Origin of the sequence: Microcoleus sp. S28C3 (assembly GCF_036700785.1) — a bacterium.
GTDB classification, from domain to species: Bacteria; Cyanobacteriota; Cyanobacteriia; order Cyanobacteriales; family Microcoleaceae; genus Microcoleus; species Microcoleus asticus.
On the sequence record NZ_JAUBPO010000049.1, the window covers coordinates 1 to 56,642 of the forward strand.

49 protein-coding genes and 1 pseudogene are annotated in these 56,642 nt (G+C 46.8%); 20 read left to right on the forward strand and 30 right to left on the reverse strand.

Annotated features, from left to right (window positions below; translation table 11 throughout):
- Window positions 1-94: 94 nt before the first annotated feature.
- The 5 genes from QUA13_RS15975 to QUA13_RS15995 all read right to left on the reverse strand — a co-directional run bounded on the left by QUA13_RS15975 (window position 95) and on the right by QUA13_RS15995 (window position 4,188).
- A complete protein-coding gene (locus QUA13_RS15975; RefSeq protein WP_333192555.1) occupies window positions 95-502 on the reverse strand; it encodes a ChuX/HutX family heme-like substrate-binding protein in 408 nt (135 codons plus the stop codon).
- Between the two features lie 201 nt (window positions 503-703).
- Window positions 704-1,657, reverse strand: a complete 954-nt coding sequence (locus QUA13_RS15980; protein ID WP_172186121.1) for a PhoH family protein — start codon at window positions 1,655-1,657, stop codon at window positions 704-706.
- 370 nt (window positions 1,658-2,027) lie between these two features.
- Window positions 2,028-2,516: a KH domain-containing protein gene (locus QUA13_RS15985; protein ID WP_246276635.1), complete on the reverse strand. Its 489-nt coding sequence runs from the start codon at window positions 2,514-2,516 to the stop codon at window positions 2,028-2,030.
- Window positions 2,488-2,772, reverse strand: a complete 285-nt coding sequence (gene rpsP / locus QUA13_RS15990) for a 30S ribosomal protein S16 (protein ID WP_242721878.1) — start codon at window positions 2,770-2,772, stop codon at window positions 2,488-2,490. Before rpsP ends, QUA13_RS15985 begins: the two co-directional genes overlap by 29 nt.
- An 81-nt stretch (window positions 2,773-2,853) precedes the next feature.
- On the reverse strand, window positions 2,854-4,188 hold the full coding sequence (locus QUA13_RS15995) for a D-alanyl-D-alanine carboxypeptidase (RefSeq protein WP_333199982.1): 1,335 nt from the start codon (window positions 4,186-4,188) through the stop codon (window positions 2,854-2,856).
- A 356-nt stretch (window positions 4,189-4,544) separates the two neighbouring features.
- Between QUA13_RS15995 and plsX the strand changes: the two genes are divergently transcribed.
- The 7 genes from plsX to QUA13_RS16030 all read left to right on the forward strand — a co-directional run bounded on the left by plsX (window position 4,545) and on the right by QUA13_RS16030 (window position 11,622).
- Window positions 4,545-5,594, forward strand: a complete 1,050-nt coding sequence (gene plsX, locus QUA13_RS16000) for a phosphate acyltransferase PlsX (protein ID WP_333199984.1) — start codon at window positions 4,545-4,547, stop codon at window positions 5,592-5,594.
- A 162-nt stretch (window positions 5,595-5,756) separates the two neighbouring features.
- Window positions 5,757-6,758: a beta-ketoacyl-ACP synthase III gene (locus QUA13_RS16005; protein WP_333199986.1), complete on the forward strand. Its 1,002-nt coding sequence runs from the start codon at window positions 5,757-5,759 to the stop codon at window positions 6,756-6,758.
- A 405-nt stretch (window positions 6,759-7,163) separates the two neighbouring features.
- Entirely contained in the window at window positions 7,164-8,045 is an 882-nt protein-coding gene (fabD, locus tag QUA13_RS16010) for an ACP S-malonyltransferase (protein ID WP_172186101.1), read from the forward strand.
- Window positions 8,046-8,431: 386 nt separating this feature from the next.
- On the forward strand, window positions 8,432-9,145 hold the full coding sequence (locus QUA13_RS16015; protein ID WP_333199988.1) for a PspA/IM30 family protein: 714 nt from the start codon (window positions 8,432-8,434) through the stop codon (window positions 9,143-9,145).
- Window positions 9,146-9,155: 10 nt separating this feature from the next.
- Window positions 9,156-10,103, forward strand: coding sequence for a phosphate ABC transporter substrate-binding protein (locus tag QUA13_RS16020; RefSeq protein ID WP_333199990.1), 948 nt, complete (start codon window positions 9,156-9,158; stop codon window positions 10,101-10,103).
- Between the two features lie 192 nt (window positions 10,104-10,295).
- Window positions 10,296-10,934: a lysophospholipid acyltransferase family protein gene (locus QUA13_RS16025; protein ID WP_333199992.1), complete on the forward strand. Its 639-nt coding sequence runs from the start codon at window positions 10,296-10,298 to the stop codon at window positions 10,932-10,934.
- Window positions 10,935-11,088: 154 nt separating this feature from the next.
- On the forward strand, window positions 11,089-11,622 hold the full coding sequence (locus QUA13_RS16030) for a hypothetical protein (protein ID WP_333199994.1): 534 nt from the start codon (window positions 11,089-11,091) through the stop codon (window positions 11,620-11,622).
- Window positions 11,623-11,888: 266 nt separating this feature from the next.
- Here the strand turns inward: QUA13_RS16030 and QUA13_RS16035 are convergent, their stop codons facing one another.
- The 9 genes from QUA13_RS16035 to QUA13_RS16075 form a co-directional block, all read right to left on the reverse strand.
- Window positions 11,889-12,434, reverse strand: a complete 546-nt coding sequence (locus QUA13_RS16035) for a GAF domain-containing protein (protein WP_333199996.1) — start codon at window positions 12,432-12,434, stop codon at window positions 11,889-11,891.
- Window positions 12,435-12,605: 171 nt separating this feature from the next.
- Complete coding sequence (locus tag QUA13_RS16040) at window positions 12,606-13,196, reverse strand: YdcF family protein (protein ID WP_333199998.1); 591 nt, start codon at window positions 13,194-13,196, stop codon at window positions 12,606-12,608.
- 723 nt (window positions 13,197-13,919) lie between these two features.
- On the reverse strand, window positions 13,920-14,747 hold the full coding sequence (locus QUA13_RS16045; RefSeq protein WP_333199999.1) for a GUN4 domain-containing protein: 828 nt from the start codon (window positions 14,745-14,747) through the stop codon (window positions 13,920-13,922).
- A 150-nt stretch (window positions 14,748-14,897) separates the two neighbouring features.
- The gene (locus tag QUA13_RS16050) at window positions 14,898-16,040 is read right to left on the reverse strand and encodes a sensor histidine kinase (protein ID WP_172186109.1); all 1,143 of its coding nucleotides are present in this window, start codon (window positions 16,038-16,040) and stop codon (window positions 14,898-14,900) included.
- A gap of 116 nt (window positions 16,041-16,156) precedes the next feature.
- Window positions 16,157-18,862: a GAF domain-containing protein gene (locus tag QUA13_RS16055; RefSeq protein WP_333200001.1), complete on the reverse strand. Its 2,706-nt coding sequence runs from the start codon at window positions 18,860-18,862 to the stop codon at window positions 16,157-16,159.
- Window positions 18,863-19,440: 578 nt separating this feature from the next.
- Window positions 19,441-20,574 carry a glycosyltransferase gene (locus QUA13_RS16060; protein WP_333200003.1) on the reverse strand — a complete coding sequence of 378 codons (1,134 nt, stop codon included), beginning with the start codon at window positions 20,572-20,574 and terminating at the stop codon, window positions 19,441-19,443.
- 13 nt (window positions 20,575-20,587) lie between these two features.
- Window positions 20,588-21,226 carry a DUF4291 domain-containing protein gene (locus QUA13_RS16065; protein WP_333200005.1) on the reverse strand — a complete coding sequence of 213 codons (639 nt, stop codon included), beginning with the start codon at window positions 21,224-21,226 and terminating at the stop codon, window positions 20,588-20,590.
- A 558-nt stretch (window positions 21,227-21,784) separates the two neighbouring features.
- The gene (locus QUA13_RS16070) at window positions 21,785-22,933 is read right to left on the reverse strand and encodes an NAD-dependent epimerase/dehydratase family protein (protein WP_333192592.1); all 1,149 of its coding nucleotides are present in this window, start codon (window positions 22,931-22,933) and stop codon (window positions 21,785-21,787) included.
- A gap of 110 nt (window positions 22,934-23,043) precedes the next feature.
- Entirely contained in the window at window positions 23,044-23,634 is a 591-nt protein-coding gene (locus tag QUA13_RS16075; RefSeq protein ID WP_333192594.1) for a chromophore lyase CpcT/CpeT, read from the reverse strand.
- A 192-nt stretch (window positions 23,635-23,826) separates the two neighbouring features.
- Here QUA13_RS16075 and QUA13_RS16080 point away from each other — a divergent pair, with 192 nt between their 5' ends.
- Window positions 23,827-24,033 (forward strand): KTSC domain-containing protein, encoded by a 207-nt coding sequence (locus tag QUA13_RS16080; RefSeq protein WP_333200007.1) that lies wholly within the window; start codon window positions 23,827-23,829, stop codon window positions 24,031-24,033.
- A gap of 523 nt (window positions 24,034-24,556) precedes the next feature.
- On the opposite strand, the gene QUA13_RS16085 is transcribed toward QUA13_RS16080, so the two are convergent.
- The 7 genes from QUA13_RS16085 to petL form a co-directional block, all read right to left on the reverse strand.
- On the reverse strand, window positions 24,557-25,384 hold the full coding sequence (locus tag QUA13_RS16085) for an ABC transporter permease (protein WP_190735759.1): 828 nt from the start codon (window positions 25,382-25,384) through the stop codon (window positions 24,557-24,559).
- A gap of 7 nt (window positions 25,385-25,391) precedes the next feature.
- Window positions 25,392-26,306 (reverse strand): ABC transporter permease, encoded by a 915-nt coding sequence (locus QUA13_RS16090; protein ID WP_333200011.1) that lies wholly within the window; start codon window positions 26,304-26,306, stop codon window positions 25,392-25,394.
- Window positions 26,307-26,371: 65 nt separating this feature from the next.
- On the reverse strand, window positions 26,372-28,537 hold the full coding sequence (locus QUA13_RS16095; RefSeq protein ID WP_333200012.1) for an iron uptake porin: 2,166 nt from the start codon (window positions 28,535-28,537) through the stop codon (window positions 26,372-26,374).
- Window positions 28,538-28,717: 180 nt separating this feature from the next.
- Window positions 28,718-30,019 (reverse strand): extracellular solute-binding protein, encoded by a 1,302-nt coding sequence (locus QUA13_RS16100; RefSeq protein WP_333200014.1) that lies wholly within the window; start codon window positions 30,017-30,019, stop codon window positions 28,718-28,720.
- 220 nt (window positions 30,020-30,239) lie between these two features.
- Entirely contained in the window at window positions 30,240-31,439 is a 1,200-nt protein-coding gene (locus QUA13_RS16105; protein WP_333200016.1) for an ABC transporter ATP-binding protein, read from the reverse strand.
- Between the two features lie 890 nt (window positions 31,440-32,329).
- On the reverse strand, window positions 32,330-32,503 hold the full coding sequence (locus QUA13_RS16110; protein ID WP_333200018.1) for a hypothetical protein: 174 nt from the start codon (window positions 32,501-32,503) through the stop codon (window positions 32,330-32,332).
- Window positions 32,504-32,754: 251 nt separating this feature from the next.
- Window positions 32,755-32,856, reverse strand: a complete 102-nt coding sequence (gene petL, locus QUA13_RS16115; protein ID WP_015175161.1) for a cytochrome b6-f complex subunit PetL — start codon at window positions 32,854-32,856, stop codon at window positions 32,755-32,757.
- 77 nt (window positions 32,857-32,933) lie between these two features.
- On the opposite strand from petL, the gene aroB reads away from it, so the two are divergent.
- Window positions 32,934-34,028, forward strand: coding sequence for a 3-dehydroquinate synthase (aroB, locus tag QUA13_RS16120; RefSeq protein ID WP_172192754.1), 1,095 nt, complete (start codon window positions 32,934-32,936; stop codon window positions 34,026-34,028).
- A 96-nt stretch (window positions 34,029-34,124) separates the two neighbouring features.
- Here the strand turns inward: aroB and QUA13_RS16125 are convergent, their stop codons facing one another.
- Window positions 34,125-34,895, reverse strand: a complete 771-nt coding sequence (locus QUA13_RS16125) for a tetratricopeptide repeat protein (RefSeq protein ID WP_333200021.1) — start codon at window positions 34,893-34,895, stop codon at window positions 34,125-34,127.
- 195 nt (window positions 34,896-35,090) lie between these two features.
- Here QUA13_RS16125 and QUA13_RS16130 point away from each other — a divergent pair, with 195 nt between their 5' ends.
- Window positions 35,091-35,930: an SPFH domain-containing protein gene (locus tag QUA13_RS16130; protein ID WP_172192758.1), complete on the forward strand. Its 840-nt coding sequence runs from the start codon at window positions 35,091-35,093 to the stop codon at window positions 35,928-35,930.
- Here QUA13_RS16130 and folP read toward each other — a convergent pair.
- The 7 genes from folP to psbD all read right to left on the reverse strand — a co-directional run bounded on the left by folP (window position 35,921) and on the right by psbD (window position 43,902).
- Window positions 35,921-36,784 (reverse strand): dihydropteroate synthase, encoded by an 864-nt coding sequence (folP, locus tag QUA13_RS16135; protein ID WP_333200023.1) that lies wholly within the window; start codon window positions 36,782-36,784, stop codon window positions 35,921-35,923. The genes QUA13_RS16130 and folP overlap by 10 nt on opposite strands.
- A 242-nt stretch (window positions 36,785-37,026) precedes the next feature.
- Window positions 37,027-37,755: a triose-phosphate isomerase gene (gene tpiA / locus QUA13_RS16140; RefSeq protein WP_172192762.1), complete on the reverse strand. Its 729-nt coding sequence runs from the start codon at window positions 37,753-37,755 to the stop codon at window positions 37,027-37,029.
- A 68-nt stretch (window positions 37,756-37,823) separates the two neighbouring features.
- Window positions 37,824-38,009 (reverse strand): PCP reductase family protein, encoded by a 186-nt coding sequence (locus QUA13_RS16145; protein WP_333200025.1) that lies wholly within the window; start codon window positions 38,007-38,009, stop codon window positions 37,824-37,826.
- Window positions 38,010-38,109: 100 nt separating this feature from the next.
- Window positions 38,110-38,247 (reverse strand): hypothetical protein, encoded by a 138-nt coding sequence (locus QUA13_RS16150; protein ID WP_333200027.1) that lies wholly within the window; start codon window positions 38,245-38,247, stop codon window positions 38,110-38,112.
- A gap of 28 nt (window positions 38,248-38,275) precedes the next feature.
- Window positions 38,276-41,077 (reverse strand): helicase-related protein, encoded by a 2,802-nt coding sequence (locus QUA13_RS16155; RefSeq protein ID WP_333200029.1) that lies wholly within the window; start codon window positions 41,075-41,077, stop codon window positions 38,276-38,278.
- 229 nt (window positions 41,078-41,306) lie between these two features.
- A complete protein-coding gene (gene psbC, locus QUA13_RS16160) occupies window positions 41,307-42,686 on the reverse strand; it encodes a photosystem II reaction center protein CP43 (RefSeq protein WP_172192768.1) in 1,380 nt (459 codons plus the stop codon).
- A 157-nt stretch (window positions 42,687-42,843) separates the two neighbouring features.
- Window positions 42,844-43,902 carry a photosystem II D2 protein (photosystem q(a) protein) gene (gene psbD, locus QUA13_RS16165; protein WP_333200031.1) on the reverse strand — a complete coding sequence of 353 codons (1,059 nt, stop codon included), beginning with the start codon at window positions 43,900-43,902 and terminating at the stop codon, window positions 42,844-42,846.
- A gap of 201 nt (window positions 43,903-44,103) precedes the next feature.
- Here psbD and QUA13_RS16170 point away from each other — a divergent pair, with 201 nt between their 5' ends.
- The 7 genes from QUA13_RS16170 (at window position 44,104) to QUA13_RS16200 (ending at window position 52,498) form a co-directional block, all read left to right on the forward strand.
- Entirely contained in the window at window positions 44,104-44,670 is a 567-nt protein-coding gene (locus QUA13_RS16170) for a photosystem I assembly protein Ycf4 (protein WP_333200033.1), read from the forward strand.
- A gap of 181 nt (window positions 44,671-44,851) precedes the next feature.
- Window positions 44,852-45,634, forward strand: coding sequence for a peptidylprolyl isomerase (locus QUA13_RS16175; RefSeq protein WP_445242719.1), 783 nt, complete (start codon window positions 44,852-44,854; stop codon window positions 45,632-45,634).
- A 37-nt stretch (window positions 45,635-45,671) separates the two neighbouring features.
- Window positions 45,672-46,865 (forward strand): beta-ketoacyl-ACP synthase, encoded by a 1,194-nt coding sequence (locus tag QUA13_RS16180; protein WP_333200037.1) that lies wholly within the window; start codon window positions 45,672-45,674, stop codon window positions 46,863-46,865.
- Between the two features lie 338 nt (window positions 46,866-47,203).
- Window positions 47,204-48,298: an ATP-binding protein gene (locus tag QUA13_RS16185; protein ID WP_333200039.1), complete on the forward strand. Its 1,095-nt coding sequence runs from the start codon at window positions 47,204-47,206 to the stop codon at window positions 48,296-48,298.
- A 196-nt stretch (window positions 48,299-48,494) separates the two neighbouring features.
- Complete coding sequence (gene mutL / locus QUA13_RS16190; protein ID WP_333200041.1) at window positions 48,495-50,372, forward strand: DNA mismatch repair endonuclease MutL; 1,878 nt, start codon at window positions 48,495-48,497, stop codon at window positions 50,370-50,372.
- 321 nt (window positions 50,373-50,693) lie between these two features.
- Window positions 50,694-51,524, forward strand: coding sequence for a transglutaminase-like domain-containing protein (locus QUA13_RS16195; protein WP_333200043.1), 831 nt, complete (start codon window positions 50,694-50,696; stop codon window positions 51,522-51,524).
- A 287-nt stretch (window positions 51,525-51,811) separates the two neighbouring features.
- The gene (locus QUA13_RS16200) at window positions 51,812-52,498 is read left to right on the forward strand and encodes an alpha/beta hydrolase (RefSeq protein WP_333200045.1); all 687 of its coding nucleotides are present in this window, start codon (window positions 51,812-51,814) and stop codon (window positions 52,496-52,498) included.
- Window positions 52,499-52,599: 101 nt separating this feature from the next.
- Here QUA13_RS16200 and QUA13_RS16205 read toward each other — a convergent pair whose 3' ends face one another.
- Window positions 52,600-53,064, reverse strand: a complete 465-nt coding sequence (locus tag QUA13_RS16205) for an SRPBCC family protein (protein WP_333200047.1) — start codon at window positions 53,062-53,064, stop codon at window positions 52,600-52,602.
- A 148-nt stretch (window positions 53,065-53,212) separates the two neighbouring features.
- On the opposite strand from QUA13_RS16205, the gene QUA13_RS16210 reads away from it, so the two are divergent.
- The 3 genes and pseudogenes from QUA13_RS16210 to QUA13_RS16220 all read left to right on the forward strand — a co-directional run.
- Window positions 53,213-54,430: a transposase gene (locus QUA13_RS16210; protein ID WP_333200049.1), complete on the forward strand. Its 1,218-nt coding sequence runs from the start codon at window positions 53,213-53,215 to the stop codon at window positions 54,428-54,430.
- 84 nt (window positions 54,431-54,514) lie between these two features.
- On the forward strand, window positions 54,515-56,197 hold the full coding sequence (locus QUA13_RS16215; protein WP_333200050.1) for a mechanosensitive ion channel: 1,683 nt from the start codon (window positions 54,515-54,517) through the stop codon (window positions 56,195-56,197).
- 155 nt (window positions 56,198-56,352) lie between these two features.
- Window positions 56,353-56,642: pseudogene (locus QUA13_RS16220) on the forward strand (IS4 family transposase); the annotation flags it as partial.

A 56,642-nucleotide genomic window follows, 5' to 3' on the forward strand; every position in this document is an offset into this window, starting at 1 on the left:
ATACGTGAATACCACGTTTTCTATAGTTGTTTTTTTGTCAAGTACAATTTATACCAAATTAGATGAGCTTACCCTGGTTAAAAAAGCCTATGTTTTAAAGCGCCTCAACAGGTGCAGGTTCCCAAACTTCCCCGTATTTCTCCTGCAATTGGTGCCAATTTTCCACCTGTCCCGGTTCGTATTCCCCCGGTTTTCCCCACTGCAAAAACGCGCTCAAAGCAGCCTCATTTTGTTCGTCCAGAAAACGGATTGCATAAGTAGTAAAATTGCCTCTTTTCGCCTCGCCAGTTTCAAACTTCACCTGTTTGATTTTGTCCATATTCAAGTGAAACTCAAATATATCGGCGTGCATATTGGCATATTTACCCTTTGGCAACTCCGCATAAAACAGCTTGTGAATTGAACCGCGAACTTCCAGCACAGCCGCGCTGCTAGTCACGATTAAACGCAGCGTTCCCAATTGTTCGCAAGCTTCCAAGAATTCTTTCAGAGTCGCAGTCATATCAATTTTGGATTGTGGATTTTGGATTTTGGATTAAATCGATAATAAGAAAATGGGAGTTGGGAATTAGGAAAAGGAATTAGAGAAAAAAGGATAATTCTTCCTTCTTCCTTCTCTCCTAGATAACTAAAGCCTCTCCTAGATAACTAAAGCCTTCTTCCTTCTTTTTACCCCCCCGCGAAGTCGAAGGGCCTTCTTCCTTCATGTTTCGTGCAGTTCGTAAGCAGCGACAATCCGCTGCACTAGCGGGTGCCGCACCACATCCGCCTGAGAAAATTCGCAAAAAGCAATGCCCTCAACGTTGCGCAGAATGTTTTGGGCAACTGACAATCCCGACTGTTGGTTTGGTGGCAAATCTGTTTGAGTGATATCGCCCGTCACTACCATTCTCGATCGAAAGCCCAGACGAGTCAACACCATTTTCATTTGAGCCGGCGTCGTATTTTGAGCTTCGTCCAAAATTACGAAAGCATTGCTGAGAGTGCGCCCCCGCATATAAGCTAAAGGAGCTACTTCGATCAAGCCTCTTTCCATTAAATCAGCCATTTTTTCAGGGTCGATCATTTCTTGCAGGGCGTCGTAAAGCGGGCGCAAATATGGATCGACTTTTTGCTGCAAATCTCCCGGCAAAAACCCTAGTTTTTCGCCTGCTTCTACAGCCGGCCTTGTTAAGATTAGCCGTTCGTACTGTTTACTTAACAAAGCTTGGATGGCGAAAATAGCTGCTAAAAATGTCTTGCCAGTACCGGCAGGGCCGATGCAAAATGTCAGGTCATGGGTGCGTACTGCTTGGACGTACTGTCGCTGCTTGAAGGTTTTGGCTCTAATTTCTTCGCCGCGGCGTGTTTTGGCGAGAACGTCTCGCTGCAAGTCTTGTAAATCGCCTTGGCGGTTGGTATCCAAAGCTTGGCGCGCCGTCTGGATTTCAACTCCGGTAATATTTTTGCCTGATTTCCAATAGTCAGAGAGCGATCGCACTAATTTATGACACAATTCTACTTGACTTTTCGTGCCGGAAATTAGCAGTTCTTGCCCTCGCATTACCAGGTTAGCGCCGGTTTGCTTAGAGATAATTTTCAGGTTTTCTTCTTGATGGCCCGAGAGCGACATCGCGCTTTGAGTGCTCGGCAACTCTATTGTTAATTTTTCAATCATGCCAACATAAGCTCCTCCAAATAAGCAATTAAAAGTTAACAATTAACAGTTAAATCAGTCACTTTTTGCGAACAAAAAAACGCCAGTTACTAGGTTTTACCTAGTATCTAAGGCGTCTTTTAGATTTAGCTCCCAAATGAGTTTGGTGCTTGAGATACAAATCAAATCTCCTTTAAATCAAGTCAGGCAACTTTAGATTTTAGATTTTAGATTTTAGATTTTAGATGTACCTCATCCCGCTGACATTTGAGATTTAAAATTTTACATTTGTGTCCGATCGCAAAATCGGCAATCTCAAATCAAGCGGGGCTTGTAATACAAAGTTTACAACAGGCAATCTAAAATCTAAAATTGTTTTTTGGTTCTGCAGTTAATAACCGGGAGTATTTCTGCTCGTTCTAAACGTAGGTGTGTTAGTACGGCGAGGTTGTTCTCTCGGAGTTCTGCTAGCTAAGGGACTCGGCGACGGAGGCGGCGTCCGGGGTCGGAAGTCGCCTCGCGGCTCGCGCGATCCGCGATCCGGGCGATCGCGATCCGGGCGATCGCGATCGCCCCTGGGCGGCGAGGAGCCACGATCGCCGGCTTCGCCATCGTATATATCTAAGTAGAGCGACTGACCCGCCGTCTGCGCCACCGCTTCGAGCGTAGTTCTAATTGCCTGAATATTGCGTCCGCCCCTACCGTAAACCCGGCCTTTGTCGGGATCTTCAAAAGCGAGCCTAACCCAGACCCGCGATTGGCGCGGGTGCAGTTCGCAATCTACCCGCAAAGAGCCTGGGGTCTCTAAAAAAGGCCCAATTAAAAACTTAACCAGTCCAGCGTAGTTGGGACTAGCTGACTGCTGCTGTGCTGGATTCAACGTTGGCTCCGGCTCCGACTTGTTCAAATACATGGGCTTTTCTGAGGATGTCACGCACGGTGTCAGTTGGCTGAGCGCCTTCTTGCAGGCGCTTGACAATCGCTGGAACATCCAGCCTGGTTTCGTTATTTCTGGGGTTGTAATAGCCGAGCTCTTCTAGGGGACGGCCGTCGCGGCGGGTAGAACTGTTCATCGCTACAATCCGGTAGCTTGTCTCGCGTTTTTTCCCGTATCTCTTCAATCGCAGTTTGATCATCTTCTTGCAGAATAGTCTTGTTTCAATTCTAAGCTATTATGTCGGTCGTCTTTCTGCGAACCCCAACTCAACCCCTATTTCTTAACCTCCCAGCAAAATATCGCTGCGATTTGCTGCGCCCAAGGCAGGTCTGCCGCCGTCAATGTGCGGTGTAATTGCTAGTGGCAAAGTCAATGCAGTTCCCCACTGCTGCACCAATTTTTGCAAAAATATATCTTGCTGTTCTCTCAAAGAGTCCCAATCGGTGCCGCGATTAATAATTGCAAACCACACTAAACCCCGATCGCGCGTGGGTATGGCTCCAGCCAAAGCAATCACGGTGTCCAAACTACCTGTTTTCACCACAGCAGATCGCGGAATGTGCCGGTGTTCTACAGTGCCTTTATCGCGCCCGGACACCGGAAACAAGTCAGCAATCGTCAGCCCAGTAGTCTGAAGGTTGCGGGCGATCGCCTGCATCATCCCACAAGCCGCCCTCGGAGACATCTGATTTTCCACTCCCAATCCCGAACCGTTAACCAATTGGAGTTCCTCCTCCGGCACCCCCGCCGCCCAAGTCGCTTGCTGCTGCACTATCTTTGCCCCGCCCAAATCGTCTGCCAGCATCTGAGCCATTTCATTGTCGCTGTGGACGTTCATCTGCTTGAGAATTTCGGCTAAAGGGAGCGATCGGCGCTTCAGCAGCAAATGACCCGAAGCCACAAATTTCTCAGCAATGACGCTGCCGGCCACCGTTACTTGCGGCTTTCTAGTTCCCGGAGCCATCTTAGAATACATTGCCACCACGTCCTGAGGCCAACTGCGACCATCTAGAGCCTGTCGCAATATCTCCCCTGCCGCCAAAGGATCGGACTGGTAATTCATGCGAAAATTGCCTGTCACCACCAAATTGCCCGCCACCCGATCTATACCCATTTGATTGAGAGCATTGCCCACGGCGATCGCCTCCTCCCACACAAACAGCGGATCGCCCCCGCCGCTGACCACCAAATCTCCCTCCAATACACCATTGTTAATCGGCCCGGTTGCTCGGAACCGCGTTTCAAACTGATAATCCGCGCCCCAAGTCTCCAGCGACGCCAGAGAAGTCGCAATCTTAGTCAGCGAAGCCCCAGGCATCAGCACTGTCCCCTGCTGACTTACCAGCGGCACCATTCCCGCTTGCACCCAAATTCCCTGATTCCCATCAATCAGGTTCTTGTCTTTTAAGTCTTTTAAATATTCCCGCACCGTCGCTTCTGCGGGCAAGTCTGGATTTGCCGCACTTATTCCCCCAAAAGCCAAATCTTCGGCCACCACTAACCCGGGTATTCCTCCCCGCCAAGCCAGCACTGACGCAGCATTAGGCCCGGCAGTGCCTACCCCAGCCATGTCCAGCCACAGAGACATCATCCCTGAGCTAAATAAATCCAGCATTTTTTACTCCTAAAGTCAATCGATTTTAGATTTTAGATTTTAGATTTCAGATTGAAGAAAGCGCTCCCACTGATAAATCCGGGGGCAAGTGATGAGGATGGGGAGCTTTTTTCTCGCTCCACGGATGAATCCGGGGTTCCCGGACTAAAGTGCTTGCGATCATGTAAACTATTTCATTGATTTTTTCAATTTGCAGGCAAAAATAGTAAAGTAGTGACAAAACAAGCTCTATCAGAGTAGTCGGAAATGAGAATTGTCCGATCGGGCGCGAGCGGATTTTAGTTCTTTATTCAGACTTCTGGATTCACGCTCCTGACTTCCTGGTAGAATTTTTAGTGTTTCTCAAACATTGGTCAATGGGATCGACACGCGCAAGAATTGCAATAGACGCTATGGGTGGGGATCATGCCCCCGCCGAAGTTGTAGCTGGAGCGCTTAAGGCACAAGAAGAATTAGGCGTAGAGATTTTGCTCGTGGGCGACCCGCAGCAAATAGAAGACTCGCTCCGGCAACAAGACGCGATCGGCCGCGTCTCTACAGGTCAGCTAGAAATCGTTCCTTCTGAAGGAGCGGTGGAAATGCACGAAGAACCTTTGAGTGCCCTCAAACGCAAGCCCAACGCTTCGATTAACGTAGCGATGAACTTGGTAAAGCAGCAGCAAGCTGATGCTGTGGTGTCCGCCGGTCACTCCGGCGCGGCAATGGCTGCTGCCCTGCTCAGGTTGGGCCGGCTCCCCGGAATCGATCGCCCTGCGATCGGTGCGGTTTTGCCGACAATGGTACCGGGCAGCTCTGTACTCATTCTCGATGTCGGCGCTAATGTGGACTGCCGCCCCAAATTTTTGGAGCAGTTCGCTCTTATGGGAACTATTTACAGCCAGTGCGTGCTGGGCGTCGCCGAACCTAAAATCGGCCTGCTCAACATTGGCGAAGAACCTTCTAAAGGCAACGACGCAGCGGTGCGAACCCACCAGTTATTGGTGGACAACCCGAACATTCCTTTTGTGGGCAATGCCGAAGGTCGCGACGTGCTGTCTGGGAAGTTCGACGTGATTGTCTGCGACGGGTTTGTCGGCAACGTGTTGTTGAAGTTTGCCGAAGCAGTGGGCGAAGTCGTGGTGCAAGTGCTTAAGGAAGAATTGGCTGCCGGACTCAAAAATCAAATTAGCGCTCCCCTCCTGCAAGAAAGCCTCAAGGGGTTTAAGCAGCGGGTAGACCACGTTGAACACGGCGGCGGTTTGCTGTTGGGCGTTGCTGGAGTTTGCATTATCAGCCACGGTTCGTCTCAAGCTGCCTCGATTTTTAATGCCATTCGTTTGGCGAAGGAGGCTATAGACAACCAAGTGCTGGAGCGAATTCGATCGTCCAATCAGCAAAGCGCTCTGGAACAAGAAGCTGTGAATTAGAGGCAGTAAGTAGGAATTAAAAATTAAAAATGTCAAATTAAAAATGTCAGCTTAAACAAGCGGTTTTGCTTAAAAAAAGTAATGTCAGCAGTTTAAAAAATAATTTTAATTGGTAGTTTTTAATTTTTAATTTCTCGATCTATCGCTCATAAATGGAGAGGAATGTTGCAGCAATCAGGGTTCGGCATTGCCGTCACGGGTAGCGGTTCTTGTACACCGCAGGTTTCGCTGGATAATAACGGTTTGAGTCAGATAGTAGAAACTTCTGACGAGTGGATTGGCGCGCGGACGGGAATTCGCTCCCGCAGGCTGGCGGACGAACGCACTTCTTTGTGCGATTTAGCGTCGGAGGCATCGCTTCAGGCGATCGCAATGGCAGAAATTTCGCCGACAGATATCGATTTAATTATTTTGGCGACTTCCAGCCCTGACGATTTGTTTGGCTCTGCCAGTAAAATTCAATATCAATTGGGCGCGACAAAAGCTGTGGCTTTTGATTTGACAGCAGCTTGTTCGGGCTTTGTTTTTGGTTTAGTTACAGCCGCGCAGTTCATTCGGACAGGGGTTTATCAAAATGTTTTGCTGATCGGAGCAGATCTTTTATCTCGCTGGGTGAATTGGTCGGATCGGGGTACTTGCATTCTATTTGGAGACGGTGCAGGTGCGGTGGTATTGCAAGCTTCAGAAGTCGATTCCTTTTTGGGATTTGAAATTTGCAGCGACGGCACGCAAAATGCGTCTCTCAATTTGCCCTACAAAGCCGAATCAAAAGAATTAATTGAGGGCGTCAGCGTCGGAATTGGCGGATTTGAACCCATCACAATGAACGGTCAAGAAATCTATCGCTTTGCCGTGAGAAAAGTGCCGGAAGTCATAGAAAAAGCTATGTTTCGGGCAAATATTAGCGCTGCAGAAATTGACTGGCTGCTGTTACACCAAGCCAATCAGCGGATTCTCGATGCAGTTGCCCAAAGGCTAAAAATTCCCCCCGAAAAAGTAATCAGCAATTTGGCGAATTACGGCAATACCTCAGCGGCTTCAATTCCCCTTGCCTTAGACGAAGCCGTGCGTCTGGGTAAAGTTAAAGCGGGCGATACTATTGCTGCTGCTGGTTTCGGTGCAGGTTTGACTTGGGGGGCGGCGATTTTTAAATGGGGAAGGTAATATTTGGCGGCAGGCTGTAAACTTGCTGCGGTTATTGTCGGGAGTTCGACCCTTGCAAAATACAAATCCTTGAACACGCCATACATAGGGCAAGGTGCGCAGCCGTACACTCTCGGGGCAGGAGTTCTTGACAAGCGCGCCCTGAGATTGAAAATCCTCTATTCTTCGATCGACTTCCCCTGGCTTGAAGGTGGAAAATTTTGTTACGGCTATTAATCTGATTCAAGTAGCAAAAAAAATATAAAACTCGTAAAAAGCGCAACTATTATGTTATAATTGTGAGTCGCGAGTAGAGAGTTCGTTAACCGAAAGATAGCGGATACCAGCAAGCGAACTTAGAAGCGGGAAACAAAGAATTTTTGCAATCACCAATTAGCAACCACCAATTAGCAGATTACCGGAAAAATGACTAAAACAGCATGGGTATTTCCCGGACAAGGTTCCCAGGCGATCGGGATGGGTGCAGACTTATTAAACTTGCCAACAGCCAAAGCCAAATTTGAGCTCGCTAAAGAAATCTTAGGCTGGTCTGTCCCGGAAGTTTGCCAAAAAGAAGAAGCAAAACTATCTCGGACTCTCTACACTCAGCCTTGTTTGTTCGTAGTAGAAAGTATTTTGACCGACTTAATGCGAGAAAAAAGCGATCGGCCAGCAGTGGTTGCCGGTCACAGTTTAGGAGAATACGTTGCCCTCTATGCAGCAGGCGTTTTTGACTTTGAAACCGGATTGCGCTTAGTCAAACGCCGCGCCGAACTCATGGACACTGCCTCCGGCGGGCAAATGGTGGCTTTGATCGGGTTCGACAGGCAGGAACTAGAACTGCAAATTCAATACAGCCGAGACGTTGTGCTGGCAAACGACAACAGCGAAGCACAAGTCGTGATTTCTGGAACGCCCGCAGCAGTAGAAGATTTGCTTGCCAAAATCAAAGTCAAACGCGCCGTTAAATTGAATGTTTCCGGTGCGTTTCACTCTCCCCTGATGGCATCAGTGGCGGCAGAGTTTCAACTAGCCTTAAAATCTGCAAGGTTTTCCGATGCTAAAATGCTGGTGCTCTCGAACTCAGAACCGTCAGCCACTACCAGCGCAGCCACTTTAAAGCAGCGGTTGACTCAGCAGATGACTAAAGGCGTGCGGTGGCGAGAAATTTCCCTGCAATTGCCGCAACAAGGAATCGATCGCGTAGTGGAAATTGGCCCGGGCAAAGTTCTCACTGGTTTGATCAAACGGACTTGTCCGGATTTAACGCTGGTAAATGTTAGTAGTGTTGCAGATTTGCCCGCTTAATCTATTTTTAGCCTGTTATTAAACGGCAGGGTTATAAAATTTAGAGTTAATTGGCCCGAAGAGTGCCGAAAAATAAATAGCACAACAGGCAAATCCGATTATTGGCTGTTGTGCAACTTGGGGATAGACGATCCAGAGAGTTAGAAAATATTAATCAAAAATCGAGAAATCGATCGACCTGACCGAAAGCATCCAGGATAGAAGCCCCCGGATTCATCCGTCCAGAAATAAAAAACCTGTATCCAATAAAGGAGCCCCCGAATTTATCCGTGGGGTCAATGCTTCAATTCTTTAATCTAAAATCTAAAATCTCAAATCGATTGACGGGGCGATCGACAAATCCTGATGTAAACTGGGCGTAAAAACCAAGCTTATCTGGTGTTTATATGAAAAAAGTCCTTTACTGGTTGATGGGCGACAAGGCAGGCAGAACCATAGTAGGTGCTTGGAACTGGATGTGGGGACTGCCCGTGGAATCCGGCGGCCAGGTGTCGGTGGCAGTAGCCGAAGAGTCGCTGCGATCGATGCAAGAATCCGTTCAAAAGCTAGCAGCAGCAGTCTCAACCCAAGTTGCAGCCTACCAGCGCGCCAAAACTAAATATGAACAAAAAGTTAGGGAAATGCAAACCGTAGAGCGCCAAGCCATCACAGCCAAGCGCCACGGCAACGAAGAAGCAGCCCGCTTGGCAATGGCGAAGGTAATTCAGACAGAACAAATCCTGCCGCAATTAGAATCCCAAGTAAAACAAGCCGAACAATACGTCAACGCTTCCAAAGACAAGCTAAATCGAGAACGGATGAAGCTGGAAGCCTACAAAACTGATATGCAAAATATGAAAGATATGGCCGAGATTAACGAAGCCCTCGGAGCCATATCCAAAGTCAACAACGACCTCAGTATTGATTCAGCTCGATCGCAATTTGAGCAAGCCAAAAACGCCGTCCACGGCCGCAATCTCCAACAGCAAGCTTTAGCAGAGCTATCTGAGAACCCCCAAGAAAGACTTCAGGCAGAATTAGAAAATATGACCTTAGATGATGAAGTTAATCGCAGGCTACAAATGTTAGACGGCTCCAACAACAAAGAACTTCCCAGCTAAGGAGAATTTTATGGCTAAGAGCGGGCCTCCCCCCATAGTTTTTATTCTGTTATTTCTGTTGCTCGCCGGTGGCGGTTGGTTCTTTTTTCTGAACAAACCAGCATCGCAAGATGTTAGTAACAATCCCCCCACTCCTATACCCGCAGGCGGTGGTGGGGCCAATCTGCCTCCCGTCGCGCCAGTAGTCGGCGGCGCTTCCCCTATTGCAGCTAGTTCCTTTGCGCTTCCAGCTTCCGTACCTGCGGGTACGGCGGTGAGAATTGACGGTTCCACTAGCATGGTGACAATCAATCAGAACCTCAAGAACGGCTTTCAAGGCAAATTTTCCGGCACCCGAGTCGATACCAAAGCGAACGGTTCTGAAAAAGGAATTCAGGATTTGGTGGCGGGAACAGCCGATATTGCAGCGGTATCGCGACCTTTGACGGCTCAAGAACAAGGTCAGGGTTTGGCTGCTGTGCCCGTTGCCCTAGATACGATCGCCCTTGTAGTCGGCATTAACAACCCGTTTAAAGGAGGTTTAACCTCCGCTCAAGTTCAAGATATCTTCAAGGGAAATGCTCAAGACTGGTCGAAAGTCGGTGGCCCGGCGGGCCCGATTAAAGTAATTAACAGACCGGCAGTTAGCGGCACTCACCAAACGTTTAAAGAACAAGTGCTCGGAGGTGGCGAGTTTGGGACTGCGCCAAATATTACCACGCTCGATCGAGATGCTACAACTCCCCTGCTGCAAGCTTTAGGCAACAACGGCATTGGCTATGCGACTTCCGCTCAAGTAGCCAATCAGAAAACTGTGCGCGTTGTTGCCGTCAACGGTGCGACGCCGGATGCTGGTAACTATCCTTACAAGCGGGAGTTATACTACGCCTACAAAAATCCTCCTAGTCAAGCAGTTAAGGATTTCTTGGGCTACGCGACTTCTTCGGAAGGACAAAGAGCTATGCTGGCGGGAAATTGAGCCTTTGCAAACGTCCGAAATTTAGGAGTTGGCCAGACTTCTGTCGGGATCTACACAAGTGATGTCCGCGCAGGCGGACTTTCTTATTGGGCTGGATAAGGTGTGCACCCTACAAACCTCAAAATACTATTCCTTTGTCATTGCTGAACTGATAGGCTAATATTCGGTGTAATTTAAAATCTCAGGTTTTCTGTGAGCAAAAGTCGCGAACCAGTCGAAAGTTTACTTCTCTACTATTTATTCAAATGGTCAATTGTCAGCCCGATGCTGCACCTGTACTTTCGGGGCCGTATCTATGGTGCAGAAAATGTTCCGACAGAAGGGCCGCTGGTGGTAGTCAGCAATCACGCCAGCGATTTTGACCCGCCGATTTTGTCTAATTGCATGAGGCGGCCCGTCGCATTTATGGCAAAGGAAGAGTTATTTAAAGTTCCTATTTTGAAGCAGGCAATTACGCTTTACGGTGCTTATCCAGTGAAGCGGGAAAGTGCAGATCGCAGTGCAATTAGATCGGCTATCAACTCTTTAGAAAATGGCTGGGCGACGGGTGTATTTTTGCAGGGAACTCGCACGCCAGACGGCAGAATTACTGAACCTAAATTAGGTGCTGCGCTGATAGCTGCCAAGGCAAAAGCGCCGCTGTTGCCTGTTAGCTTGTGGGGAACTCACGCGATTTCGTCGAAAGGTTCGGGAATGCCGCGTCCGGTGCCGCTGACGGTGCGAATTGGCAAGTTAATTGAAGCGCCCGGTTCGTCGGATCGCGAGGAGTTGGAAGCGCTGACTCAAAGATGTGCGATCGAGATAAATGCGATGCACGATTTGGGTCGCTGATTTTATAACTTTTGTTGCTGTTTTTCAGGTTATATCTACAGATAGATGAATGCTAAAGATAAAAACCGAAAAATATCAATATAAGTGATTGAAAACAAGCGCAATAATTAGGCTTGAATTAGAGTTTAATTAGACAGGAGATAAGAAGAAACATATGGTAACAAGCAATCAAACCCGCGCGTTGGGATTGTTTTCTAACCGCGAAGATGCCGAGCAAGCTCTGACAGAATTGAAATCTTCCGGGTTTCCAATGGATAAAGTTTCGGTTGTTGCGAGGGATGCAGGCGAGTCTATAGGCGAGACTGAAACGATCGCTCAGGTGGGCGATAAAAATCTAGACACAGGAGCAGGAGTGGTAGGAGACACTCTGACAAATAGTGCTTTAGCCACCTTGCTAGTGGGTCTCGGAAGTTTAGCTATTCCCGGAATCGGGCCGATGATTGCAGCCGGGACTTTCGGCGCCTCACTGGTGGCTACCGTAGCAAGCACTGGCGTCGCGGCTGCGACTTTCGGTGGAGTGGTGAAGGCATTGACGGACTTGGGAATTCCCGAAGAAACAGCTAGAATTTACACCGATCGCCTGCGCGCCGGCGATTATTTGGTGGTAGTAGATGGCGCTGAGGATGATATTAGTCGGGCTCAAGGGATTTTCAGCAGTCGGGGCATTCAAAATTGGGGCGTTTTTTAAACAAGAATTGTGCACCAAGTCTATCCCTAGGGCGATGCACACCTCACCATTGGTGAGAAGAATTAGCTCAAATTTAGTACCCGACTTTTGTGTGAAAATTAGCGCAATCGATCCTCCCTAACTTAAAAAGGGGGGATCGGAAACGGTATTTCGTATGCCGGGAAGGGGATTGAGATTCGGCTAAAACCCCAATCTAGACGTAGTTTTAGTCTTCAGTTGACATTCATTCATTGCCCACCCGTTCCCTACAAGTAAATTATTGATTTTTATCGCTCATCTTTTGATGCTGAGGCGGTGACATAAGCGACAGCTAAAGGCGAAATTTTTTCTGTAACTGCTGCGATAACTTGGCCTTCAAAGTCAGTCCAAACTCTGGGGCGATCGAACATACAAGGCTGCAAAACCCCCCACAATAAGCCATCAGAACAAAGGTGAGCGTGAATCAAAGCTCGATGTCCGAAATTTTTTGCCTCAAAATCTTTGTTGACAACTTCAGGATTCGCTGTTTCAACATCCTCAACAAAAATCGAAGGTTCAGTTCGCAAAGCTGCTGCAAACAAAGGGTCTTCTTCCCCTAAAGATTCCGGTTCTTTTTTCCATTCTGCGTCCCAAACCTCTGGAATGTTCGAGTTGCGACGCCAGCAGTAAGGTACTCGGCCCATTTGCGTTTCAGGATTGCGGAGGTAGAGAAAGACCCGATCGCAATTTAACACCTCGCCTAAAGCCGGTACCAAAGCCGAAAAAACAGCATCCGCACTCTTGCTGTCACTCAAAATTTGCTCCAGAACTTGCGGCAGAATTTGGTCGGTCATTAACTTTAGCTATTGAAGTTCATCTACTGATTTTAAACTACTGGTTCTATTCTCTTCAGTTAGGCATTGGTCATCAGCGTCTTCCCGGTGCCTTAAATCGCTATAGAAGACAAGTTTTAAAACCAGAGGGAATGGGAAAAAATTTAAAACTTGCTCAATGCTTTCCTTTGTTTATTCAATTCTGGCTTGGCTGAAGTTAGCACCCGTATAACCGGTTGTCAGCCAAAGAATAGCTCTAGCACCGTCGCGAACAGCTTTTTCCACCGGTTCGGGGGTTCGCCCAGACGGAACTGCCACAGGCTTAAAGCTAATGCCTCGACTGCCGAGCACGATTTCGCCGATAATCTGAGCTCGCCGCATATGATCGTCAGAAGTGATCAGATACACGCTCTCAATCCCTCTAGCTTTCAATTCATCTACCAGGGTAGTAAAATTTGTTACCGTATCCACCGCTCTGTAGTCTAAGTGCAGGCGATCGGACTCGATTCCCGCTTCCGAAAACACCCATTCCGCGAACTCCGGATTGCTCCCAGACGACACCCAAATCGGCAATTCAGGATACTTCTGAGCAAATTTGGCGGCAAACACCTCTCGCTCCGTAGCCCCACCTAGAACCAACAAAGCTTGGGGTCTCTGAAATTCGCTCTTAACGTGCTGATAGCCAAACCAGCACGCGATCAAAAGCCCTACTAGGAACCAAAAACTGCGTGAAGTGTTCAAACGCTTGTAACGCTGCGTGTTTGAATTGATTTTTAACCACATCTAAACCTATAAAAATTTTATGTAACTCACAAAGGAACAATAACAAAAAATACCGCACGTATAGCCCACTAACAGGAATTAAAAATTAAAATTTAAAAAAGGGTCGGGGGATCGTAGATTTTAGCTTTTAGATTTTAGATTTTAGATTGACTCTACGCTTGTGGTGGGGCTTAAACAGGTGATTTTAGATGTGAGATTTCAGATGGACTCTAGAGAGAGAGGTTCTGCGTAAGTCCTCGTCTTCAAGCAAGTATTCGTCCTTGGGCGAATTCATTACCGGATATGCAAAAAAGAGGGGCAAAACTAAGCTTCCCCCTCCTGCTTTTAATTTTTCTTGATTTTTAACGGGACTGGCCGGGTTCGAACCGGCGGCCTAGCGCTTCAGATTTGTGTGAGTTTCCCCACTCTCTGGACTATACCTTCACCATATGCTCGCAGCTTTTAGGTGGTGACCGTCTAGTCTCTAAACCTTCCTGATTTCAATATAGGCGATTGTTTAATCGCCCTGAACTCAGGCTTGGCTTGGTATTGCCTTAGAGTCATAGGAACCTACGAACTCTTTAGGTTTCACCAAATTTGACCACATTCACTCCCAGAGTTTCCTCGCAGGGTGCCCGATTCTTCAGGAGGCGCTTGCTCTATCCATCTGAGCCACAGCCCCAGTTGCTAAACCGTTTTGATTATAGCAGTTAATGTCGATTTTGAATTTTTTATTTTGGACGATTACCGATCGCCAGTTGCCAGTTTCGCAGCGATGCGGGCAAAGTTTTCTGCTGCGGTGAGTTTACCGGCACCGTAACAGGCGCGCTGCCTCCATGCGGTGACGGGGAGATGTCCGGGGGGAGCATCTTCGTTGAAGGAGAGCTCGCTGTAATATTTCCAATTTTCCTTGACTCGCCAGCCGACTCGATCGCAAAATTCAGTATAATTTGCCTCGGTACTTTCCCAAATCTGCTGCTGCACGCTCAACCCGAACCGCCCGCTGCTGTATTGTTGCCAAAGTTGGTCGATCGTGCGAAGGTCTGTAGGAGGAAAACTGTCAATATCGGCTGCACTCAGCCAGCCTTCGTCTTCCCTGACAGCTATTTGCAGCAAGATTTCCCAAGTGTGTTCGTCAGCTTTGCGCCATTTTCCGGTTTCTAATAGCTTTGTCAGTTGTCGGTAGTCCATTCCCACTTCGGAAATTGCCGGAGTTGAGTCAGGTATGGCGCCGATTTTGTCTTCCAGTCGCAGTAGAGTGCTGACAATCAATTCGGGGTTTAGTTGTTCGAGGCGGTACAGAACCCATTCTAACTGAGATTGAAGGTACGTGCGGGCGATCGCACCTTGCTGCAATTCCCCCTGCAACTCATCAAATTTAGCTAACCAATTTTGTTGATTGCGGGCCAATTCCCACATTTTTTTTGCCCACTGCAATCTAACTTCTTCTTTTTTTAAATAAGTTTTGGAAGGCTTAGCACGTTGCGGGTAGGGAGTCAAATCCCAGCCGCAAATCGAGCAAAACTCTGGTTTTTCTATGTATTCAGTACCGCACACGGGACAGTTAGACATATTGCCATAAATTCGGTTGCCAACTAATTATCTGACATCCGGTAAATTAACGATAATTCGAGTATATGGTTAGGTTGCACCCTACAATTTGAGTTAATTATAAGCGGTGATGTGCGCATTTCGCGCCAAGTTAGAGTTACTTATACCGCTCTAACAAGGCAAGCGAATAGTAAACAAACTGCCTTTGCCCAACTCTGATTTTACCTCGATCGTACCGCGGTGAGCTTCGACTATTTGGCGGCAGAGGTGCAGTCCCAAACCTGTACCGGATTTCTTGTGAGTTCCCGGGCCAAACCTTTCAAATAACTTTGCTTTTTCGGTGGGAGAAATGCCGGCGCCGGTGTCTTGGATTTCTATGATTACCCATGCCAGCGGTTGGTTTTTGAAGCTAGTATAAGCAGGTGAATTGGCAGCTTTTAAGCGGACATCTATTGAGCCGCTGTCGGTGAATTTAATCGCATTTCCGATTAAATTTGTCAGCAAGCGGTGCAGCTCCAGACGATCGCCCGGATACTTCGCAATCGGAGCACTTTCTGCACTTTCTGTCAAGTCTAAATTTACCGACAAACCTTTAGCATCGGCTAGGGGAGAGAGTTCTTCAGCTACTTCATTAATGAGCTGGCGCAAGTCCACGGGAGCGAAACTTAGGGATTTGCGACCTGCTTCGTAGCGGTAGACTTCCAGCAGCATATTTACCATCGCGATCAGGTTTTGGTTGCTGCGAACCATCGTCCCGAAAGCGTCGCGCATGGGAAGCGAAATTTCTCCCAAAGCTCCCTGCTGCATTAAACTTAGCATTCGATCGGCTGCTACGAGGGGCGTCCGCAAGTCGTGAGCGAGCCGGGAGACAAAATCTTCGCGCTGGAGGGCGATCGAATTGCGCTCGTCTACGCTGTGTTTTAGCCGCAGGAGCGATCGTACCCTCGCCAGCAGTTCGTCCATTTCGACTGGTTTGCGGATGAAATCGTCAGCTCCCATGTCCAATCCCTGGACTACGCTGGCACTGTCGTGAGCCGTGATCAGCAAAATCGGGATAAAGGGCAATTCCTTATTTTGTCTGATTCGCTTGGTGACTTCGTAACCGTCCATCCCCGGCATCATCACGTCTAGCAGTACCAAATCCGGGGCTGACTTGTCAATTTGGCTCAAGGCGGAAAAGCCGTTTTCTGCCGTGCTAATTTCGTAACCTTCTTCTTCCAGGATTGTCTGCACCAACAAAACATTATCTGGTGCGTCATCTACTACCAGAATCCGATCGGCTTTTGTGGCATTTGGAACAGATAAATAAGTCATTTAATTGTTAGCCTGGAAATAAATACTAACTTTAATCGTGCATCGGATTTATGTTTTCACATTTTTCCACTTGTTAACTCTGTCATAAGGAAGATATAAAAAAATATGTAATCTTTTTACATTTTGTCGCTCGGATGTGATATCATGTCGTACTTTATTGTCATAGTATGAACCCCGTCCCAATCCTCGGGCGGAGGTATTTCCAAATACCTGAGGGAGCGCTCGATGTGAACTTCCACAGGTCGATCGCTAGGTCGTATCGCTAAAGCCGCTTCAAAACAACTAATAGCTTTATGAAAATTTCTAGCAATATAAGCCTCCCTACCGTTGCTGTAAAGTTCCAAAAACCTAACGGTTTCCCCATCGATGGGTTCAGAAGTATTTTGCAGCAACTCGTAAATACCCACCGGCTGATTTTGGCCCTTAACCCGCACCTTGTCCAACTCTCGCACCCAAATCCCTTCGCGGCACAAACTGTATGTAAATTCGCTCAAAATGATATCGCAGCCGTACTCTTTTGTAAGCTGTTCCAATCGCGAGCTCAAATTCACCGCATCCCCGATCACCGTGTAATCCATCCGCTTTTGGGAACCAATATTTCCCGAAACCACTTCTCCAGAACTAATCCCAATTCCGAAACGAAACGGATCTTCGCCGGGGCGAGAATCATTAAACTCTTTCAAACGCCTGCGCATATCTAAAGCCGACTGAACCGCCATCCAACCGTGACTTTCCGGGGGATTCAGCGGCAGCGGCGCCCCGAACACGGCCATTAAAGCATCGCCGATAAACTTGTCTAAAGTTCCTTCGTGATGGAAAACGGCCTCCACCATCGTCTCAAAATACTCGTTCAGCAGCGATACTACCTCCGAGGCTCCCAGATTTTCGGTGAGTGTGGTGTAGCCGCGAATGTCGGAAAATAAAATAGTAACTTCTTTGCGTTCGCCTACCATCAGCGCACCTTCGCCCAAAGCCATCACTTTATCTACGACTCCAGGAGTCAGGTAGCGGTACATCGTATTTTTCATCCGCTTTTCGCGGCTGATGTCTTCGAGTACCACTAAACCGCCGCGCACCCCGCCTTCTGGATTGATCAGCGGGTTGACAGTCAAATTCAAACTGCGTTCAATTACTTTTATTCGAGAGGCCGGGAGGGGCAGCGGACAATAAGGGTGATACCGGGCTGCATTGGGCAGCGAAAATAGAGATTGGGAATTAGCTAATTCTGCCTGGGCTACTTCCTCAGTCCAGGCGCTGTTTTCGCCCCAAGCGTAATATAAATTCGGGTCAGTGCGATCGGGCACAGCCAAAATGTAGGTTTCTTCTCCTATTTCTTCTTCTGTTTTTGCTGCTGCTGTTTCTGCGGAACAACAGGTTTTTTCCACCAACAGTCCCACTGTTAAACTTTGTTCGGGAACGTAATGTCTGGCAGCATTGTGGAGACTGTCTTCGAGTCGAAATTGCAAATTATCGATCGGCACAACTTCCCAAACATAGCGGTCGATCAGTTTTTCTTCCCAAATCTGGGGATTGTGTTTGCTTTTAGCTTGATTTACCGGACAGCCCAACAATTCCAGCGCCGCTTCGTTAATCGTTACAACTCGCCCCTGTAAATCCGTGGAAATTACTGCATCGGAAAGACTTTGCAGCATATCTTTTTGATACTGCTTTTCCACCATCACGTTCTGAAACAGTTGAGAATTTTGCAGCGCCATTCCTGCTTGGGAATTAAAAGCTCGCAAAAACTCTTCGTCGGAAGTGGTGAAAGTACCTTGGTTCTTATTAATTAGCTGAGTCACCCCGATCAGCTCACCTTTAGCGTTATGCACCGGCATACACAAGACCGTCCGAGTGCGGTATCCGGTTTGCTGGTCTGTAGAGGGATCAAAGCGGGGATCGTCGTAAGCATCTGTAATATTTAGAGGTTGACCGGTCGAAGCCACGTAACCAGCAATTCCCTTATTAGCAGGAATGCGGAGATCTACCATCGTTTTGCCGTCGGCCTTGGCGACTTTTGTCCAGAGTTCGTTGGTTTCCCGATTTAACAAAAATAGCGTACTGCGATCGGCCTGCATCAAGTCGCGAGCTTGATCCATTACAGAGCGCAAAGTTGTTTCCAAGTCAAGACTTTGACCCAAAGTCGTGGTCGCTCTCAGCAGTGCGGCAACCCCTCGCTGGTTGCGGGCCACGACGTAGAAAGACTGACAGCTTTCGAGAATAATCCCGATCGAATCTGCAAAAGCCTGGAACTGCTCTTCGTCTTCCTCGCTAAAGGGGACATTGCCAGCTTTATTTAACAGTCTGACCACCGCTACGGGTTCGTGTTGGCTCTTGCTGCTAAAAATCGGCATACAGAGAATGGTTTCGATCTGGTAGCCCGGTGGTTCGTCTACTTCGGAATTAAAATGCTCGTGCGATCGAGCCGACGCGACATTTATCGATTTTCCGGTTGTTGCCACGTAGCCTAAAATGCCTGCATCCATCGGCAAACGAACTTCTAAATCTTCGCCAAGTGCATCGACTGTTTTGTGCCACAGTTGATTTTTGTTGGAGTCAACCAAAAAAATTGTTGTCCGGTCTGCTTGCAGAATTTGACCAATTTTGACAGTGAAGGCATCTAACAGTTGCTCTAAGAGAGTTTCGAGTGCTTCATTGTTAATCAGGTCCATCGCCCGGATAAATTGCTGAAATTCAGCCGTGATAAAGTCCAGCAGGCACACTAATTCAGGAACTGGCAGGCTCTTAACACGGGAGGTCAATGCCCCCATAAAATTGACTTGAGTCAGTGTAGCCAGAACGCTACCAGCATTGGAGAATGTCATGATTAACTGCTTTCTCAGAGGGGTAGACTGACCCGCAGGTCGATCGGCGCTTGATTCTGCTGCGGTACAAACGATTTAAGTTGTTTGGAAACGCGCCGACAGTCGCTTGTCGCTTTGATGAATCGTGAGCTCAACAGTGGCGCAGGCAACTTCTGTTTTTGTTACATATGCTCGATCAATCTTTTTTACAACCTCGATAATGATGAGGGTTCGTCAATTAAAGCTGAACTTGAGTTCGGAACACTGCTAGCCTGAAAATTAGCTCCCAAGCTTTCGTTCGATCGAGAGTGCAATGTGGATTTGACCCTCTGTGCTCGGCTGCTGCGCGGTGTGACTGTTTTAGCGCACTCGGCGACCGTATCCGGTTAGGTGAAGGGCGCTATGAAATCAGCGCGCAAGGCATTCCTACAGAGCTACTCATAGTTTAATGGTAAACGCAACACCACGATAGCTACGGTAATTTATGCAGCAAAAAAGTTATATCGCTCTTTGAGTAGATCCGTCCTCGCTACCCACTGACGATCGAACAGCGAAGCTAAACTGTCGGTGAGGTTTAAAGGTGCTACAGATGCTGACATTTAGGCCGCTCTGGGCATGGACTCGGCAAATACCACCGATTGATAGTAGCGCTGCAGTTGTGCGGTGGCGGCTGCCCAACCCCAGCGTTCGGCTTCTCGGCGAGCGTTTTGGCGCAGGGTTTCCCGTTCTTCGGGATTCGCAAACAGACGCTGGGTGGCGGTCAGAGATCCTCTTTCGTCGGCGGGGTCAAATAAATATCCGTTAACGCCGTCGGTGACGATATCGGGAATTCCGCCGCTGCGCGCCGCCACTACGGGCGTCCCCGCAGCCATTGCTTCTAGGAGCACTAAGCCCAGGGTTTCGGTGCGGGAGGGAAAAATGAAGGCGTCGGCCGATGCGTAAGCTGTGGCGAGTTCTTGCCCCTTGAGGTAGCCGACAAAATTAGTGGGGGTGCCGGCAAAATATTGTTCGAGGGTTTGCCGGTGCGGGCCGTCTCCGACTAAGGCGAGGCGGGCGTCGGGAATCGCTGCGAGGACTGGTTTGATGCGTTCGATTTCTTTTTCTGCACCGAGGCGGCCGACGTACAGCAGCAGGGGACTGTCGGGGTTATTTTCCGAAAGGCGCGATCGCATTTCTCGACTTGCCAATTCCGGGACAAACATTTCAGTATCTACGCCCCGCTGCCACAAATCTACCCGATCGATCCCGTGGCTTCTGAGTTCCTCCACCATTGCTGTAGAAGTACACAAATTCAATTCTGCTTGATTGTGGGCACCTTTGAGCAATTCCCACAATAAAGGTTCGAGGACTCCAAAACCGTAATGGTGCAAATATTTCGGCAAATGCGTGTGGTAAGAAGCCAAAATCGGAATGTTCAACTTTTTGCCGTAATATATACCGCCCAATCCCAAAATAGCGGGATTGACAACGTGAATAATATCCGGTTTAAACTGCTGTAATTGGCGACCGACAGCCGGAGAAGGAAGTGCCATTTTCAGTTCCGGGTACATCGGCAAAGGCAAACCCTCCACACCATAAATTCGGGCGCCTTTGTATTCTTTAATCCCGTAATCTGGAGAAAATATCAGAACTTGTTCGCCCGCGCGCTGCAAGTGATCTACAGTGTGAATCAGTCTGGTGACAATGCCGTCTATTTTCGGCAGAAAAGTTTCAGTAAAAAGAGCAATTTTCATAAAAGTAAGTTACTTAGAGAGCCGATAATCCTAGCCTCTGGGAGATGTCGGGGTCGATGACAGGATACACTGTCTCACAAGGAGTCAGTAATTGCGTGCTATCGCCTCCGTTATATTGACGCTGTTGCTGTACGAATTGGGAAATATCCTCAATTTTAACAATCCATTCTCGCGCGTAACTAGCTAAAACACTGCCGCGCAAACCGAGTTGAATTGCCCGCCGATCCATTTTCGATCCATTTGGGTGATGGTCCGGGTCCCATTGCAGCCGTACAGCCGAAATTTTAACAGCTTGTTGCCATTCTTTTTCGCTTCCATACACTGCTGCAACGAAATTAGAATGGACAGCCGATGCTAAAATTTCGTCAAAAGCCGATCGCTTCAGCCAAATAGCCAGAATTACTTCTTGTCCGGGTTTTGTTCCCCATTCCGATCGATACATCATCCACAGAAAATTGGGCTTAATCCAACTCATGCGATTCAGACTAAATTCCCCACCGAAATAACCTTGTTCCGCTGCAAAAAGACCGATCGCCGGACGGTAAGCTTGGTACACTACAACGGTATTTTCGTCAAATTGTGCCAGAATGTGACGACCTGTTTGCGGCCATTTACTTGTTTGGTTTAAGTATGGTTCGGTTCGCAGATTCATTGCCACTAATTACGATCGATATTTTTCTAACGGTAAGGTACAAACTCCGTGAATTCCAATTGATACAATTATCCCACCTAAAAGCAATCCCACAGCTTCGGGAAAGTAATTAATTCTGTGAATTTACTGCGCCGTTTTAGCATTTAAGATTTCTTTTTCTGCAACAGAAGGCTCTTGGCTAAGGAGCGCGGTAGTTTTGATTACTCGCCGTTAGTGCAACCCATTCCCGTCGGTATTAAATAATAAGCACAAACTGCACTAGCTGAAAATCCGGGCAGAACAATCAAAAGCAACCGAATAAGAATTCGACTTTTCACGGCTTTATTCCCAAAAAGCCAGCAGTAAAAACCTTATACCATTTTTCAATTAAGCGCAGAGGACGCAGAGAACACAGAGCAAAAGATAAAAAAGATAGATATGAAAAAAGTAATCTACACCGAAATTGATTCAGAACTTGCAAACATTTCTCCTCTCTTCCCTTTTTTTATCTTTCTTCGCGTCCTTCGCGCCTTCGCGGTTCGTTAAAAAATCTCTTACCCCGCAGGTAGATACCAGAACTTACTTCCAAGAAACCTTCGGCAAAATCTGATTTTTATCGACGCGGTGCTGATATTTTGTGGCAAAATTCAGCAGAGAATCGAGCAGGGAATCTGAGAGGTAGTGCGGTTGCAAGCCGAGGTCTAGCAAGTTGGTGTTTTTGGCATTGAAATAATGTTCTTCTTTCTCGACTCGGGGATTTTCGATGTTGTTGATTTCTACTTTTAATCCCATTGCCGTGCCTGCTTTTTGCACCAATGAGGCTAAGTCGCCGACGCTGAATAGTTCGGTGAATTGGTTGAAGACTCGGAATTGTCCGGCTTCGGCGGGGTTGGCGATCGCCAATTCCACGCACCGCACGGTATCCCGAATGTCTAAGAAACTGCGGGTTTGTCCGCCAGTTCCGTAAACTGTCAGAGGATGACCGATCGCAGCTTGGATGCAAAATCTGTTCAATGCTGTACCGAATACTCCGTCGTAGTCCAAACGGTTGATCAACAGTTCGTCCATGCCGGTTTCATCTGTGAGCACGCCGTAGACGACGCCCTGATTTAAGTCGGTGGCTCTTAAACCCCAGATTTTGCAAGCAAAATGGATGTTGTGGGAGTCGTGGACTTTTGACAGGTGGTAGAAACTGCCTGGTTGTTTGGGATAGGGCAGTGTATCCTTGCGGCCGTTGTGTTCGATCGTGATGTAGCCTTCTTCAATATCAATATTCGGCGTGCCGTATTCGCCCATTGTCCCCAATTTCACTAGGTGACAGTCGGGGAAATCTTCGCGGATGGCGTACAGCAGGTTGAGTGTCCCGACGACGTTATTGACTTGGGTGAGGACTGCGTGTTCGCGATCGATCATTGAGAAGGGGGCAGAACGCTGTTCGCCAAAATGGACGATCGCCTCTGGTGCAAATTTTCTCATGCTTTTGCTAAGAAAATCGTAGTTGGTGATGTCACCGACGAACAAGTCGATCGACTTGCCCGTTAAATCTTGCCATCGCTGGAGTCGTTGCTGAATCGGTGCGATGGGAGTGAGGGTGTCGCTGCACAGTTCCAGATCCCAGTGCCGCCGCACGAAGCTGTCGAGGATGCCAACTTCGTAACCCTTGTTAGAAAGGTAGAGTGCGGTTGCCCAACCGCAATAGCCATCGCCACCAATAACCAGGACTTTCATAAATCAACGGTGAATCTTGCTTGCCAATACTGGGTTAATGTACCAGGTAATGGTACATTCTGAACCTTTAATCAAGCGTGTTCGCCCAGGAGGGACTCAGTTTTTTTGCATTAAACCGGAATTTCGTCGGCGAAACTGGCGCGGCGGGTGAATTCAAAGGGGCCGGCCTGGGCTCCCCAGACGTGGGCGTCTGTTTCTGGGTCGCGTCCGCGATCGTGGCTAATAAATTTGTCTTGGTCAATCTCGAATTCGCTGTCTAGATAAGTTTTTTTGCCCTTTCTAACCACGGCACAGCCTTTTCCGGGTTCGACAAACCCTTTGAAGCTGTTGCCCGTCCACTGCGTAATAAAGGTGCAGCCCGGGAGCAGTGTCAGTTGTGCTTTTTTGATTTCTTGCAGCCGTTGCGGGTCGCGGGAAGCGCCGTAGAATTGTTCTTCGTTTTCTATGGCATAATTTTCGATGTCGATTCGATCGCCCACCGGGACTAATTTTAAAACTCGGACTCGGTACGGTACATTCAGTTCAATATCGTAGGCTTGTTCTAGGTACAAGCTGAGCCCATCCAGAACTTCGACGGGCAAAGGCCTCATGCAGACGCGGATGTGGGCGAAAAAGGGCGGGTTTTCAAAGGCTTGGGCTTGGTTGCTGAAGTCGGCGGCCATCCAGCGGCCGAGGGTAATGATATCGGTGGAATGAGTCATTTCGATTTTGGATTTTGGATTTTGGATTTTAGATTGAGGGGAGTAGAAGTTATTTTAAGGGAAATTAAGACGCGATCGCTATTAGATCCCCGACTTTTTAAAGAAGTCGGGGATCTGGGTATTTAGGCGGGCTGACTTAACTTCTCTGGCGATCGGCTATAAATATTTATAGAAATGGATTGCAAAATTACCATGAAACTAGAACCAGTCGAATTTAGGACGATCCAAGCTGTGGGTTATGACGAAACAACTTCCACCTTGGAAATTCTTTTGAATAGCGACCAGACATATCGATACTTTGAAGTTCCCAAGACTGTCTGCTTGGAATTGATGGAATCTGACTCAAAAAATAGTTATATACGTTCTGAAATCATTCATTGCTACCTACGAACAAGTTAAGAAACGGCGGCGATAAATCCGGCATTAATCTAGGATTTTTGAGCTTTTAATCGTAATTTTGGCGGTCGCACTTTCCTGACTTACAACAGCGTATTCCAGGTTTGTGAAATGTAGGGACACGGCAGTGCCGTGTCCTGGGAGGGGAAGCTCACGATACGCGGGTGTACTTCATAAATGTGGAATCTGCTGTATCTCAAACCCAGTTTTTTTCGCACTTCTGCACTCGAACTCGTACTGCCAGATTTTTATTCCTGTCGCGAAGTTTCAATGATTTTATGAAATTTTTGATTGTGGCTTCAAAAAACACTCTCAATATCTGCGATCGCCACCAATACCGCTACAGGTTTTGCTTCAAATCCGGCGATCGCAGGTTCACGACCTAAGTTTCTCACATAATCTGCTAGCGAAGATTGAGTATCCGGCGATCGCTGTCGAACCGGAGATTTTTTAATTTTAGAAACAAAGTAAAACGATCGCGGATTTGCGATCGTCCCAAGGGTATGAGAATTATTGGATGGGATGTCTACTCGCGCTTAGGCTTGCTCTGACGATTTGACAGATAAGCGATCGCAAATAAAGCAAATCCAATCAATGCAAAGGAGAAAATAGTTGTCAGAGTACCCAAAGCGTATAGGGCAGGAGAAGTGACGTTGGTAGTCATTCCAAAGATTTCTAGGGGCAGGGTATTAGTGTCTCCCGACGCCAGAGAAGTGCGCGTGAATTCATCGTAGGACAAGGTAAAACTCAGGAACGCCACCCCAATCACACTAGAGGCAATCAGAGGAAAAACAATTTGCCAAAATGTGGTGGTATCGTTTGCACCCAAGTCGCGGGAAGCTTCTTCATAAGCTGGATTAAACCGCCCGAAAATCCCCAGCATAATTAAGAACGCAAACGGTATAGTCCAGGTAAGATGCGCTCCTAACGCTGAGGTATACCAGGCATTTCCTAAACCGGCTAAGTTGAACACAACCGCAATCCCTAACGAAATCAAAATACTGGGAACAATCAGGCTAGAAATGGTGAGGTAAAAAATCCAATTCGCTCCTTTAAAGCGGCTGCGAAACGCCATCCCTGACATGACGCTGGTGATGACGGTCAACACCATCACAATCAATCCCAACCAGAGCGATCGCCAGAAGGCATCGGTAAAGTTGCCTACCCGTTGTTCTTCAAATACCGATTGCATCCACATCAAGCTAAACCCTTTCATGGGAAAGGTTAAATTGCCTTCAGGGCCTTGCAGTGACAGGATAAAAACGGCTGACATCGGGCCGTACAGAAACAAAACAAACAGTCCAAAGAAGGCAGCCAGAAAGTAATAGGATAGCGGGCGTTTTTTCCCTTCCATAATTCCTCTACAGTTCTTTACGAATATCGACAACGCGCAAAATAGCAGACACCAAAATTAAGGTAACAATCAGCAGAATCACTGCATTCGCGGCCGCGAGGGGATATTGCAAACTGCCGATCTGGTTTTTAATCAAGTTTCCTACCGAGGCAACCTGTCCGCCGCCCATCAGGCGTACCGTGGCGAACTCTCCCATCACCAACGTGACGATAAAAATAGTGCCGATCGCAATTCCCGATGCCGACAGCGGCAAAATAATTTCTTGCTGAATTTGAAAGGGCGAAGCGCCTGCATCTTCAGCCGCAGAAACCAGCGCTCGATCGATTCGCATCATGCTGTTGAAAATCGGTGCCACCATAAACAGGGCATAGAGATGCACCATCGCTAATATCACCGAAAAGTCGGAGAACAGAAACATTTCAATAGGCTTATCGGTGAGGTGCAATCCCATCAATGCCTGGTTGAGCAGCCCTTCCCGTCCTAAAAATGGAATCCAGGAAATCATCCGAATAATATTCGATGTCAGGAATGGAACAGTGCAAATCAAAAACAGAATCGTTTGCCATTTTGAATTCTGTATGTGAAACGATAGAAAGTAGGCAACCGGATAACTAATCAGCAAACAAATCAACCACACAATTGCCGCAAACTTAAACGTATTGAGATAAGTTGCGACTGTGACTTTGGAGGTAAAGACCGTGATGTAATTCGCCAGCGTAAAGCCGGGAACCATCGAATATCCGTTGAAGTTCCAGAAGCTGACGGTGATAATTGCCGCGATCGGCAATACCAAAAATAGCAGCAGCACCAGCGTTTGCGGTGATACCAACAGGTAGGGTTGAAGTGCTTTCCAGTTGAACGGCTTGGCTCGACTGGGACGGACTGGCGGTGAAGATGTTGGGAGATTTTGAGTTGCTTTCATGGCTAACTCCAGGTTAGGTATAGGGTTGGTGAGAAAGCTTCTGAGAGAGCTAGAAATTGAAAGTGCTAGAAACTGAAGCTGGTTCTAATTACACCGATGAACACCGTATCGTTTCGACTATTGTGGTCGGGATTTGTAATCATTACCAGACCGGGTGTAACCGCAATATAGTCATTGATTTGATACCTATAGAATGCATCCACCATGAAAGAGGTGCTTCTATCCTCAAACAAACCAACATCGTTGCTGGTGACTTTAGAAGGCATACCCAACGTAATGCCGCCTAAGTTGCCTTCTTTAAATACATCGGGAAAAGCCAGCGCGATCGCCCAGGATTGAACGGTGGCATCGGCACCTTTCGTCACCCCCGACTTAGAAGTCGTGTTGGCCAGATAGTACCAGCCACTCAGGATAAATTTAGGACTGAAGGCATACTGTGCTTCTATTCCGTAGCCATGCGTCAGGGCGTTATCTGTTCCAAAGGGTTGAGTGGCATTTTTGCTGCCAAAGTACCCTCCTGCGGGTGCATTGATGTTGCCATCGTCGTAGGCGTTCAGGTAAGTGAAGGCAATGGCTGCCTGAGACGTGGGTCGAAATGTGACCTGAGCCAACGCACCGTAGGGGCCGTTGAACAATCCTTGTCCCTGACTGGGATTGTTGGCTGTCGGGGTTCCTGCCAAATAACCGCCGCCAATGTTGATTTTGTCGGTGAGGTTGTAGTTAAAGCCCGCCCCAGAAAGCCCGCTGGGAAAGTAAATGGGACTGCGCAGGGCAAATCCAGTCAGCACCGTATCGTAATCGCCGTCTAACGGGTGCAATGTCGGGACGAATAAATCCAGAAAGCCTATGGCTTCTAAGAAAAAGGTGCCCCGATCGCCCAACGGAAAGCGATACTCGAGCTGGTTAACTCTCAGCGAATTACCGCCGCCATCCTGAAACGCCAGATTCGCCATTCTTGTGCCAGTCGCATCGGCAAAACTCGGCGTATTGCCGGCTTGCAGTCGGATAATCAGCTTATCTTTGCCCGTGAAGCTGCTGGTCAGAATCAGACGCACCCGATCGGAGAAAGTTGTGCCATCGTCCACATCTCGCCCCGAACCATCAGCCTTTTTGTCCGCGCCAAAGGCATTTACCAAGTTGAACAAAACATACCCATTCAGTTTGGTTGTAGTCGAGAACTGATTGCTTTCTAGATTTGCAGTGCGGGCTTCCAACGTATCGACTCGCCCCCGCAGGGTTGCTAGTTCAGCGGCAAATTCTTCTTGCAGCTTTTGCAGAATTGCTAGGTCTTCTTTGTTCGCCAAGTTGGCGGTGCCAGTGGTAATCAGTTCATTCACCCGGTCTAGACAGGCGTTTAAGCCAGCGGCGAACTCGAAGCGCGTCAGGGCGCGGTTGCCTCGATAGGTTCCATCGGGATAACCAGCGATGCAACCATAGCGCTCGACCAGGGATTGCAATGCCTGAAAAGCCCAATCTGTCGGCTTGACATCTGAAAGCTGGGAAACCGATGTTACTTGACCTTTAAGGCTGTTTTCCAGCGCATAGTCCTGAATCTGTTGCTGGGAATCAGCCGTACCGTTACCCGCTGATGGCGCGGGTGAAGGAACCTCAGCGGTTTGGGCTTCGCTGTTTTGAGCCAGCAGCCCCTGCTGGGGGACGATCGGCGACTCGGCAGAGTGGGGGTTGTTGTCTGCTACCGAAAGGGGACGATCGCGCAATAATGACGCTTCAGGCAGCGATTCAGTCGCCCTCGCCACATTTGGGGAAGCAGCCGTACCGTTATCCGCTGATGGCGCGGGTGCAGAAACCTCAGCAGTTTGGGCCTCGCTGTTTTGAAGCAGCAGGCTTTGTTCTGGGACGATCGGCGACTCAGCAGACTGGGGGAGATGGTCGGGGGCGATCGACTCCACGTTATGGAGCGATGGCGATTCTGGCAGCGATTCAGTCGCCCTCGCCGCTTGTGGGGAAGCAGCCGTACCGTTCTCCGCTGATGGCGCGGGTGCAGAAACCTCAGCAGTTGGGGCCTCGCTGTTTTGAGGCAGCAGGCTTTGTTCTGGGACAATCGGCGACTCAGCAGACTGGGGGAGATGGTCGGGGGCGATCGACTCCACGTTATGGAGCGAGCGCGATTCTGGCAGCGATTCAGTCGCCCTCGCCGCTTGAGCAAACAGCAGCAGCAATCCAAAGACAATCGAACCGCGTCCCAGGACGCTTTTGAATAACACCAACATCTTCAACTCCTCACCACTATGAAACACATTTCAACGGAATAGTCGCGCAAAGCTAACTGCGAAGGCTCGGGTTTTAGGTTCTAGGTGAGCGTTGTGAAAGACTCTGCTACCGATCGTCGGCCGTGCGATCGCCTCAAAGCCCAGCACCCGAAACCTGACACACAATCCCGATCGAGCGGTTTAAGATGCGACAAACTCGTTCCACTTCTGAACCAAGTAGGTTTGCTCTTGCATCACTGAGTTCCAGCAAACGATATTGGCAAAGCGTTCCTGAAAGGAACCACCATCTCGCACTGCGCCCTTCGATTCAATCTTTTTCCCAAAGGGATCGATGATGTCTGCTGTCGCGGGCTTGCCTTCGTACCAGAAATCCCACTCCTCCGGCTTCATAAACTTGCGGGCGGTTTCTGGTGCGGCACTGTAATACCCCTGGCGAGCTAAAAAGGCTCCCATCCAACCATCCAACATCCAGTTGAGATACTCGTAGGCGGCATCCAGAGCAATACCCTGTAGGTTTTTAGAGAGTCCAATGCCACCGCCCCAGCCGCGATACCCTTCCTTGAGTGGGGCATAGACACAGTTAATTCCCCGTGCTTTCACAGCAGTCACCGCAGGCGACCACATCGATTGCAGCGCCACTTCCCCAGATGACATCAGGTTGACGGACTCATCAAAGTTTTTCCAAAAAGCCCGGAACTGCCCATCCTTCTTGAGTTCGATCAGCTTGGCTGTGACTTGATCGAGTTCTTCTTTGGTCATGTTGCCCTTGTCGCCGAACTTCATGATGCCTGCTGCTTCTAATACCATTGCCGCATCCATAATCCCGATCGACGGAATATCCAGCAGTGCTGTTTTGCCTTTGTATTTCGGATCGAGCAGTTCTGCCCAGGATTCAATTTTCTTGCCAGTCAGGTCAGGTCGGTAGCCCAAACTATCAGCATTGTATTGAAACGGAATCAACGTTGCCCAATCCGTAGGCGTGGGTGAAAACTCTTTCGAGTCCTTACTTTTGACATACATTACTTTGAAGGGAGCTGTACCCTGGGAATTGTTCACCTTCGCACCTTCGGCAAACTTACCAGTGGTGAAATAGGAAACAATTTTGTCCCAATTTTTGATTTTCTTCACCTCAAGTGCTTGCAGATTCCCGGATGGAAACACCAATGGCAAACTGAAATATTCCCCATCAAAAATGTCGTATTGCTTGGGCTGAGTAATCGCAATTTGATTGTTTTCTTCTGTGCCGAGCGCCCGCAGTTGGATTTTGAAGCCTAAATCCTTTTCGGCTTGAGCTTTAATTTCTTTACTTTGAGCGGCTCCAGTACCAATCAACCGCAGGGTGACATCTTTAATTGAATTGGTAATCACCCCTGGTGCAGTCCCGGTCGTGGCTTCTTTCTTGGGACTGCAACTTGCTGCGGCAACCATTGCTCCTGCAGCTAGTCCGGTTCTAATAACTTGACGGCGACCGATCTTTGACATAGCTATTGATCCTCACAAAACACGATAAATCTAACTAAAAAAAGTCTGCGAAGCAGCAAACAGGAAAGTCCTGGACGGACGGGTCAAGAAACCGGGTTTTTCACCGAATCTGCGGTCTGCAATGCGTCTTTTCGTCCATCAAACCCGGTTTCTAAACACTCGTGCGTAAGTCCTACAGGATTATTCATCGGGTGTGAGAAGACATCTATTGAATGCGGTTCTAATAGGGCAGAAAAACGCAATCATCTTTTGACCAACTGAGGACAACTAACTGCCCTTCGCTCAGGGAATTACGGTTCCAGTCATTCGTGCGAACTTTATAGAGCAGTTCTTGTCCGGTTGCTTCCGCCATTAACGAAACTCGCGTCACATATCCGGTCATTTCTACGGCGGTGATTCGGGCGACAATCTGGTTTCCTGACAGGGTTGATGTGACTGGAACATCCGGGTTGTAAGCTTCCACGTGGAGCAAGTCAGGACGAACCGAACAAGCGGCTTCTGTACCAACAGGGCTGGAGTATCCTCGGCAGTAAAGGACACCGAAACCCTCTACTTCTAACTGCACTACATCCAACTCACCGTCACCGATCGCATTTTTCACTTTGCCGCTGAAGATATTGTTGTCGCCCATGAACTTGGCAACAAACTGAGAGCCGGGACGATCGTACAATTCGTCTGGAGTGGCAATTTGATCCAGCCGCCCGTGGGTCATCACGACCACCATGTCAGACAGGGAAAAGGCTTCTTCAACGTGGTGTGTCACCTGAATAAAGGTCAAGCCGAATTGCTTTTGAATTTTGCGGAGTTCGGTTCGCATCCTCACCCGCAGGTTTTCATCAAGTGCGCTGAGGGGTTCATCCAGCATTAGCACTTGGGGGCGGGTGACGAGCGCTCGTGCCAGGGCAATCCGCTGTTGCTGTCCGCCGCTGAGTTGGGTCGGTTTGCGATCGGCCGTGTGGGTCAGACCAATCATTTCCAGGATCTCTCCTACCCGGACACGACGTTCTGCATCCGGCACGTTCTGCATTTTCAGACCAAATTCAATGTTTTCCCAAATGGTTTTGTGAGGAAACAGGGCGTAGCTTTGGAACATCATGGAGGTGTTGCGTTTGGCTGCTGGCAAATCGTTGACGCGCTTGTCGCCGATCAGAACATCTCCGCTGCTGATGTCTTCGTGTCCGGCAATCATTCTCAGAACGGTCGTTTTACCGCAACCGCTGGGGCCGAGAAGACAGCAGTATTTGCCTGCGGGAATATCGAGGGTGATGTTTTCAACGGCTGTCACAGAACCGTATTTTTTAGTGACAGAGCGTAGAGATACCCCAGCGGCGGCTTGCGCCAAAGCTTGTTGAATATCGGTGGCAGAAGATGGGATAATTCTATTTACTCCAACGGTTTTTCTTCCGGTGTCAATTTGCATGGTTGCTCCTGCATGAAAAGAAATGGGTGTTATGAAACTTGATGAATGAGAGTGAAGAAGATATCTGAATGCTTTAACCTAGTTGGAACTGTGCCTCACGAGGGTTTACCAACTAACCTCTGCTGGTTGGTCAATACGAGCTTGGGTGATTTCTCGTTAAGCTGAATAGTCAACTATATAGACCCAAAGAAGTTTCAAAAACGGGCATGAAAGATACAATCTGTAAACTACTGCTTTGCCAAGGGAGCTTGACCAAGTAGTCTGAAATAACTCTGACTTGTGAGATTTGGTTTGGTGAAATGCTAGATTGCGGACGATGGTTGTATACAGTACACGACTTGAAATATCAAAAAAGTGTTTATAGATACTATTGGGCGATTTCGATCGAGAGCGTGGAGACAATGAGGGCGATCGCATCAGGCTCAATGGATTTGTATAACTGATATCAAATCCGGTGGTCTTGAAATTATGTAGTGGGAACGTCCCCAATAGCGATTTGGTTAGTTTGCTGTGGACGCTCGTACTGATATCATCTAAATATATTATTCCGATACAACCTGAAATGATATGACTTCAGAGAGTTATAAATTTTAGTAAAGAATAATCGGCGATCGCTCCTTCGTCCTCAAGGCGAATAAACCTCAGATTTAGCGTTATTCTCAAGATATTGCTGATAAGCTGCCTCATCTCCTCCAAACGAGTCGATCGAAATGCGAGCACTCGGAACTGGCATTTCTAGGACTAGGTTTAGGTGCGTACTGACAATAACAGACAGCAATCAAATCGTAGTTGCTTCCTAGTGCCGCAGTTGGGTATTGTTCAACCCTGACAACTTCCCAATCTCCGACTCGGTAGTGAGTATCCCTATCGGGGAATTGCGGATCGTCGAACTATTCAATCCGGTAAAACTCGTCGGGACGATTCCCTGGTTGAGGTAGGGGTTCGTCAGAGGAATCATAATACTCGCAGAGAATATCAGTTGTTGCCCCTGTATGAGCCAACATTCTATTTTCCCAGCCTTTTGCTGACATCAATTGAGCCTTAAAAAAGATATATTTTCGCATAATTAATCTTCATCCTCGTCTTCTATATAATTGGAAAATCGAGCGATTTTAGATTTTAGATTGAAGCATCAACCAAATTACTTTTTTTCTAAAATTAAATTAGAAAATTCTAGCATCAACTTCTATGAAACAAAAAATATTTGCGCCGTCAATCCACAGATTTAATCAGAGATTTTTGGCGCAAATACTTTGTCGAAATGATACTTTTGCCAGAGATTAAATACTCTGGTTCAGACATCTAAATTAGCAAATTAGATGAGTTTGACAGCCCGCAGACCAAACATCAGCACTGTCGCCAAGCCGATCGCGCCGCCAAAAATCCCAAAATAAGTTATTGCTCCGCTAAGAGTCATTGCAATTTCTCCAAAACAATCAATAAAAAGACCTATAAGAACTATAATCTAAAATCTAATATCTAAATTAGATAAATATGCAATCGATAATTAAAGTTGACTTGGGGCCACAATCTTACAATGTTTGCGTGCGATCGGGCGGTTTAGACGAACTCGGCAGTCTGATGGGCGATCTAAGTTTGGGCAAAAAAGTGCTGCTGGTGTCGAATCAGTCGATTTTTCGGCAGTACGGCGAAAGAGCAACAGCAGCCCTCGAATCAGCAGGTCTGGAAGTCGGTAGCTGCATTTTACCACCGGGAGAACAGTACAAAACTTTAAATTCGGTACAGAAGATTTACGGTGCGGCTTTGGAAAACCGTTTAGAACGTTCCTCGACAATGGTGGCTTTGGGCGGCGGGGTGGTGGGCGATATGACGGGTTTTGCTGCGGCGACTTGGCTGCGGGGAATTAATGTCGTGCAAGTTCCGACTTCGCTGCTGGCGATGGTTGATGCTTCTATTGGCGGCAAAACGGGGGTAAATCATCCTTTGGGGAAGAATTTAATCGGGGCTTTTCACCAGCCGCGCTTGGTTTTGATTGACCCGGATGTACTCAAAACTCTGCCGGCGAGGGAGTTTCGTTCGGCGATGGCGGAAGTCATCAAGTACGGGGTGATTTGGGATGCCGAACTTTTCGGGAAGTTGGAGAAGTGCAAGCGTTTGGATCAAATGCGCTATGTGAAGGCGGATTTGTTGGCAGAAATTTTGAGTAGGTCTTGCCAAGCTAAGGCTGAGGTGGTCAGCAAAGACGAGAAGGAATCGGGTTTGCGGGCGATTTTGAATTACGGACATACCATCGGTCATGCTGTGGAAAGTTTGACCAATTACAAGGTGATCAATCACGGGGAAGGAGTGGCAATCGGCATGGCTGCGTCAAGCCGATTGGCTGTGGAGTTGGGAATGTGGGATGCTGAGTGCGATCGCCGCCAGTCTGCTTTGATTGAAAAAGCGGGTTTACCTGCCAAATTGCCGGCGGGTGTCGATGTTGAGGAAATTTTGCATACTTTGCAACTCGATAAAAAGGTGCAGGATGGCAAGGTGCGGTTTGTGCTGCCGGTGCGCTTGGGTGAGGCTGCTGTGAGCGATCGGGTGGATGGGGATTTGATTATACAAGTTTTGAAGGAAATGCTTTAAATTCTCGTTTTTGGGGGTGTTTAACCGCCGCTGAACGCTGATTAACGCCGATCGCCTATGGTGTTTTTTGTTTCAATGTCCGATCGGCGGTTGAGTTTAGGAGCCGCTCGACGCCGAATTCATTTCCTCCAAAATTTTATCTACTCTGTTAGCAGCTTGAGTTCTACCTTGCTTGATAAATAACTCCTTAGCTTTTTTGAGGCTGGCTACTGCCTCCGCTTGGTTTTCCTTGTCTCCTTGCTGGTACAAACCGACTCCTAAATTGTTTAAAGCATCGGGATATTGATCGTTAATTTTAACTGCTTGTCTCCACTGAACAATTGCCTCGGGCAACTGCCCCTGACTTGCCATCGCCACGCCTAAATCGTTGTGAGCTTTGGCGTGTTCCGGGTTGACTTCAATTGCTTTTTGGAATAGAACGATCGCATCGCTCATTTTACCTTGCCCCGACAGCATACTTCCCAACTTGTAATAAGCATCCGCTTGTTTAGGATAGCGAGCGATTAGTTGCCGGTACAAAGCTTCGGCATTGACAGCATTTCCTTGACCGTAAAGGTCGTTGGCAGTTCTCAAACCCACTGTGTAGCCTTTACCTACAACTTCGCACTTTTTCTCGGAGTTGCCTTGCTGCTTGCAAATCCTGAGTTCGTCTCCCTTCATCTCGTAGGATAGAACTTCCCGAACAGCAGGGCCTCGGCGCGGTGGTTGCAAGTTCTGCGACTGCAAGTTTTGCGATAGTTGCAGGGCGATTGTCTCAGCTTGTGCCGGTTGGGCCGCTGCGGCATTGCAGATTCCTGCACCCACCAAAAGGCTTGGGGCAATCCACCTCAAAGGTTTGAACAAGCGAAACTCTCGATCGTTTTTCATGTCTTTTGTGGAAACGTGTTGTTGATATCCTGGGTTTCACTAGCGCCGTAAGAATCGGAGCAGAGGGCGGGCCCACCAGATGAAATAGTTTTAGTTATTAACAGTCGAGATATTTTAGCACTGTGTAGCCGAGTTTGAGTTAAATTAGAGTAGAATTCCGATCTATTCTCAGTCAACCTTAGCAGGAAAATAGAAATGGGGCAGTCTATTCTTACCATGCTCTTTGCGCTCATCGTCGGCTACGCTGTTAACTCCAGCGTCAAAATAGTCAGCGGTGGCGACGAAGCTTTAGTGGAACGTTTGGGTCAATACAAGCGCACCCTCAAGCCAGGATTCCACTTTATCAGTCCCCTGGTCGAAAAAGTCGTCTGCGTGGACACAAGCCGTGAAAGAGTTTTAGACATTAAACCTCAGTCAGCAATCACGGGAGATAATGTGGCTCTAGAAGTCGATGCCGTTGTGTATTGGCGGGTTGTGAATTTACAGAAAGCTTATTATGGAATCGATCAAATTGAAAATGCGATCGCCAACTTAGTTTTAACGACGTTTCGCGCTGAAATTGGTCGATTGCCAATGCAAGACATCTTGGGTTCCCGAGATGACATGAATAAAAAGTTACTCAAGAAGTTGGACGAAGCTACCGAAACTTGGGGTGTCAAAGTAATTCGGGTGGAAATTCAAAGCATCACACCTCCGAAAAGGGTGCAAGAAGCTATGGAATTGGAGCGCGCTACTAAGAGCGAGTGGCAAGCTATGGTCAATAAGGCGATCGGCACTAAGGAGTACATGAGGCTCTTAGTTGAAGCTTTAGATTCCCATCCGAATAGTAAGCAAGTTTTGAATTACTTAGTAACCGAAAAATACTTAGATGCTCAACAAAAATTGGGTGAAAGCGACAATGCCAAAATTCTGTTTATGGACCCGAGAAATATGTCAGAGGCCCTCAACAATTTGATGGAGTCTATCCCTGATGTCCCTCCGGGAGATGGCGGCGGGGAAATGAAAGTTATCGATACTCAAACTACTCAAGACTGATATCGGAAGATGGCGTCGGCTACCTGAGAGACATCGCGCATTTCTCTGACATCGTGAACGCGCAATATATCTGCTGAATTTGCGATCGCACCTGTACAAGCCGCCGCTGTCCCCCAAATTCTTTGTTTCGCTTCTGGCTGATTCAAAATGTGACCGATGAAGCTTTTTCGCGATACTCCGACTAAAATTGGACAGTTTAAAACACGGAATTTGCGCAACTGGCGCAGAATTGCCAAGTTTTGATTGTAATTCTTAGCAAAGCCAATACCGGGGTCGATAATTATTTGAGATTTGTTAATCCCCGCAGCAACTGCAGCCGCAATTCTACTCTCTAAAAATTCCCTAATTTCCCCAATTAAATCCCGATAATCTGTCAGTTGTTGCATCGTCTGGGGATTCCCCCGAATGTGCATCAAAATTATTGGAACTTTTAACTTAGCAACGGTTGACAGCATTTCTGAGTCAAAAGTTGCTCCAGAAATATCGTTAATTATATCAGCTCCCGCCTCAACCGTAGCTTTCGCAACCTGCGCTCTGGTAGTATCGACCGAAATAGGAACTGAGCCAAAAATATCGGTTTTTTGCCGCAGTATCTGTACGAGAGGTATAACGCGATCGATCTCCTCTGCTAAAGATATTTCCGGTGCACCGGGCCGAGTAGATTGACCGCCAATATCAATAAGATCTACCCCCGATTTTACCATATTTTCCGCTTGCAATAAAGCAGATTCTATAGTATTGAAATCTCCGCCGTCGCTAAAACTGTCAGGGGTAACATTCAAAACGCCCATTAAATAAGTGCGTTTTCCCCACTCGAAAGCTTTGTTTCTAATGGTTAATTTGCGATCGGTCATGAGTTCTTCTAAATCGCTCTATTTGAAAATATAACAGATAACTTTTAGGGGCTGGTTTAGCAAAAAGTCTCTGCCTCTCCCTGAATAATTTTTGTACAAAACCCGCCCTTCCCAGGAGTTTGAGAGACGAAGATTTCGTACAAAGTCGATCGCCCAACTATCCGAGTCAGGGCGGGTAAGAACACAAATTTAAGCAACTGCCGACAAATTTTTGGCGTTATCACCTGCCCCTACTTCAATTTTCACAACTTGTAATTGACAATTCGAGCAAAACTCGCAGCTTCCAAACTCGCACCGCCTACCAGAACGCCGTCAATCTCAGGCATGACCATAACTTCATCAATATTCTCCGGTTTAACAGAGCCACCGTACTGAATTGGCACGCCAGGATTAGTCAATTTACTGCGAATCAAACCAATAACTCGGTTAGCTTCCTTAGTTTCGCAAGTATCGCCAGTGCCGATCGCCCAAATAGGCTCGTAAGCAATTACCAATTTCTGCTGGTCAACACCAACCAAATCTTTTTCCAACTGAGAAAAAATGTGAGATTCAGTTTCCCCTGCATCTCGCTGTTGCTTGGTTTCCCCAACGCACAGAATCGGAATTAAATCGTATTTCTGAGCAGCTTTCAGCCGCAAATTCACCGTTTCGTCAGTTTCCCCAAAATATTGGCGCCGCTCGCTGTGCCCTACGATGACATAGCGCACACCAAGTTCACTAAGCATTGGCCCGGAAATTTCCCCAGTAAAAGCTCCAGACTCTTGCCAGTGAACGTTCTGAGCACCGAGTCTGATCCGGCTGCCGTGCAAATTTTTCGAGAGGACAGCCAAGGAAGTGAAGGGAACGCAAAGCACGACTTCCCGTTCCTCTGGGGTTTCCGTCAGGCAGGACATGAATCCTTGAAGAAACTCTAGGGATTCTGCCCTAGTTTTGTACATTTTCCAGTTGCCAGCTATAACTATGTTGCGCACTATTTCTTTAAGTCCTTGTCCTTACAACGCAATTAATAGTCTAAAGCTTTAGCGTACCTTTCGATCCCTTATTGCCCAAACTCGATGCGAGCTTGCTCCACTAAGTCAACTGTGACAACTTCGGTTTCGGCTTCGCGGGCCAAGTTCTCGATGCGCACGCGAGCTTGTCCCCGGACAAAATAGGGAATATTTTTCAGCTTCGCCTTGGCTTCTGGCGTCCATTTGAGATCGTCGGAAAATTCGGAATCGGACATGGCGTATTGAGCGATCGACTACAAGCCTTTATTGATCTGGCTTTGATGGAAAGCCTAGATGTATTAAATTTACCACGAGTTGCGATCGGGCCACACTTTCTTACTCTGCCTTAAATTGCTTGCCTAAAATAGCGGACGCTTCTTGTAAAAGCTGATTCTGCTCTTGTCGAATTGCCTCCAACCTTGCCATGCCCAAGATAGCTTGCAAGTAACTGATGAACTCTCCATCGTGTAACACTCTAAACCTTCGTTTAGCAGCAACTCTCTCAACCGGGCGGATGGCCGGGTCGCGTCCAATCAGTAGCCTCAGACTCGTCAGGGCTTTCATACCTTAGCAATTTTTTGATAGAATTTTCACTATCCTTGGGCTTCAAATATAATGTGCATTCTCTACTCACATCTTCTTCATTAATCTGATTTTGCTGACACCATTTTCTAATAGCAACATCAGCCAACTCTTCTACTATATTCGCCTCTACTAAAGCAACTTCAGTTTCAGGAGTACATTCAATTAAATTTAGAATATGCTCAGGTGAAGGAGAGCGCAAGTTGTCTTTTTGTCCATCGTATAATACTATTTTATAGTCATCATTCTGTTTCAAAAGAATATATATAAGAATATATTCACCTGAATAATTTAAAGCACTAACCAAATCACTTTCGAGACTTTCCGCATGAGCGCGATGGAAATGTAGTTTACGAGTATGTTGATAATAACGAGAAACGTCTTTATCATCGGCATTCTCAAGAGTTAAAATTCCCTTTTTAACTTTAGTATCCGAAGCAAAATCTGGCATATTAATTAATTGGTTATCATCTGATGTTAAAACAGGCAAATCAGTTAATTTACGAGATTCTTCATGGCGTTGCATTAACTTATCCCAACGTTTACCTATATCTACAAATTCATCTTGTAATTCTTTGGTCTCTGTAAGAATTGGAATGAAAGTATATATTCTTACAGTCCGAAAATCATCCCAAAGTCTTAAAATTCTTCCGGCTCTTTGAATCGGCTCAATAGGAGTCCATGCTATGTCATAATTAACTACAACTGAGGCATCCTGCATATTAACGCCAATGCCATAATTATCAGTAGTGATAAATACATCATAAGTATCTTCACCATTTGGAGAAGTATTATTAGCAATGGGGGCAAACTTTTCAATTGCTTTTTCTACTTTATTTAAAGTTTTTGGTTGATATTTAGTATCTTTATTTTTTTCAATCGTGCTAAATATTCTTAAAAATGGCTTTAACAATTTAATTGTTTCTTCTAAATAAGAAGCAGTAGGATAACGTTCACAAAAAATCACTAATTTTTCTTGAGGACAGTGAAAATCTATAATCTTCAGCAAATTTTGGAGTTTTTTATCTTGTTGTGGTTCGGATTTATCTAGCTTACTAATAATTGGATTTAAAACTTCTTGACGTTCTTCTTTTGAAATCAAAAATTCAGACTTCTCCAAAATAAATGCTTTTTCTCCTCCAGGGGTATCGACAACACTTTCTAAACTTTCTTTTAATGCTAAAGGAGAACTTGCCCAGCTTGTCTTGATCTGAGTAACAAAACTTTTACGATTTATAGGATGAGATGTATCGAAATAACCTTGAGTGATTACTGAACTTAACTCAGATTCTAGTGCTACAGGAAAAGAAATAGTGTAAAGGTAAACATCAGGAAAATATTTTTTTTGTTCTCCAAAATTAATATAACGTCCTTTTTTATCTAATTGACCATAATATTTAGCAACGTGGGGAGTTGTTAATTGGTGAGCAACAGGTAATTGTGTGAATTGACTTGATTCTTCAATTTTCCAAGCACGAGCATTATCAAAAAACTGCGGAAATAAAACATCGGGTTTGGCAGTGTGAGGTAATAAATGAAGTTGAACATTAATATTATCAATGTCTGTGGCGTAAGGTGAACCTGTTAATAATAAAACTTTAACTCTTTCCGGGATTCCAAATTCATTAACAACTTCATTGATTCTAGTGAATGCTTTTCTTTCTCTTCTTTTTTCAATTTTAGAATATTTATTTCCAAATTGATCGGGATAACGCTTTCTTAGCTTATGACTTTCATCAAATATTAATAAATAACGTCCTTTTCCTGCTTTAATATTATTAATGAAGTCCTCCCAACTATCGAGATCAATTGCTTCACTTGAATCTTTTTTATCTAAAATTTCCAGATTAAAATAATCAGCATATATACTAGCATCTCGCATTTCATTATGCCAACTCTTCTTAACAGGATTAGGACAAATAATAACTACTTTATCAATAAAATCTTCTGATTTTAATTGAACCGCAATTAAAGTTCCCATCACAGTTTTACCTAGTCCTGTTGAAGCAACTAGCATTGAGCCACCATGTTCATAAATTTGGCTTAATGTTAAAGAAATCATATCTTGTTGATAAATGAGAGGCTTTTTAGTATAAGTAGTTTTAACTGGTTTAATTTGCTCTAAAGTTAAGAGTGTTTTTAGATAAATATCCCAAGGTGTAGCAAATTCTAACCATTTCAACAAGATTTCTAGCAGGTCTTGGGTTAAATCTTGAGCATCGTTAAAATGGCAATCGAATTCCTGAATTAAAGCTATTACTTCAGATTTTTCAGTAATAATATTTCCGCCTTCGACTTGCTCCATGAGTCCTTTTCCAGTTAAATTTGAGGAGGTTTGAATAGCAGCTTTTTCATCATAAATATAAAGCTTGTTATGGTGGTCTTTTACCCTAGCATCAACAATTTCAAATTGATTAGACTGTATTTTTTGCACAAGGTCACGAACCGATTTTCTTCTATCTCTGTCTAATCCTGTTCGTAAGTCTCGCATTATTTCTTGAATTAAAGCCATTCTTGCTCGTTGTTCACCAGGATCGTCTAAGCCAACTAAAAGATAGGTTTTTTTACCTGTAGTGTAACGACGGATTAAGTTCCATCCTTTAATTGTAAAAAATCCTGTAGCAATCCGAATTTTTTGTTGAGCTTCTTGTAGCAACTCAATAATATATTGCAATGATTTACCTGATTCAAACCAACTTGAACGTTTTTTATTGTGTTGCACAATTAATCTCCCCTAATAATATTCATTCCCTCAGCCGTCAGCCCATACAGACGCTGGTTTTCCCTCTCCCCGCTCAAATTTTTCTATCCCCTTGGGAATTCAATATTTCCATAATCTTCCCTATTTGTCAACCAAACTTTTCCAAAGATTCCCCTACAAAAAAAAGCTCCTGCCGTTAAGCAGGAGCCTTTTTCGATTAGACAATCAAATCAGAAATAAATTCGATCGATTAGTCTAAGTCTGGCATAGAAAGTACCGCTTCATTTTCGCGATCGATACCCCTTTCAAAGCCAGCGACAGCCGCGCGAGCGCGACCAGCGTGCCACAAGTGGCCGACCAAGAAGAAGAAACCCATCACAAAGTGGAAACAGGCGAGCCAAGAACGAGGTGACGTAAAGTTAAATGCGTTAACTTCAGTTGCCAAGCCGCCCACAGAGTTCAGAGAACCCAAAGGAGCGTGAGTCATGTACTCAGCAGCGCGGCGAGCTTGCCAAGGCTGAATGTCGTTCTTGATTTTGTTCAAGTCCAAACCGTTAGTACCGCGCAAGGGTTCCAACCAAGGGCCTTGGAAATCCCAGAAACGCATCGTTTCACCGCCGAAAATGATTTCGCCAGTAGGAGAGCGCATCAGGTATTTACCCAGACCGGTGGGGCCTTGTGCAGAACCGACGTTAGCACCCAAGCGTTGGTCGCGGATCAGGAAGGTCAAAGCTTGCGCTTGAGAAGCTTCCGGGCCCGTCGGGCCGTAGAATTCGCTGGGGTAAGCAGTGTTGTTGAACCAGACAAAGCAGCAAGCGATGAATCCCATCAGGGACAAAGCGCCCAAGCTGTAAGACAGGTAAGCTTCGCCAGACCAGATTAAGGCGCGGCGAGCCCAGCCGAAAGGCTTGGTCAAAATGTGCCAAACACCGCCAGCGATACAAATCAGGCCCAGCCAGATGTGACCGCCGATGATATCTTCCATGTTGTTGACGCTGACAATCCAGCCTTCGCCACCAAAAGGAGAGCGAACCAAGTAGCCAAAAATCACAGCCGGGTTCAGAGTGGGGTTCGTGATAATACGCACGTCGCCGCCGCCCGGAGCCCAAGTGTCATAGACACCGCCGAAGAACATGGCCTTAGCTACTAGCAGCAGAGCGCCGCATCCCAACAGAATCAGGTGGTAGCCGATGATATTGGTCATCTGGTTCTTATCTTTCCAGTCGTAGCCGAAGAACGAAGAGTATTCTTCGAGAACTTCCGGGCCGCGAACGGCGTGATAAATACCGCCCAAACCGAGAACAGCAGATGAAATCAAGTGAAGAACGCCGACTACGAAGAACGGGAAGATATCCGTAACTTCACCGCCGGGGCCGACGCCCCAACCCAAAGTAGCGATGTGGGGCATCAAAATTAAGCCCTGTTCGTACATGGGCTTTTCTGGGATAAAGTGAGCGACTTCAAACAAAGTCATTGCACCGGCCCAGAACACGATCAAGCCAGAGTGAGCGACGTGGGCGCCCAGCAGTTTGCCAGATAGATTGATTAAACGAGCGTTGCCAGACCACCAAGCGAACCCGGAGGATTCTTGGTCGCGACCGCTTGCGTAGGAATTAGAGAGCGTTACCACCCGGTAGAACCTCCAACGATTTTAGATTTTGGATTTTGGGTTTTTTTGTTCCCTAGTAGGTCACGGTATCACCGCGCCTGCCCCGGGGAATAGGGATTTGGATTTCAATTTCAGTTTAAAAAAATTAAATTAATCTGAAATCCAAATCCAGATTTTTTTAAAGTGCGTTACCGCGAGGCAGAACTTCTTCAGGGAAGATGAAGTTTTCGTGGGGTTGGTCGGTAGGAGCCATCCAAGCACGAATGCCTTCGTTAAGCAGAATGTTCTTAGTGTAGAACGTTTCAAACTCAGGATCTTCAGCAGCGCGCAATTCTTGGGATACGAAGTCATAAGCGCGCAGGTTTAATGCTAAACCGACGATGCCAATGGAGCTCATCCACAAGCCTGTGACGGGCACGAACAGCATGAAGAAGTGCAACCAGCGCTTGTTGGAGAAGGCAATTCCGAAGATTTGCGACCAAAAACGGTTGGCTGTCACCATCGAGTAGGTTTCTTCCGACTGAGTTGGGTTGAAGGCGCGGAAGGTGTTTGAGCCTTCGCCGTCTTCAAACAAGGTGTTTTCTACGGTTGCACCGTGGATGGCGCACAGCAGCGCGCCGCCCAAGATGCCTGCAACGCCCATCATGTGGAAGGGGTTGAGCGTCCAGTTGTGGAAGCCTTGCAGGAATAGCAGGAAGCGGAAAATTGCTGCGACGCCGAAACTGGGGGCGAAGAACCAGCCTGATTGACCCAAGGGGTAAAGCAGGAACACGGAAACAAACACGGCTATCGGGCCGGTGAATGCTAGGGCGTTGTAGGGACGGATGCCTACCAAACGGGAGATTTCGATCTGGCGCAGGCAAAAGCCTATAAGTGCGAAAGCGCCGTGGAGGGCAATGAAGGTCCACAGCCCGCCGAGTTGGAACCAGCGGGTGAAGTCCCACTGTGCTTCGGGGCCCCACAGGAACAGCAGCGAGTGTCCGAGGCTGTTGGCTGGGGTGGAAACTGCTACGGTGAGGAAGTTGGCTCCTTCGAGGTAGGAGCTTGCCAAACCGTGGGTGTACCAGGAGGTGACGAAGGTGGTGCCTGTTAACCAGCCACCGATGGCTAGGTAGGCGCAGGGGAATAGCAGGATGCCAGACCAGCCTACGAAGACGAAGCGATCGCGTTTGAGCCAGTCGTCGAGTACATCAAAGATGCCTCTTTCGGTCTGGGCGCGTCCGACTGCGATTGTCATTGCGGTAAAATCCTTTTGCTTGTTAAAAGACTAAGGTTTCTAATTAAAGTTAACATAACTATATATTAGAAGTTCATAATCTTTCAACATAATTAGCAGAAGTTGATACACAATGCCATCGCTCGGTCGCGATCTCGTCAGTGAAACGTGACTGAGGTGGGCTAATTGAATTAAAATTTGGCTTTAAGGCTGTTTAGTTTTATGACTGCAAAAACAACGACCTCGATCGATTCGATCCTGCGCTACCAAGTTGTGGGTTCCCGCCGCTTCAGCAATTACTGGTGGGGGACGATTGTCACCATTGGAGGGACTGGTTTCCTGCTGTCGGGCCTTTCCAGCTACTGGCACGTGAACCTGCTGCCTTTTGCTGACCCGACTCAGCTTGTTTTCATCCCCCAAGGCATCGCGATGGGTTTCTACGGTGTCTGCGGCGTGCTGTTGGCGCTTTACCTGTGGCTGACTGTTCTCTGGGATGTCGGCGGCGGTTACAACGAGTTCGATCGAAAAACTGGTAACATTCGGCTCTTTCGCTGGGGATTTCCCGGCAAAAACCGCAAATTTGATTTTACTTGCAAGACATCGGACGTGCAATCTGTGCGGGTTGACATTAAAGAAGGTCTCAGTCCCCGCCGCAGTATTTATCTTAAGCTCAAAGACCGCCGTCAGTTTCCCCTGACTAGAGTCGGACAGCCGATTGCTTTGTCTGAAGTGGAAAATCAAGCTGCCGAATTGGCTCGATTTTTGCAAGTTCCCCTAGAAGGACTTTAGGGATTTTTCATTTTCGATTGGTAATGTCTCGTAGGGTGCGCATTGCGCACCAAATCGATAAATATTGGGTGAGCACGAAGCGGTGCAAATTATTCCTGGTAAACCGATAAATTTAGGGTGCGCAATGCGCACCTTACATCATTGAGTGAAAGTGAAAGTGAAAGTGAAAGTGAAAATACAAATGCAAATGCAAATCAAAATTCAGCGGTGGTTGTTCTCACTTTTAATAATTGGTGCGTTGTTTGTTGGGGGATGCGGTAATTCCCCGGCTGTGAACTCAACTCCGACAGGGACTCCTGCGGGTGAAAGCATTTCTTTGTCTCCGTCTCCGTCTCCGGCTGCGGTAGCGGCGAGCTCGCAATTTAGCAATTTGCCACGATTGGAAGGAACAGCAACAGTGGTGATGACTGTTAAAGGTGCTCCAATTACGATCGAACTCGACGGCAAAAATGCTCCAATTACTGCGGGCAATTTTGTCGATTTGGTTCAGAAGGGAGTCTACGACGGGTTGGTCTTTCACCGAGTCGTGCGGGAACCTCAGCCTTTTGTAGTTCAGGGCGGCGACCCCCAGGGTAAAGACCCTAAATTCCCTGCGGCGCGGCTGGGAACTGGCGGTTTTATTGACCCGAAAACATCTGCTGAACGCAGGATTCCTCTGGAAATTAAAGCTAAAGGTGCTGCAAATCCGACTTACAGCGCGACGCTACAAGAAGCTGGGGTTAAGGAGAAACCCGTTTTGGTGCACAGTCGCGGGGCTGTGGCTATGGCTCGATCGCAGAGTCCTGATTCGGCTTCTTCTCAGTTTTACTTTACTTTGACCGATGTGCCGTTTTTGGACGGGAGTTATGCGGTTTTTGGGTACGTGAAGCAAGGGATGGATGTTGTTGATAAGATTGAAGCGGGCGATCGCATTGAAAAGGCTACTGTTACTCAGGGCTTGGAAAATTTTAAGGCTGTTAGCTGAAATTAGTCATTAGTCATTAGTCAGCAGTCATTAGTGAATGGATGTTGTTGTTACTGGAATTGGTCTTGTTTCGGGTTTAGGGACTCTGGAAACGGGCTGGAAAAGACTGCTGTCTGGAGAATCTGGAATCGATCGGCATCAACCTTTTTTAGAACTTGAACGGCGACCTTTGGCTTTAATTGGCAAAAAACCTGCCGATTTAATAACTTTAATTCGGCAGGTTTTAGCAGATGCTTTGCAAGATGCTAATTTGATGTTGCCTTTGCCTGATTGCGGGATTGCGATCGGTTCTAGCCGAGGTTTCCAGGCGAATTTGGAACTGTTTGCGAGGGAAGGAAGAGGGAAGAAGGAAGAAGGAAGAAGGAAGAAGGAAGAGGGAAGGGAATTACCGATTACCGATTACCAATTACCGATTACCGATTCTCAATTCGTGAATTTTTTGCCTCACATGGGGGCGATCGCGGCGGCGAGGGCAATAGGCTCGACGGGACCGGTACTGGCGCCGATGGCTGCTTGTGCGACGGGTATTTGGTCGATCGCCCGTGCTGTTGATTTAATCCGCACTGGTGAGTGTCAGCGGGCGATCGCAGGTGCTGTGGAAGCGCCAATTACACCGCTGACTGTGGCTGGATTTAGCCGGATGGGTGCTTTGGCAAACGCTGGCTGCTATCCCTTTGATGAAAATCGGGAAGGGTTTGTGCTCGGTGAAGGCGGGGCTTTATTTGTATTAGAATCGGCCGAGTTGGCAAGGCGTCGTGGCGCTAAAATCTACGGGCGAATTTCCGGTTTTGGCTTGACAAATGATGCTTGCAATGCTACCGCGCCGGCTCTGGGAGGGAAAAGTGCGATCGCGGCGGTAAATCAATGTTTGAAACATAGCAATTTAGCGGCGGTTGATATAGATTTTATTCATGCTCACGGTACTGCAACTGAGTTAAATGACCGATACGAAGCGCTGTTAATTGAGAAGTTGTTTCCCCGAGGAGTTGCTGTTAGTTCGACTAAGGGGGCTACGGGTCATACTTTGGGAGCTTCGGGAGCTTTGGGCGTAGCTTTTTGTTTGATGAGTATTAAATATCAGATGTTGCCGCCTTGCGTTGGAATGGAAAAACCGGGGTTTGAATTAGATTTTGTTCGCTGTGCGCGATCGGCTATTGTCAGAAATGCGGTTTGTTTAAGTTTTGGCTTTGGCGGGCAGAATGCTGCGATCGTTTTATCTCGCGAGTGTTAATTTTTGCAAACTCGGTCGATCGGCATTTAAATTACACGATCTCTCTACAGTTAAAATCTTCTGAGGCTGTCCGGAGAACCCGCCCGCACATCCAATTTAAATCTGAAAAATTGTACAATATTTATGTATTTTAGTCAATAAACTGAGAATTTTGGTGAGATTGCTGGTGCTGCTATGCTAGTCTGGCTCTGCATCCCGACCCAGATCCTTGCGTCCAAGCCTGGGATGTCAGAAAATAGAGGCAGATTAAAGCAGCATTGTATTTTATTAACGCACCGATCCCGATCTGCGAAAATAGAAGAAAGAAACTGTCTAAATTAAGCCTTAGGTATTTTCACATGGATCTGGCATCTCATCGATTTATGTCTTATTTTGAACCAGAGGAAGCTGCTCACCTTTGCCAAATAGCTGTTGTGGAGAGTTTTGCTGAGGAAACACTGGTTTTTGAAGAAGGAGAAACAGCAGATTTTTTATATCTAGTTTTAGAAGGTGAAGTCGAGTTTAGCAAGCGGATTGAAAACAAAAAATATCAAACTGTTGCTATCGCTAAGCCCGACGATTATTTTGGCGAACTCGGAGTTTTAGACGGAGAGCCTCGCAGTGCTAGAGCTGTGGCAGTTAGCGGATCGACTTTGGCAAAAATAGGTCGGGAAGAACTGATAGCAACTCTGCAGTTTGCTAAAGGCAGTGCGGTACTGAAAATGTTTAGTTTCATTACAAAAAATTTGCGTGATACTACGGATCAATATGTTAGCCAGTTCGTACACAGACAAAAAATGGTATTGGTAGGAGAAATGGTGAGCACAATTATTCACGATTTCAAAAATCCTTTTACGGGAATTAAACTCTCCAGCGAAATGCTCAAAGAAATGCACCCGGATGAGGAAACTCAGGAGTGGTGCGAACTTATTCAATTGCAGGTTCAGCGAATGTTGGGGATGGCTGAAGAAGTATTAGAATTTTCGCGCGGCAATGCTGTATTACATAAAAAACCAGTTAATCTAATCCAGACGTTGCAGCAGTTTGAAAGGTTGAACAGAGTTTATTTTGAGGCGGCAAAAGTAGATTTGGTCTTACGGGTGACAGAAGTGATAGTGGAAGCAGACGAAAATAAAATTTTGCGTGTTTTGCAAAATTTAGTTGGGAATGCTGCTGAAGCTTTTGGGGGGCGCGGGGGGCGAGTAGAGATTATTGTGACACAAAGTGAGGAGTGGGCAGAAATTAGCATTTACGATAACGGCCCGGGCATTCCGGAGGCTATTAAGGAAAATTTATTTGAACCTTTTGTGACTTATGGCAAGCGGACTGGTACTGGATTGGGAACGGCGATTGTTAAGTCAATCGTTGATGCTCACAAAGGGGAAATTACTTATGAGTCGGAGGACGAAAAAGGGACAACTTTTTACATCCGCTTGCCGAAAATCATGGCTTGAGCCGATGAATTTAAGTAGGTAGGAAGATATGTACTTAGGACTTTCTCACTCAGTCTCACAGATTTGGTTGACAAGTAGATATCTTGCGATCGAACAATATTTTTCTAAGAAACCGGGTTTAAAAGCGTAAGTCCTAATACTGTGTAGCGAGTTGCAGAATGCAGTAGAATTGAATTAACGAAGCGCTAAAAATCTGATGCCAGTTACTATTCAAACCTTACCCACAGAAGTTATCGATTTAATTGCCGCAGGCGAAGTGATTGACTCGATCGCCGCAGCGGTACGAGAATTAGTTGAAAATTCTCTGGATGCAGGCGCAACTCGCATCGTTGTTTCTGTCTGGCCCGAACAGTGGCGGGTACAAGTTGCAGATAATGGTACGGGAATGGATCTGGAAAATTTGCAGCAGGCTGCTTCGCCTCACAGTACGAGCAAAATTACCACTGAAGCAGACCTTTACAAAATTGCTACTTTGGGATTTCGCGGGGAAGCTTTGCACAGTTTGGCTCAGTTGGGCTGTTTGGAGGTTTTGAGCCGATCGAATGATTTGGGATTGGGGGATTTTTCGGGAAATCGAGAGTCGGCACAAACCCCCGCCAAATCATCGTTTAACAAGGGGGGAATTGAAAATGCTCGATCGGGCTGGCGGGTAGTTTACAATAACGCAGGCGTTGCTGTGGAGGTGGAAACAGCGGCGATCGCTCCGGGTACGGTGGTGACTGTTGATAATTTGTTTGGCAATTGGCCTGTGCGCCGCAGTTTTTTGTCGGCGGCACAGCAAATGCGATCGATACAATCAATTCTTCAGCAAATTGCTATTTGTCACCCGCAGGTTAATTGGCAGTTGCGTCAAGGAAATACCCCTTGTTTGCACGTAACTCCTGGTAGCACAGCGGAACACATTTTACCTCAATTTGTGCGCGGTGTGCGAGCGAGCGATTTGCAGTATTTAAAGTTAGATTTGCCTGCGAGTCCTGAAAATCAGAAAGCAGCAAATTTATTGGTAGAAACTCAACTTGTTGCAGCTACAGTTAAGCACAATTACCAATTACCCGTTGCCAGTTCCCAATTCCCAATGCCCAATTCCCAGCGTTTGGAGTTAGTAATTGGTTTGCCCGATCGCTGTCACCGCAGGCGACCGGATTGGGTAAAGGTGGGGGTAAACCGGCGAGTTGTGCGATCGCCCGAATTAGAGCAAACTATTCTCAGCGCCTTTGCCCGCACTTGTCCGCGCGATCGCTATCCAGTCTGTTTTGTTCACCTGCAAATCTCCCCCTCGGAAATCGATTGGAACCGCCACCCGGCTAAGGTGGAAATTTATCTGCACGATCCGAGTTTTTGGCAAGAACAAGTTAGCGAGGCAATTGCTCGCGCTTTGCACCTGAATGATGAGGTTTTGCCTGCTGCCCCAATTCCAGAACGAGTCGGAAAATTGCTGAAGGCATCGGAACAACAAAGTGCTTACAGTGTCGGGATTTCGGCTAAGCAGAATGATGACGGCGGCGCAGAGGAAAAAGCTAATAAAATAGGATTGATGGAGTTGAGGGCGATCGCTCAAATTCACAATACTTACATTGTTGCGGAACATTCCAGCGGAATGTGGTTGATAGAACAGCACATCGCTCACGAGCGCGTTTTGTACGAGCAATTGTGCGCGGCTTGGCAGCTAAAATGTCTAGAAAAACCAGTGATTCTCAGTCAGTTATCGGCGCTGCAAATTGAGAATTTATCCCGCTTGGGTTTGGAAGTAGAAACTTTTGGCGAACAGCTATGGGCTGCCCGCGAAGTTCCTGAATTGTTAGCCGAGCGAGATGACTGTGCGGATGCGCTTTTTGAACTCAGTAAGGTAGCAGATTTGCAAGCGGCTCAAGTTGCGACTGCTTGCCGCAGTGCTATGAAAAACGGTACTCCTTTAAATCTTTTGCAAATGCAGAATTTGTTGGATGAATGGCAGCAAACTCGCAATCCGCGCACTTGTCCTCACGGCCGCCCTATCTATTTTGCTTTGGAAGAATCGACTTTGGCTCGGATTTTTCGCCGGAGTTGGGTGATTGGCAAAAGTCACGGGATTTAAAAGTTATTTTGATATCGGATGAAGCTCACGTCAAGCAGGCTCGATTGAAAAAAATCGTGAAGCTTTATTAAAAATAGTGGCTGATTTAGATACAAAAACTTAGAATACATTAAAATTTAAATAATTCACTGTTTTTAATATCTTTTGGGCAACAGGCAAGATGCCTGTTCCACAAGAAAAAAGGCCTGTATTACCATAAAAAAAATTAATTATACTACAAAAAATGCCTGTTTACCCGAATAATCTTTGTTGTGGCACAGGCATCTTGCCTGTTCATGATGTTGGTACAAAAAGTAAATTAAAAATAAATCAATAATAAATATGGATTTTCCGATCGCCCGACAACTATTTTATCGAGAAATAAATCAGCCTGATGGCTCGATTGACCTGGCGAAAGCTGCCCTTTACATGGCTTTGGAAGAATACCCCAATTTGGAGCCCGAAGAGTATCTAAACGCTCTCGACACGATCGCAGATGAAGTGCGCGATCGCCTGCCGGCACAGAATTATCCGCTGCGGATTATTCAAACTATTAACGCCTATTTATACGGGGAGTTGCAGTTTGCGGGCAATGATGCTGATTATTACGACCCCCGCAATAGCTTTTTGAATGAAGTGATCGATCGGCGTACTGGCATTCCGATTTCTTTATCTTTGGTTTATTTGGAAGTTGCTAAGCGCATTGATTTTCCGATGGTCGGAATTGGGATGCCGGGACATTTTTTAATTAGACCGGATTTTGAAGATGCTGGTATTTTTGTTGATGCGTTTAACGGCGGGGAAATATTATTTCCTGAAGATTGTCAAGCCAGACTTTCTCAAATTTACGGTCAACCGATGGAGTTGCAGCCGGCTTTTCTAGCCCCGATCGGTCGCCGGCATTTTTTGGGGCGAATGCTGGGAAATCTGAAGGCGATTTACTTGCAGCAGCGAGATGCTGTGAGGGTACTTTTGGCACTCGAACGGATTTTGCTGCTGTTTCCCGATGCGGTGGGTGAACGGCGCGATCGCGGAATTCTGTACTATCAAGTTGGTCGCTTGACCGAGGCGCGCCACGATTTGCAACTCTACCTGAGAAATGCTCCGAATGCTGAGGATGCTGCTAGAATTCGCCAATTGCTCGATCGGCTCGATCGGGATATGTTAACTTAAATTCGCTATATGTCGCACACTATAAGATGTGAAACCGACACTCAATAAACTGTTGCTCGACGGCAAAATGTCGCTTTTATAAGTTTTGCAAAGCTAGATAAAATTCTCGCCAGTATGCCTCTAACATATAAGCGATCGATTGACACCTATCTTTTGATAGGTTAAATTTGCTTAACATGACTGTAAAATCATAGGTCATTTAGGGAGTTCCCGAGTCCACTTTCCCGACTGATACCCGCACAGACGATCGATCGAAAAAGTATTTTGACGTAAAGAGGCACAAACCCATGAACTTTCAGTTTCAACAAGGTTATCTCAACGGAATGCAAGCGCTGTCAGCCCATTTAACCAAAAGAATGTCAAAGTCTTTATCATTAGGTTTGGCGCTTTTTCTGGGAACAAGTGCAGTATTCCTGAGCAGCGACAAAGCCTTTGCATTAGACAATGTTACCGTAAAATACGGTGCTGTTGACGTAACATTACCGATAAGCGACTTGCAAAGCTTGGCACAAACTGGCAAAGCATCATCTCAACTGCAAAGCGTTCTGAGTCTTGCGAAACAAACTCCAGAGTCGATGCGCGAAATATTAACGCGAGAAGTGCCTTTAGATTCCCAATTAGTAGCGCGGCTGGCAAATACTTATTTTGGGGACATTGTTTTTAAACAATTGGGCGAGGTTGCTTATACGCCTGCCACTCGTCTTCAAAGCGCGCCCGCACTTCGCGATGCTTTAGTCGCAGCTTCCAAAGATGGCAAAATATCGCTGCTGGAAGTGATGCAAAGTTACAGCCCTGCGGCCTTAGAAGTTGACGGCAATCAAGCTATGGCTATCTACGAGCGAGTGATTAAAGACGTGCAAGATTTGCAAGCTTTGTATCAGAATTCCCCGGCTTTGCAAAATACCGCCGGCCAAGCGGTGAATTCCGCCAGACAAATGATTTGTCAGCCCAGTCCCTCGGGAAGTACAAAGTAAATAACTGAAGTTGCAGGTAATTGGTAATTGGGAACTGCTGCTTTTTTTCCCTATTAGCTCTCGTTTTCAGCTATTACCAATTACCAATTCCCAATTCCCAATTACCAATTACCCATTTTTTGAGATAATTGCTCGGCTACCCGTTTGAGTCGGCGGAGTTGGTCTTTCATATCTTTCTGCGTCCAAGGGGCTGCAAATCGATTGAAACCAAATCTAATTAAAGGATTGGGAATTTGAAATTCAAAGCGGTTAATCAAGAGAGTTCCTTGGATTTGGGGCTGGCATTCCCAGCGATCGCATCCTTTGAAAAATCCGTCAAACCCCCACACAATTAAACCGGGTTGTCGCTCCAACACCACACTCTCTAAAGTGGGTTGCAAAACGGGAATTTTTATGATAAATAAGCTGCGACTTCCTACAGCAGTATCCCATTCGCCCTCGGGATCGCATCGCAGCAGGGGATTAAGCCACTTGTGCATTAAAGTGCGATCGACTATACACTGCTCCACCACAGTAGCAGCAGCGCTAATTTCAATGGATTGCTCGAAAACTTGACGAATTGACATGAGAACCTGCAACAAGGAGGGTATTACAAAACTTTGCTTACTTTAATAGTCCTTTATTTACTTGTAACGTCAATTTTTCCAGAAATTAAAAGATTGACACACTCATAAATACAGTGTATCATCTTGAATTAAAGTATATATACCGATTATGCAGTTAGTCGAAAGGCACGTCATTAAACCAAATCATAGGTTTTATCGAGAAGCCGATCGACTGTCTTGGCTGTGCAAAAATCTTTACAACAGCGCTAACTACATCTACCGTCAAAACTTTTTCGCCAGCCAACAAACAAACGCTCTGGCTGTTTATCACGCGCTAAAAACAAGTCCTGATTACAAAGCACTGCCCGCAAAAGTAGCACAAAGCACGCTCGGCTTAGTCCTCAAAGCATGGACTAGCTATTATCTGGCGGTGCGAAACTATCAGGAAGACCCAACTAAATTTAAAGTCGCACCTAAAATACCTCATTATAAAGGTTCAAGAGAGCGAAAAAGAGAGGACGGGCGCTATGTAGTTGTATTTAATTGTCAAGCTGTCAGCAAAAGAGCCTTAAAACAAGGATATGCTCGTCCCTCTGGGACTAATATTTGGTTGCCATCAAAAGTCACCTCGATTTTGGAAATCCGGATTGTTCCCAAGGTAGGTTGTTATGTTGTCGAGGTGGTATATGAAAAGTTAGAACAGCCTTTACAAGTTAATCAGAGAGTAGCTGCCATAGATTTAGGATTAAACAATCTGGCAACATTAACCTACAATGTTCCTGGGTTAGTACCGACAATCTACGACGGACGGGCTGTTAAATCAACCAATCAATACTGCAATCAAGTTTCCGAAGCATTGAAATCATTGCTACCCGCAGGGCAAAAAAACAGTAAAAAACTTGCCAAATTGTGGCACAAGCGTAACTGTAAAGTGGATTACTACCTCCACACGGCGAGTTCCGCAATTATTAAAGAACTCGTCAATCGTCAAATTGGCTTGCTGGTTATAGGCTGGAACCATGATTTTAAAGATGGGATTCATACTGGCAAGGTTAACAATCAAAATTTTGCCTGCATTCCCCATGCCAGGTTCGTGCAAATGTTGCAGTACAAAGGAAAACTTGCGGGAATAAAAGTTGTGTTAGTAGAGGAGAATTACACATCCAAATGTTCAGCATTGGATCGGGAACCAATTCAAAAACATTCCGACTACACGGGCAGTAGGGTAAAAAGAGGATTGTTCAGAACCCAAACTGGACGATTCATAAATGCCGATGTCAACGGTTCTTTGAATATTGGCAGAAAAGCAGTCGGAGATGGGTTTATCCCTAATTCGATAGAGGGTTTTGTAGTTAACCCTGTACGATTAAAAGCGTACAAACATTAAATTTAGGCGATGTCTAGATTTTGTGTAACTATTATTAAAGTTTCGTCTTTTCCATGTCAAATATGACGTTAACCTGAGAAAAAAATGAATGAAACTTGGCAAGAAATAACTCAACCGATATCGGGCCCAATAGCGGCTTTGTCCGATCGCATTTTGGCCCAGGCCCCGCCCCCCCCGAATCCGCTGACAGATGCCGAACGCGGAATTAACAATTTCATTCAGGGATCAAACATTGAAAACCTCATCTGGGCCGTCGGTATCCTGCTAGTTGGCTTGATAGTATCAGCCCTCGTCTCATCTGTAGTCGGAGGATTGCTCAAGAAAACTACGATCGACAACCGACTGGCTGCTTGGATTACCGGCCGCCCGGAAGGAGCAGGATCTCCGCAAGTGGAAAAATGGATTTCTGCTGCGGTGTTCTGGATCATTTTTGTCTTTTTCCTAGTTGCGTTTTTCAACCGCCTGAATCTAACGGCTGTCTCGCAACCCCTCAATACTTTTCTCAATCAAATAGCTAATTTCTTGCCGAAGTTAGCCGGCGCGCTAATTTGGTTGGGGATTGCTTGGGTGTTGGCGACAGTCGCCAAATTGGCCGTATCGCGGGTGATGCGGACTTTTAGCGTGGACGAGCGCTTGAATCAGGAGGTGGGCACTGCGCCCAGGGAGCGCCCTTTGCTGCTGAGCGATACTGTGGCGAATGCGCTGTACTGGTTCATTTTTCTGCTATTTTTGCCGCTGATTCTGGAAGCGCTGCAATTGCAGCAGGCTCTGCTGCCGGTTAATAATTTGCTCAACCAAATTCTGGCGGCAATTCCGAAAATTCTGGAAGCTGTGCTGATTGGGTTTGTGGGCTGGCTGCTGGCTGTGGTGGTGCGGCGGATTGTCACGAATCTGTTGGCTGCTGCTGGGACGGACAGTTTGGGCGCTCGGTTTGGAATTTCGCGGACTGCGGGCGGACAATCGCTGTCGTGGATTGTCGGGACGATCGTCTATGTTTTGATTTTGATTCCAACCGCGATCGCAGCTCTCAACGCTTTGGACATTCAGGCGATTTCGCAGCCTGCAGTCGCGATGCTCAACGACATTTTGGGCGCGGTTCCTAAAATCTTCACCGCAGCGCTGATTCTGGCGGTTGCTTACATTTTGGGGCGCTGGGTAGGCGATTTGGTTACTAATATCCTGACCGGAATTGGCTTTAACAATGTCTTTTCTTGGTTGGGAGTGCAGCCGCCGCCGAAACAGCGGCTGCGGCTACCGCCAAATTCGATCGATCCGGAGGCAACGATTCTTCAGGAACCGGAACTTCCGGCCCGCACGCCTTCGGAATTTGTCGGCATTGTGGTGCAGGTGGGCATCATGCTGTTTGCTGTGGTGGCTGCTACCGACGTGTTGCAGATTCCAGCGCTGACGGCGATTGTTAGCGGTATTGTGCTGGTTGCAGGCCGGGTGCTAGCCGGTTTGGTGGTATTTGCGATCGGCTTGTATTTGGCGAATCTGGCGTTTAGTTTGATTGCCAGTTCTGGAACTCGCCAAGCGCGGCTTTTGGGCCAAACGGCTCGGATCGCGATTATTGCTTTTGTTGCGGCCTTGGCGCTGCAACAGATGGGCATTGGCAGCGATATTGTGAATTTGGCTTTCGGGCTGCTGCTCGGGGCGATCGCAGTTGGTATTGCTCTAGCTTTTGGTTTGGGCGGACGCGAGATTGCGGCCGACCAAATTCGCGAATGGTTAGCGTCGTTTAAACAAGATAAAACGCCGCGTTTGTAACTCTATAAAATGGCGTTTGTCAAGTACAAACGCCATTTTTTTATGCTTAATTTCATTACCGTCAGGCCAGAAGTGTTGAATGATAGGAAAAGATTGCTAAAGTTGGCAGAGCAATGTATAATTGTAGACTTATAAATTATTAATAATCAACTAAAATGCTATTTTCTAACTTCCCCAAAATTGTCAAACGGTATCTCGCCCATTTACCCAAAGATGATTATCCTGTTTTAGATAGCTTCACATTTGTCTCCTGCTGGCTAGGGTTCAGTTTTGATCAAAGTCTAGATACTATGCGTTCCCTATTTTCCCGTTTAAACAGTCGAGATATTTCCCTAGATATATCAACTTTTTCAAAGGCTAGTAAGCATAGAGATATTGATGTTTTTGTAAAAATTTTTGAAAGATTGCAAGGGCATCTAAAACGTCAATTAATCAGCAAAGATAG

Coding starts and splice junctions, on each gene's coding strand:
- QUA13_RS15975 (WP_333192555.1), bottom strand. CDS start 502: ATGACTGCGACTCTGAAAGAATTCTTGGAAGCTTGCGAACAATTGGGA.
- QUA13_RS15980 (WP_172186121.1), bottom strand. CDS start 1,657: ATGATTGAAAAATTAACAATAGAGTTGCCGAGCACTCAAAGCGCGATG.
- rpsP (WP_242721878.1), bottom strand. CDS start 2,772: ATGATCAAACTGCGATTGAAGAGATACGGGAAAAAACGCGAGACAAGC.
- QUA13_RS15995 (WP_333199982.1), bottom strand. CDS start 4,188: ATGCTGGATTTATTTAGCTCAGGGATGATGTCTCTGTGGCTGGACATG.
- plsX (WP_333199984.1), top strand. CDS start 4,545: ATGGGATCGACACGCGCAAGAATTGCAATAGACGCTATGGGTGGGGAT.
- QUA13_RS16005 (WP_333199986.1), top strand. CDS start 5,757: ATGTTGCAGCAATCAGGGTTCGGCATTGCCGTCACGGGTAGCGGTTCT.
- fabD (WP_172186101.1), top strand. CDS start 7,164: ATGACTAAAACAGCATGGGTATTTCCCGGACAAGGTTCCCAGGCGATC.
- QUA13_RS16015 (WP_333199988.1), top strand. CDS start 8,432: ATGAAAAAAGTCCTTTACTGGTTGATGGGCGACAAGGCAGGCAGAACC.
- QUA13_RS16020 (WP_333199990.1), top strand. CDS start 9,156: ATGGCTAAGAGCGGGCCTCCCCCCATAGTTTTTATTCTGTTATTTCTG.
- QUA13_RS16030 (WP_333199994.1), top strand. CDS start 11,089: ATGGTAACAAGCAATCAAACCCGCGCGTTGGGATTGTTTTCTAACCGC.
- QUA13_RS16035 (WP_333199996.1), bottom strand. CDS start 12,434: ATGACCGACCAAATTCTGCCGCAAGTTCTGGAGCAAATTTTGAGTGAC.
- QUA13_RS16040 (WP_333199998.1), bottom strand. CDS start 13,196: ATGTGGTTAAAAATCAATTCAAACACGCAGCGTTACAAGCGTTTGAAC.
- QUA13_RS16045 (WP_333199999.1), bottom strand. CDS start 14,747: ATGTCTAACTGTCCCGTGTGCGGTACTGAATACATAGAAAAACCAGAG.
- QUA13_RS16050 (WP_172186109.1), bottom strand. CDS start 16,040: ATGACTTATTTATCTGTTCCAAATGCCACAAAAGCCGATCGGATTCTG.
- QUA13_RS16055 (WP_333200001.1), bottom strand. CDS start 18,862: ATGACATTCTCCAATGCTGGTAGCGTTCTGGCTACACTGACTCAAGTC.
- QUA13_RS16060 (WP_333200003.1), bottom strand. CDS start 20,574: ATGAAAATTGCTCTTTTTACTGAAACTTTTCTGCCGAAAATAGACGGC.
- QUA13_RS16065 (WP_333200005.1), bottom strand. CDS start 21,226: ATGAATCTGCGAACCGAACCATACTTAAACCAAACAAGTAAATGGCCG.
- QUA13_RS16070 (WP_333192592.1), bottom strand. CDS start 22,933: ATGAAAGTCCTGGTTATTGGTGGCGATGGCTATTGCGGTTGGGCAACC.
- QUA13_RS16075 (WP_333192594.1), bottom strand. CDS start 23,634: ATGACTCATTCCACCGATATCATTACCCTCGGCCGCTGGATGGCCGCC.
- QUA13_RS16080 (WP_333200007.1), top strand. CDS start 23,827: ATGAAACTAGAACCAGTCGAATTTAGGACGATCCAAGCTGTGGGTTAT.
- QUA13_RS16085 (WP_190735759.1), bottom strand. CDS start 25,384: ATGGAAGGGAAAAAACGCCCGCTATCCTATTACTTTCTGGCTGCCTTC.
- QUA13_RS16090 (WP_333200011.1), bottom strand. CDS start 26,306: ATGAAAGCAACTCAAAATCTCCCAACATCTTCACCGCCAGTCCGTCCC.
- QUA13_RS16095 (WP_333200012.1), bottom strand. CDS start 28,537: ATGTTGGTGTTATTCAAAAGCGTCCTGGGACGCGGTTCGATTGTCTTT.
- QUA13_RS16100 (WP_333200014.1), bottom strand. CDS start 30,019: ATGTCAAAGATCGGTCGCCGTCAAGTTATTAGAACCGGACTAGCTGCA.
- QUA13_RS16105 (WP_333200016.1), bottom strand. CDS start 31,439: ATGCAAATTGACACCGGAAGAAAAACCGTTGGAGTAAATAGAATTATC.
- QUA13_RS16110 (WP_333200018.1), bottom strand. CDS start 32,503: ATGCGAAAATATATCTTTTTTAAGGCTCAATTGATGTCAGCAAAAGGC.
- petL (WP_015175161.1), bottom strand. CDS start 32,856: ATGACTCTTAGCGGAGCAATAACTTATTTTGGGATTTTTGGCGGCGCG.
- aroB (WP_172192754.1), top strand. CDS start 32,934: ATGCAATCGATAATTAAAGTTGACTTGGGGCCACAATCTTACAATGTT.
- QUA13_RS16125 (WP_333200021.1), bottom strand. CDS start 34,895: ATGAAAAACGATCGAGAGTTTCGCTTGTTCAAACCTTTGAGGTGGATT.
- QUA13_RS16130 (WP_172192758.1), top strand. CDS start 35,091: ATGGGGCAGTCTATTCTTACCATGCTCTTTGCGCTCATCGTCGGCTAC.
- folP (WP_333200023.1), bottom strand. CDS start 36,784: ATGACCGATCGCAAATTAACCATTAGAAACAAAGCTTTCGAGTGGGGA.
- QUA13_RS16145 (WP_333200025.1), bottom strand. CDS start 38,009: ATGTCCGATTCCGAATTTTCCGACGATCTCAAATGGACGCCAGAAGCC.
- psbD (WP_333200031.1), bottom strand. CDS start 43,902: ATGACAATCGCAGTCGGACGCGCCCAGACCGAAAGAGGCATCTTTGAT.
- QUA13_RS16170 (WP_333200033.1), top strand. CDS start 44,104: ATGACTGCAAAAACAACGACCTCGATCGATTCGATCCTGCGCTACCAA.
- QUA13_RS16175 (WP_445242719.1), top strand. CDS start 44,852: ATGCAAATGCAAATCAAAATTCAGCGGTGGTTGTTCTCACTTTTAATA.
- QUA13_RS16180 (WP_333200037.1), top strand. CDS start 45,672: ATGGATGTTGTTGTTACTGGAATTGGTCTTGTTTCGGGTTTAGGGACT.
- QUA13_RS16185 (WP_333200039.1), top strand. CDS start 47,204: ATGGATCTGGCATCTCATCGATTTATGTCTTATTTTGAACCAGAGGAA.
- mutL (WP_333200041.1), top strand. CDS start 48,495: ATGCCAGTTACTATTCAAACCTTACCCACAGAAGTTATCGATTTAATT.
- QUA13_RS16195 (WP_333200043.1), top strand. CDS start 50,694: ATGGATTTTCCGATCGCCCGACAACTATTTTATCGAGAAATAAATCAG.
- QUA13_RS16200 (WP_333200045.1), top strand. CDS start 51,812: ATGAACTTTCAGTTTCAACAAGGTTATCTCAACGGAATGCAAGCGCTG.
- QUA13_RS16205 (WP_333200047.1), bottom strand. CDS start 53,064: ATGTCAATTCGTCAAGTTTTCGAGCAATCCATTGAAATTAGCGCTGCT.
- QUA13_RS16210 (WP_333200049.1), top strand. CDS start 53,213: ATGCAGTTAGTCGAAAGGCACGTCATTAAACCAAATCATAGGTTTTAT.
- QUA13_RS16215 (WP_333200050.1), top strand. CDS start 54,515: ATGAATGAAACTTGGCAAGAAATAACTCAACCGATATCGGGCCCAATA.